The sequence below is a fragment of the Luteimonas sp. gir genome, assembly GCF_037198055.1.
In the GTDB taxonomy this organism is placed as follows: Bacteria; Pseudomonadota; Gammaproteobacteria; order Xanthomonadales; family Xanthomonadaceae; genus Luteimonas; species Luteimonas citri_A.
Genome location: NZ_JBBAXQ010000001.1, coordinates 1 through 54,112 on the forward strand (window position 1 = coordinate 1; position 54,112 = coordinate 54,112).

Below are 54,112 nucleotides of genomic sequence, written 5' to 3' on the forward strand. Positions count from 1 at the left end.
TCGTCAACACCTTTCGGTGAATCTTCTTGCCTTCCCTTCGTGGCCCGAACCCAAGTTCGTTTCCGCCGAAGGAGCCGCACATCTTAGCGCAGCTTCCCGATCTGTCAACTCCCTGTGAAATCCCAGAAGTCCGACCGTTCCCCGCTTCCCTGGCCGACCTCAGCGTCGTCGCAGCGTTGCGGGGCGCGCATTGTGCACAAGCTCGTCACATTTGCATAGCGTTATTTTCACCTTGCCCATCTTGACCGCCGTCGGCGCTTGTCCAAAGGTGTGGGCTTCCCCTTCGAGGCCCTGGCCATGCGTGCGATCCGTCTGATGATGCTGTGTCTGTTCGCGGCGCTGCTGCCCGCCTGTGCCAGCGGTACGCCCTGGGTGGAACTGGCCGGCCACCGCTATCAGGTGGAGGTCGCGACCACCGACGAGGCCCGCGCACGCGGCCTGATGTTCCGCGATGTGCTCGAGCAGGGCCACGGCATGTTGTTCGTGCACGAGACCGAGGCGCCGCAGGCCTACTGGATGAAGAACACCCATATCCCGCTCGACATCCTGTACTTCGATAACGAGCGCCGCCTGGTCTCCCAGCAACGCGACGTGCCCCCGTGCTCGGCCGGCAACCGCTGTCCTGCCTACCCCAGCGAGGGGCCGGCACGCTTCGTGCTCGAGCTCAATGCCGGCGAGGCGCAGCGCATCGGCCTGCGCGATGGTGCCGTGCTGACGTTGTCGCCGGCGATCCATGTGCCTTGATCGGTCCGCCGTGAGCGGCGAGGCGCCAGCGGCTGCGCCGCTGACCTGGGCGCAGGTCGGTGGGATGGCGCCCGCGGCGCTGCCGCTGTTCGAGGCCGCGCTGCTGGTCGCGCGCGACGAGTACCCCGATCTTGACGTGCGCGCGTTCGCCGCGCGCATGCAGGCGCACGCGGCGCATCTGCGCATCGAGGTCGATGCGATCGATGCCGGCCCGTTGAAGATGCAGGCGATCAACCGGCACCTGTTCGAAGAAGCCGGCTACACCGGCGACCAGGCGAACTACTACGATCCGCGCAACAGTTATCTGAGCGACGTGATCGAGCGCCGGCTCGGCAATCCGATCTCGCTGGCGATCGTGCAGTGCGAGGTCGCGCGCCGGCTCGGCGTTCCCCTGGCAGGCATCTCGTTTCCCGGCCACTTCCTGGTCCGGCTGCCGGTCGGCGACGGCATGCTGGTCATGGACCCGTTCAACGGTGGGCGCCCGCTCGATATCGACGAATTGCGCATGCGGGCAGCGGCGCACCTGGGCGGAACGCCACCCGACGACGATGCACTGGCCGCGCTGCTGCGCCCTGCCACGGCGCGCGCGACCGTGATGCGGATCCTGCGCAATCTGCATGCGGGCTATCGCGAGACGGGCGACTGGGCACGCGCGGCGCGTTGCGCTGACCGGCTACTGACCCTGCATCCGGGCGCGTGCGATGCGCTGCGCGATCGCGGGCTCGCCTATCTGGCACTGGGATATGTGACGGGCGCGCGCAACGACCTGGTGCGCTACCTGCAGGCGGCCCCCGAGGCCGACGACGCCGATGCGATCCGCGAGCGGCTGGTCGAAGCCGGCCTGCATCGCCATCGCGCGCACTGAGCGGCCGCACCCACGCACAGCCGGCTGGGCGTGGTGCGGCTTAAAGCACCATCATCTCGAAGTCGTCCTTGGTGACGCCGCAGTCGGGACAGGTCCAGGTCTCGGGCACATCCTCCCAGCGCGTCCCCGGCGCGATGCCTTCGTCGGGCAGGCCTGCTGCCTCGTCATAGAGAAAGCCGCAGACGACACACATCCATGTGCGGTAGGCGGTCTGCGTCGAAGTGTCGTTCATCGGATAATGGGGGCTGCAGCGGCGTCGGTCCGGAGCCGCATTGTCCCATCGCGTCCCGTGGACCGGAACCCATGCCGATGAACGCTTCCCCGACCGAGCCGCCGCGCGGGCTGTACCTGCTCACGCCCGACGAGATCGACACTGCGCGGCTGCTGGCGCGGGTGGCCAGCGTGCTGCCGCATGCGACATGGCTGCAATACCGCAACAAACGCGCCGACGCGGCGCTGCGCCGGGAACAGGCCAGCGCATTGCTGGCGCTGTGCCGGGCCACCGGCGTGCCGCTGCTGGTGAACGACGACTGGCGGCTGGCGGCCGAGCTCGGTGCCGACGGCGCGCATCTGGGCGAGGACGACGGCGCGCTGGTCGAGGCGCGCGCGGCGCTGGGGGCACAGGCGATCCTGGGTGCGTCCTGTTACGACGACGGCGCACTGGCGGTGCGCGCGGTCGAGGCCGGCGCCAGCTACGTCGCCTTCGGCAGCTTCTACCCCTCGCCCACCAAGCCGGCGGCGCGCCGCGCACGTCCTGCGCTGCTGCGCGAGGCCGCCACGCTGGGCGTGCCACGGGTGGCGATCGGCGGCATCACCCCGGACAATGCACGCACCCTCGTCGCGGCCGGCGCGGATCTGGTCGCCGTCCTCAGCGGCGTGTTCGATGCGCCGCACCCGGCCGGCGCCGCGCGCGCCTACCGCGCCTGCTTCGGGCTCTGAGCCCGCCCTTATTCTCTGGAGTCGTCATGGATACCGCTCGTTCGCAAGCTCTGTTCGCCCGCGCCCGCACGCTGCTGCCTGGAGGCGTCAACTCGCCGGTGCGCGCGTTCAAATCCGTGGGCGGCGAGCCGTTCTTCGTGCAGCGCGCCGACGGCCCGTATCTGTTCGACGTCGACGACAACCGCTACATCGACTACGTCGGCTCCTGGGGCCCGATGATCGTCGGCCACAACCATCCCGAGGTGCGGCAGGCGGTCAAGCGTGCGATCGGCGACGGCCTGTCGTTCGGCGCGCCGTGCCCTGCCGAGGTCACGATGGCCGAGCGCATCACCGCGCTGGTGCCTTCGTGCGAGATGGTGCGCATGGTCAACTCGGGCACCGAGGCGACGCTGTCGGCGATCCGCCTGGCACGCGGGGCGACCGGTCGCAGTTGCATCGTGAAGTTCGAAGGCTGCTACCACGGCCACGGCGATTCGTTCCTGGTCAAGGCCGGCAGCGGTGCGTTGACCTTCGGCGTGCCGACCTCGCCAGGCGTGCCCAAGGCACTGGCCGACCTCACGCTGACCTTGCCCTACAACGACTTCGACGCTGCCACCGAGCTGTTCGAGCGCGCAGGCGACCAGATCGCCGGGCTGATCATCGAGCCGGTGGTCGGCAACGCCAATTGCCTGCCCCCGCGCGAGGGCTACCTGCAGCACCTGCGCGCGTTGTGCACGCAGCACGGTGCACTGCTGATCTTCGACGAGGTGATGACCGGCTTCCGCGTCGCGCTCGGCGGCGCGCAGGCGCGCTATGGGGTGACGCCGGACCTGAGCACGTTCGGCAAGATCATCGGCGGCGGCATGCCGGTGGGCGCCTATGGCGGCCGACGCGCATTGATGGAACAGATCGCACCCGCCGGCCCGATCTACCAGGCCGGCACGCTGAGCGGCAATCCAGTGGCGATGGCGGCTGGGCTGGCCATGCTCGACCTGATCTCCGAGCCGGGCTTCCACGATAAGCTCGAGGCCGCGACGCACACCCTGTGCGACGGCCTGGAGGCGGCTGCGCGCGAGGCCGGCGTGCCGTTCACCACCACCCGCGTCGGTGCGATGTTCGGCCTGTTCTTCACCGACCAGCCCAGTGTCGATACGTATGCGCAGGCCGTCGCCGGCGACACCGCGGCCTTCAACCGCTTCTTCCACGGCATGCTCGAACGCGGTGTGTTCCTCGCGCCGTCGGCGTTCGAGGCCGGGTTCCTGTCCTCGGCGCACGACGCCGATGTGATCGGCGCGACGATCGCCGCGGCCCGGGAGGCATTCGCCGCCATCGCCGCGTGAGGCGGACGCCGCCGCAGCTGGTGCTGTTCGACTTCGACGGCGTGCTCGCGCATTACGCACGCGATGCGCGCCTGCGCGACTTGGCGCGCGTCGCGGGGTGCGCGCCGGCTCGGGTCGCCACCGCGCTGTTCGCGTCGGGCCTGGAGCGCGCCTACGACAGCGGCGCGATCGACACCGCAGCCTACCTGCAGCAGCTCGGCGACGCGCTTGGCTGCACGATCGACGAGGACGCGTGGATCGCCTCGCGCGTGACCGCCTGTCGCGTCGATCCCGCGGTGCTGGCGCTGGTGAGCTCGCTCGCGCAGCGCGTGCCGATCGGCGTGCTCAGCAACAACGGCGCGCTGATGGCCGAGGCGATGCGCCGCATCGTGACGCCGCTGTTCCCGGCGCTCGACGGACGCGTGCTGTGCAGCGGCGCGTTGCAAGCGCGCAAGCCCGAGCGCGCGATCTTCGAGCGGGCACTTATGCACTTCGGCGTCGAGGCGCGGCAAGTGCTGTTCCTCGACGATCTGTTCGTCAACGTGCGCGGCGCGCGCGCCGCCGGACTGCAGGCCGACACCGTGCACGACGCGCGCTCGCTGCGGCGGGTGCTGCGGCGGCACGGGCTGGGCTAACCCGCCGATACGATGCGGACGGCGCAGCGTGCGCGGCCGCCCGCATCTCACCTCGCCGCGAGGTGCTCGACCAGCGCGGCCCGCAGGCGCGCCAGGCCTTCGGCGATATCGGCATCGGTGATGTTCAGGGCCGGCACGAAGCGCAGCACGTCGGGCCCGGCCTGCAGCAGCAGCAGGCCGTGTTGGGCAGCGCGGTCGAGAATGGCGGTGGCCTGTCCGGCGTACTCGGGGCGCAGCACGGCGCCGAGCATCAGCCCGCGGCCACGGACTTCGGAGAACAGACCGAGCTCGGCATCGAGCGCGGCCAGACCGTCGCGCAGCGCACGCGACTGGCGCACGACGTTCTCGGCGATCTGCTTGGATGCAATCTTGCGCAACGCGACGCGTGCGACCGCGGCGGCCAGCGGGTTGCCGCCGAACGTGGTGCCGTGGTCACCGAACTGCATCGCATCGCTGACCTTGGGGCCGGCCAGCAGCGCGCCGATCGGAAAGCCACCGCCCAGCGCCTTGGCCAGGGTCACGATGTCGGGCGTCGCCCCATCCTGCTGGAAGGCGAACAAGGTGCCGGTGCGCCCCATGCCGCACTGGATCTCGTCGAGCACCAGCAAGGCCTCATGGCGGTCGCACAGCGCGCGCACCGACGCCAGGTAGCCGTCGGCGGCGGGCATGACGCCGCCCTCGCCCTGCACCGGCTCAAGCATCACCGCGGCGACGTCGCCACCGGCCATCGCGGCTTCGAGCTGCGCGATGTCGTTGAAGTCCACATAGCGGAAGCCGCCGGGCAATGGCTCGTAGCCGGCCTGGTACTTGGGCTGCGCGGTCGCGGTGACCGTGGCCAGGGTGCGGCCGTGGAAGCTGCCGCGGCAGGTGACGATCACCCGGCGGTCGGGACTGCGGCCCTGCGCCGCGGCCCACTTGCGCACCAGCTTGATCGCCGCCTCGTTGGCCTCGGCCCCGGAGTTGCACAGGAATGTGCGCGTGGCGAAGCCGCTGGCCTCGACCAGTTCGGCCGCCAGCTGCAGCGGCGGCGCGCTGTAGAACACGTTGCTGGTGTGCCACAGCTTGCCGGCCTGCTCGACCAGTGCGGCGACGAGATCGGGATCGTTGTGACCGAGGCCGCACACGGCGATCCCTGCCGACAGGTCCACGTACTCGCGACCGGCATCGTCCCACAGGCGTGCGCCCTGGCCGCGTTCGAGCACGAGCGCGCGCGGCCGGTACACCGGCAGCACATAACGGGCCAGGGACAGCGGGGCGTCGGTCGCGGTGCTCATGCCGGGGAAATCGCTCGAGAAGAAAAGGGAATCGCGCATTCTCGCGCATTCCGATGCGCACCGGCGGATCGGGCCGCATCCCTGCAGCCCGCAGCGGTCACAGCCTGTTCGCGCGCTCGACCAAGACGTTGTAGGCGTCGAGCACTGCCCGCGCCGAGCCGCGCGGCGCCAGGGTCGAGGCCGGATTGTCGAGCATCCGCTGTTCGTCTTCGGTATAGGGCGTCCCGGCACGCGTGCGTTCGATCCGCGCCCGCGCGACGCGCCGCAGGTCGTCGAGACCGCTGTTGAAGCTGGCCCAGCGGTCCGCCATGCCGTCCTGGCTGGCGACCTGCGCGCGCGCCTCTTCAGCCAGCGCGTCGAACGCCTCAAGCTCGCGTTCGGCCTCCGCCACGTCGAAGGTGCGCTCGGCCATGCGCTCGACCATCGACTTGGCATCGGCCATCAGCGAGAGGTGATAGAAGTCGGGCGTGCGTCCCTCGCTTTGTTCGAGCGCGGCGATCCGCGCGCGCTGCTCGCCGTCGATCTGCGCTTGCAGCTGCGACGACAGCGCGTCGCTGGCCTCGCCGTAGGCGGTGATCGCCGCCAGCAGCGGCGGGTGCATGCGCTTGCCCTGGGCGAACGCGTCCTGGCGGAATCCATCATCGGCGTAGTAGCGCGACGCTTCCTCGAACAGCGGCACGAGGGCCTTGGCCGCATCGCGGAATCGCACGACCGCCGTGTCGAGCTCCGGCAGTGCCGGCTCGGCGGTCAGCACTCGGTCGACCGGGCCTGCGCACTGGTCCAGGCCCAGGCGCGGGACATAGCCCGGCCCAAACGCCTTGGTCTCATCGCCACGCGGGCCAGCTTGCGGGTCCTGCATCCAACTGCCGTACACCGCGATGCCCTTGCGGACGTCCCCGTCCATGGCGTTGAAGCACGACACATAGGCATTGACCTTGCCGTTGCGTACCTGGCGCGCTTGCTCGGCCTGGGCGGCTTCGACTGCATCGGCGCCGGCCTGCAGCGGATTGCGCTCGCAGGCGGTCAGGCCGACAGCAACACTCAATGCCCACAGTGCCGGCAGCAACTTCCGGGATCTCACGGTCTCTCCTTTGAAATCGGTTACAGCCCGCCAGAATAGCAAAGCGTCAACGCCGATCGCAGCGGTTCAGTCCAGGAACAGATCGGGCAGCAACGGCTGCGAAGGGTCGACCGCATAGGCGTCGAGGTCGGTGATGCCCGCCTGGTGCAGCACCTCGTCGTCGATCAGGAATTGGCCGTGGAAGCCGGCCGCACGGCGCACCAGGATCGCGTGCGCCGCATCGCCCATGATCGCCGGGCTGCGGCCGTTGCCGCGTTCGACCCCGGGAATCATGTTCAAGGCATCGGTGCCGATCAGCGTCCGCGGCCACAGCGCATTGACCGCGACCCCCTGCGGGCCGAACTCGGCCGCCAGGCCCAGCGTGACAAAGCTCATGCCCATCTTGGCCAGCGTGTAGCCGGTGTGCGGCGCCCACCACTTGGGATCGAGCGACGGCGGCGGGCACAGGGTCAGGATGTGCGGGTTGGGGGCTGTGAGCAGATGCGGCAGGCAGGCCTGCGCGCACAGAAAGCTGCCGCGGGCGTTGACCTGCTGCATCAGGTCGAAGCGCTTCATCGGCGTGTCGAGAGTGCCGCGCAGCCAGATCGCACTGGCGTTGTTGACCAGGATGTCGACGCCGCCGAAGGCGTCGACAGTGGCGGCAACGGCGGCCCGCACCTGGTCCTCGTCGCGGATGTCGCACTTGAGCGCCAAGCCTTGGCCGCCTGCGGCGTTCACGGCCTCGGCCGCGCTGTGGATGGTGCCCGGCAACCTGGGGTTGGGTACCGACGACTTCGCGGCGATCGCGACGTTGGCGCCATCGCGCGCAGCGCGCAGCGCGATCGCCAGACCGATGCCGCGCGAGGCGCCGGTAATGAAAAGTGTCTTGCCGGCCAGTGTGGACATGTCCCGGGTCCCGTCGATGAGATCGCAGGCATTATGCGCATGGCGCTGGCCGTATTCAGGCCACGGCGCGATACTGACCGGCCCTTCCGCCACAGGTCCTGTCGATGCGCCCCATCGCCCTCGCATTGCTCGCACTGTCGCTGGCCGCCTGCAGCGATGCGGCGCCCGATGCCGCCGACCGGGACGTCCCGGTCGCCCAGCCTGTTGCGCAGCCGGCGTCGAACGCCGGGGCGATGCCGGCACCGATGGCACCCGAAGCGATCGCCGACGGCGACGACCTGGCGGTGGGCCCGGCTTCGGTCTGGCAAGGCGATCTGTCGCCTTGCCGCACCGGTGCGACGGCGGTCGACGCCTGCCTGCTGTCGACCATGCAGGCCGGTGGTGCCTCGCCCGAGGCACTGGCCGCGACCACACGCCTGATCGCACTCGGCGACCCTGGCCATGTCAGCGGCTGGCGCTCGATCGACGGTGTGGGCAATGCGCAGATCACCTATCCCTTCCGCGCCAACACCAACGAGGGTTTGTGGCTGGTCGATGCCGACGGCCACGCGGTGGACGTGGACGAAGCCGTGCCGCCAGCAGGCGAAGGCCGGATGCGCGATGCACTCAAGCCGTTCCTCGATGCGCACCCCGATGCAATGCCGTTCGCACCGGCGACCGCCGCAGGCAGCGAGGCCCTGGCCGACGGCGGCCTGCGGCTGCGTTTTCAGGTGCCGATGCGCAGCTGTCACGCCTGCGCCGATCTCGGCACGCTGGTGCTGGGCTACGACTTCGACGCCGATCGTCGGTACGTCGGTCGCAACGTCGTGGCGGTGCGTGCGGCCGACTGACGGTGCGTCCAGCCGACGACGCTCAGGCGTAGGCGCGTACCTGCCGTTGGAGCAGATGCGGCACGATCAGCCGATGGATCGATGCGACGGGCTGCATGTACAGATGCCCGAACGCATTGTGGACGTGCACGACCGTGGCCACCTCAAGCACGCTGTCGCCATGCCATTGCACCGCCAGTTGCACCCGCAGGTGGCGGTCGTCGTCTTCGAGCACGATCGCCGCGTCGCCCAGCGCCTGGAGCGTGAAGATGCCGAGGCGCTCGCCCGGCCGCGGCGTGCCGGTCGTCTGCACCGCACGCAGCGCGCCCAGATCTTTCATGCCCAGCAGCCGCAGGCTGCGATTGCGCAACGTCATCAGGCCATCGAACCAGCCCGGCACGGCGGCAGCGAGGTTGCGATAGGCCTGCAAGGCCGTACGGCCGCCACGCAGGGTCTGGACGCGACTGGCATGGCGGAAATCGGCGCCGGGCAGCTGCGCGTACAGCGCACTGCGCGCATCGGGCACGCCGGACACCACGCGCGGCGTCAAGGCTTGGGCCCCTGGCCCTCGTTGTCTTCCCACTTCAGCAATTTGCGGGTGACCACGCGATAGACCGGCTTGCCGGTGCGGAACCACAGATCGCGCACCCAGGAGCGCCGCCGCAGCAGGCGCTGCTCGACCGGCGTGAGCGCGGCGCGGCAATAGGTGCGCTTGTGCTTGAGCAGGTGACGCAGGTCCTCGCGCGCGAGCAGCCGCATCCAGCGCGAACGCGGATCGCCGACGACGGCGAGCTGGAAGTCGATGATCGCCGGCCGGCCATCGTCGAGCACCAGCCAGTTCGCCTCCTTGGCCAGGTCGTTGTGCGCCAGGCCGCGCCGGTGCAGCGCCTGCAACTGGCGCCGCGCATGGCGGAAGTAGGCCAGATCGCCGTGCGGCGGGCGCTGGTACATCGCAGCGCCCGCCATGTAGCTGCGGTCGAGCCGCCGTCCGTCCCAGCGCAGCAATTGCGGCACATCGGCCATGCCGCGCACGCAGGCCAGCCCGCGCGCTTCGCGGCGCGCCAGCCACCAGGCCGGCAACCGCAGCCACAGCGGCACGTGGCGCAGGTCCCGGCGCACGAACAGGCCGCCGTCGGCGCCACGCATCAGCGCGATGCGGCCGAAGCTGTCGGACTTGAGTGCACGCAGCTCAGTGGCGGTGTCGACGGGCGATGACATGGCCGCATTGTACGGATCGGGCCCGGGGTTAACGTCGGCCGACGCGGGGGTGGCGCACAAGGCGGGCCAAACGCGATGCCCTGCCATAATGGCGCGATGCTCAGCGACTTCTTCAACAGCCTCATCGGGTGGGTCGGCGACCACCCGGTCGCGGCCGGCATCGTGATCTTCCTGATCGCCTTCTGCGACTCGGTCATCGTGCTCGGCGCCATCGTGCCGGCGCTGCCGCTGCTGTTCGCGATCGGCGTGCTGATCGGCCTGGGCGAGATCTCCGGCCCGTACGCGATCGCCTGCGCCACGCTGGGCGCGATGGCCGGCGATGGGCTCAGCTACTGGGTCGGCCACCGCTGGGGGCACGGCCTGCGGAAGGTATGGCCGTTCCACAAGTTTCCGCAGTTGCTCGATCGCGGCGAGACCCTGTTCCGCCGCAATGCCGTCAAGAGCATCCTGATCGCCCGCTACGTCGGCGCCATCCGGCCGTTCGTGCCGGCGATCGCCGGCATCGCGAAGATGCCGTTGCGGCGCTATCTGCCGGTCAGCGGCGTGGCCTGCCTGTCGTGGGGCGCGCTGTTCCTGGCGCCGGGCTGGCTGTTCGGCGCGTCCTACGATGCGGTCGCCGCGGTCGCCGACCGGCTGGCGATCGTGCTCGGCGCGCTGGTCGCGGTGCTGGCGCTGGCCTGGGCCATCGTGCTCTACACCTATCGCTGGTTCGACGCGCACGCCAACAGCCTGCTCGCGCGCCTGCTCGGTTGGACGCGCCACCATCCGCGGCTGGGTCGTTACGCGGTGGCGCTGGTCGATCCGCGGCGCCCGGAATCGGCCTCGCTGGCGATCCTGGCGGTCTGTCTGCTGGCGATCGGCTGGGCCTGGTTCGCCTTGCTCGCGACGGTGATCATGCGCGGCGAGCCGCTGCTGATCGACCAGACCGTGTTCCAGTTCATGTACGAACTGCGCAATCCGCTGGCCGACCGGCTGATGGCCGGCCTGGCCTCGATCGGCGATGTGCATGTGCTCGGTCCGGCGGTCGCATTGACGCTCGGCTGGTTGATCTGGCGGCGCCGCTGGCTGGGCGCGGCGCATTGGCTGGCGGCCCTGGCCTTCGGCATGGCGCTGACCGCGCTGCTGGGCGCGGTGATCGACATGCCCAGGCCGCCGACCGCCCACGGCGGCTTCGGTTTCCCGGCGGTCGAGATCACGATGGCGACGATCGTCTTCGGCTTTTTCGCGGTGCTGATCGCGCGCGAACTGCCCGGGCGCTCGCGGGTCTGGCCGTATCTGGTGTCGGGCGCGGTGGTCGCGGTGCTGGGCTTCGCCCGGCTGTACCTGGGCGCGCATTGGCTCAGCGACATCGTCGGCGGCATGTTGCTGGGCATCGTCTGGCTGCTGGTGCTGGGCATCGCCTATCGCCGCCATGTGGACCGCTCGTTCTGGATGCGTCCGGTGGCGACGATCTTCTATGTCACCTTCACGCTGGCCGCGCTGTGGCATGCGCCGCGCGCGGTCGATCCGCTGCTGACACGCTTCGTCGCTGCCCCGCCGGCGCGGACCATGGCGGTCGGCGAGTGGTGGGGGCGCGACTGGGCGCAGTTGCCCGGCCAGTTGCGCGAGCGCGACCCGGCCCATCGCTGGCCGCTGGACCTGCAGGTCGCCGGCCCGCTGGCACCGCTGCAGGCCCGGCTCCAGGCGCAAGGCTGGCAGGTGCAGCCGCAGGCCGACTGGATGCAGGTGCTCAACCTGCTCGACGACGATGTGCCCGCCAACGACAAGCCGGTGCTGCCAGCCACGCTCGACGCCAATGCCGAATCGCTGTTGATGCGTCGGGTGACCGACGAATCCCGAATCGAGGTCCTGCGGCTGTGGCGCGCGCCGGCGCAGCTCGACGACGCGCAGCCGCTGTGGCTGGGCACCAGCCAGTCGATGCTGCTGACCCGGCCATTGGGCCTGTTCAGCCTGTGGCAGCCGCAGCCCGATGCGCACGGCGTGCATCGTGGCTTGCGCGACGTGCTGACGGGCTTCGAATGGCGCGAGGACGTGCATCCGCAGTCGGGCGTGCCCACCTTGCGGCTGCGCATCGCTGGCGACGGCTCAGTCGTCGACCAGCCGCAGTAGCGTCTCCAGGCGAACGTCCGGATCGTCCTGCTGCAACAGCTGCTGGCGCTGCGCGGCGGCCAGCGGCAGCAGCTCGGCCAAGCGCCAGCCGACCCACGCCGCATCGTCGAACCGCGGTTCGGGGAACGCGCGGTCGGCGCCCTCGATGCGTTCGAGAATCTTGCGCAGCACAACGCCCAGTAGAGCATGCTCGGGCTGCAGCTCGATCGCCGGGTCGGGAGCGCACCAGTCGACATCGGCGACCACCAGCCCGTTGTCGCGCACGCGGGTGCGCTCGACGCGGAAGCGCCGCGCGCCGCGCACACGCAGCCGCAGCAGGCCATCGGCACCGGTGTCGAAGTCCTCGACCGACGCCTCAGTACCGACGCTGGCAGGCGTTGCCGGCGTGCCGACCTCGCCGCCCTCGAGAATCAGGCAGATGCCGAAACTCGTGCCGCGACGACCACATTCGCGGAGCATGTCGAGATAGCGCGACTCGAACACACGCAGCGCCAGCGACGCGCCGGGCAGCAACACGGCATCGAGCGGAAACAACGGCAGCGAAGCGGATGTCGTCATGCCGGCCATCCTAGTGGCTGCACGATGAAAACGTCATCCTGCGTGCCGTGCCGGGCGTGCGAGGCGCCCACGCGCCGGCGCGTTGCCGTGCCGGCGCGCAGGTGCCGTCGTCGCGATCAGAAGCTGTACTTGATGTGCGTGTGCACGCGTTGCAGGTCGCCTTCCAGCCCGTTCTCCAGGCGACGATCGGCCCAACTCAGTTCGCCGCCGACATCGAGATTGCGCGCCGGCGAATAGATCATGTTGACGCGGAACGACTGCGCACGCTCGGTGACGCTGCCGCCGGTCAACAGCGGGTCGTTGTCGAGCGAGGCCAGCGAGTAGATGACATTGCCGCGCAGCTTGGGCGAGAACGCGTGCCGCCATGCGGCAAAGCCGCCGTAGCCGCGCTGGCTGTGCAGGCGGCCATCGGCATCGAGCACAGTGTCGCTGCCGAGTGCGAAGCCCAGATACCGCCCGATGCCATCGCCACCGCTGACCATGTAGCGGATGTCGTCGTTGGCGCCGAGGTTGAATCGGCCCGAGACGCTGAGCGCCGCGCCCGAGGTGCTGGCATCGCCGCTGCGCAAGCGCCGCGCCAGGCCGGCGACGGTGAAGTGGCCCCAGTCGCCGCGGGTGATCCAGCGCGCGGTGACATCGGGCAGCCGGTCGTCGCCGCTGTTGAAGCGCGCGGTCCGCGACAGGTACGGGGTCACCGTGGTCTGCGGGTTTTCCACCGAAACCGACCACGGGCCGCGCGTGTAGCGCAACTGCGCCTGGCGGTTGAAGACGGTGCCTTCGGACGGCCCGGTGAAGTCGACCGCGTCGGGCAGCGCCGCGACATCCTGGAAGTTCGACCAGGTCTGGCCGGCGAGCCAGCCGTTGTAGCTGACGTAGGCCTGGCGCAGGGTCAGTGCGTAGGTGTTGGTGATCACCTCGTTGCCGGCCAGCGCGTTGCTGCCGCCGCCGTACATGTCGGCCTCGATGTAGGCCTTGATCGTCTTGCCGCTGTCGGTGACGGTGTCGGCGCCCAGCCAGAAGCGCGAGAACTGCGCGTGCACATCGCTGTAGGTGCTGCTCTGGCCCTGGCCGTCGGCCGCAACCGGGGTCGCGCCAGGGAAGTAGAACAGCCGGCCGGGCGAGCCGTCGGCGATCTGCCCGTCGCTGGTGCGCGTGGTCATCGCATCGAACTTGATGAAGCCGCCAAACGAGAACGTGGTGCCGGGCGCCGCGCCGGGCATCATCGGGTTGCGGGCAGGCGTCGCGCTGCCCGCCGGCGCGGGCGCCGGGGCTGTGGTCGCGACTGCGGTCGAGGGCGCCGTCGTCGCCGCCGGTGTCGCGGTCCCGCGGTGGCTATCGAGCAGCGCGCGCAATTCGCGCATCTCGCGCTCCATCTGGCCCAGTCGCGCCTCGACCGCGGCGACGTCGACGTCCTGCGCCGACACCGGCGCAATGCAGGCGGCCGCGACGGCCAGGGCGATCGGCGACAGCCATCGCTTCGCGTTGGATCTGGACATGTGACTCCCTCTCCCAAGCAGCGGCCCGCCCCGGGTTGGGGCGGCGACCGAAAGCAGCGGCGCCGGCGCGGTGGCCGGCCCGGCGGCTCAGACGAAGCGCAGGCCCGTCGAGCCGAGTCCGTCTACGCGGACCTGGACGTTGTCGCCCGCCTCGACGGCGACGGCGGCGGTGATCGCGCCCGAGAGCACGACGCTGCCGGCCGGCAGCGACTGGCCGCGGGCGTGCAGCATGTCGACCAGCATCGCGACCGCGAGCGCGGGATTGCCCAGCACCGCGGCGCCTGCGCCGACTTCGACGACCTGGCCGTTCTTCTCCAGCACCACACCCGTGGTCTCCAGGTCGATGCCCTGCGGCGCGGTCGGACGCGAGCCGATCACGTAGCGCGCGGCCGAGGTGTTGTCGGCGATCACGCTGGGCAGGTCGAAGCGGAAGTTCTCGTAGCGCGAGTCGATGACCTCGATCGCCGGCAGCAGGCACAGCGTCGCCGCCATGACCTGTTCGGGCGTGCAGCCCGGCCCCTGGAGCGCGTCGCGCATCACGAAGGCGATCTCGGCCTCGACCTTGGGATGGATCAGCTTTGCGGCCTCGATCTCGGCGCCGTCGTCGACCGCGTTGTCGCTGCCCAGAAAGCCGTAGATCGGCGTCTCGACGCCCATCTGCTGCATCTTGGCGTACGAGGTCAGGCCCATCTTCATGCCGACGCAGCGCACACCGCGCGCCTGCTTGTGGGCGCGCAGCGCATCCTGGATGCGATAGGCGTCCTCGATCGACAGCTCGGGATGCGCATCGGTGATCTTGACCGTGTCGCGCACGTCGCGCTCGGCGTCGTGCAGCAGGGTCGCCAGTTGGGCGACCGTCTCCGGTGACAGGCTCATGCCGTGGCCTCCTGGCGGGCGCCGGCACGCTCGCGCGCGCGCACCATGTCGAGCGCGACGTCGACGATCATGTCTTCCTGGCCGCCGACCATGCGCCGCTTGCCCAGCTCGACCAGGATGTCGACCGCGCTGATGCCGAAGCGCTCGGCCGCGGCTTCCGCGTGGCGCAGGAAACTCGAGTACACGCCGGCATAGCCCAGCGCCAGGGTTTCGCGATCGACGCGCACCGGACGCTCCTGCAGCGGGCGCACGATGTCGTCGGCAGCGTCCATCAGCATGCGCAGGTCGCAACCGTGCTGCCAGCCCAGCCGCGAGGCGGCGGCGATGAACACTTCGAGCGGGGCATTGCCGGCGCCTGCGCCCATGCCCGCCAAGCTGGCGTCGATGCGGTCGCAACCTTCCTCGACCGCGACGATCGAGTTGGCGACGCCGAGCGACAGGTTGTGATGGGCGTGGATGCCGGTCTGGGTGCGCGCATCGAGCACGTCCTTGAACGCGCGGAAGCGTGCGCGCACGTCCTGCATGCCCAGTGCGCCGCCCGAATCGACGACGTACACGCACGAGGCGCCGTAGCTTTCCATCTTCTTCGCCTCGCCGGCGAGCGCGGCCGGTTCGGCCATGTGACTCATCATCAAAAAGCCCACCGCATCCATGCCCAGCGCATTGGCCGCCTCGATGTGCTGGCGCGAGACGTCGGCCTCGGTGCAATGGGTGGCCACGCGGACCACGCGGGCGCCGGCGGCGTGGGCGTTCTTCAGGTCATGGACCGTGCCGATGCCCGGCAGCAGCAGGGTCGCGACCTTCGCGTGTTGCACGGTCTCGGCGACCGCCGCGATCCATTCGACATCGCTGTGCGCGCCGAAGCCGTAGTTGAACGACGATCCCTGCAAGCCGTCGCCGTGCGCGACCTCGATCGAATCCACGCCCGCAGCGTCGAGTGCGCCAGCGATCCGGCGCACCTGGTCCAGCGTGTACTGGTGGCGCACCGCGTGCGAGCCGTCGCGCAGAGTGACGTCGGAAATGGTGAGCTTGCGGTCGTTCATCGGGTCGGCTCCGGCTGCGCGGCCGCCAGGCGCGCGGCGATGCGCTCGCCGGTGGCCAGGGCCGCGGAGGTCATGATGTCGAGATTGCCGGCGTAGGCCGGCAGGTAATGCGCGGCGCCCTCGACCTCGAGGAACACCGAGGTCTTCAGGCCCGTCGTCGGGCCGATCCCCGGCACATTGCAAGGCCGCTCGATGCGTTCGAACTGCACGGCCTGCTTGAGCCGATAGCCGGGCACGTGGCGCGCCACGTCGGCGACCATCGCCTCGATCGCCGCGGCGATGCGCGCGGTGTCGGCCTCGTCGGACAGCACATAGACGGTGTCGCGCATCAGCAGCGGCGGCTCGGCCGGATTGAGCACGATGATCGCCTTGCCCTTGCGCGCCCCGCCCACCGCTTCGATCGCACGCGAGGTGGTCTCGGTGAATTCGTCGATGTTGGCACGCGTGCCCGGCCCTGCGGAGCGGCTGGAGATCGATGCGACGATCTCGGCGTAATGCACCGGTGCGATGCTGGCGACGGCCGCGACGATCGGAATCGTCGCCTGTCCGCCGCAGGTGACCATGTTGACGTTCGGCGCGTCGATGTGCGCGTCGAGGTTGACCGTCGGCACGCAGTAGGGACCGATCGCGGCGGGCGTGAGGTCGACCACGCGGATGTCCGGGCGCGCCTGGCGCAGCGCCGCGTCGTTGCGCACGTGCGCGCCGGCGGAGGTGGCGTCGAACACCACCTGCACGTCGTCGAACAACGGCGAGGCGACCAGCCCCTCGACGCCCGAGTCGCAGGTCTGCACGCCCATCGCACGCGCGCGCGCCAGGCCGTCGGAGGCCGGATCGATGCCGACCAGCGGGCCCATGGCCAAGTGCTGGCCGTGGCGCAGGATCTTGATCATCAGATCGGTGCCGATGTTGCCGGGACCGATCACGGCTGCCTTGACGGGCATGGGAACTCCTCGAAACGTTGAAGCGGACGTGGGGAAGGGCGGACGCGGCGTGCGTCGATCAGTCGAAATGCAGGTCGAGGGCGCCGAGTCCGCCGACCCGCAGGCGCAGGTGATCGCCGCGCACGACCGGGGTCAGCGGGACCAGGGCGCCAGAGAGCACGATGTCGCCGGCACGCAGGCCATCGCCCAGGCGCCCAAGCTGGTTGGCCAGCCAGACCACGCAGTTGAGTGGTGAGCCCAGCGCTGCGGCGCCGGCGCCCGTGGACAGCAGCGCGCCGTTCTTCTCGAGCACCATGCCGCAGGTGCCCAGGTCCAGGGCCTGCGGCGAGACCCGCGTGCGCGAGGTGACGAACGCAGCCGCGGACGCGTTGTCGGCGACCGTGTCGAGGATGCCGATCTTCCAGTCGCGGATGCGCGAGTCGACGATCTCGAAGCATGCCGACACCGACTCGGTCGCCAGTAACACGTCGTGCAGGCCGATACCGGGGCCGGCCAGGTCGCGCTTGAGATGGAACGCGATCTCACCCTCGGCACGCGGCGCGATCATCCCGGCCACCGCGACCGCACCGCGGTCGGAATGATCCATGCGATCGGTCAGCACGCCGAAATCGGGCTGATCGACACCGAGCATGCGCTGCACAGCGACACTGGTCAGGCCGATCTTGCGACCGACCACGCGTTCGCCCTCGGCCACGCGGCGGGCGATGCCGGCTTGCGCGATCGCGTAGGCGCCGGCCAGGTCCAGGCCCTCGACGCGTCCGGTCAACGGCGCGATCGGCGCGGCGTCGCGCAACGCGGTGTGCAGGGCATCGGCGTGCAAGGTCGAATCGGCGCTCATGCCGCGCCCCCGGCGGGCGTCGGCGGATCGCTCTTGAGCGTGGTGCCGACGGCGAAACGGTTGGCCGGCACTTCGGTGACCATCACGCGGATCGAGGCGAGCGGCGCGTCCAGCGTCTCGCTGGCCACGCGCGCGACCTCGCGGATGCAGCGCTCCACGCGGGCGGTGTCCCGGCCTTCGACCAGGGTGATCTGGATGATGGGCATGAGGTGTCCTTTAGGGGGTGTCAGGCGAGCTCGCGGCCCTTGGTCTCGGGCAGGAACAGCCAGACGATCAAACCGGCCAGCGCGAAGAACGCCGCGGTCGTCACCAGGCCGCTGCCGACGCCGTAGCGGGTGGAGATGAAGCCGATCAGGAACGGCGCGATCGCCGCGATCGCGCGGCCGCCGTTGTAGACGAAGCCCTGGGCGGTGGCGCGGATCGAGGTCGGGAACAGTTCGGCGAACGTCGGCGCAAAGCCGCTGTAGAAGCCGGTGCCGAAGTACGCGACCACGATGCCGAACACCATCAGCATGTCGGGCGAGCGGATCGTCGCGAACACCGGCACCACGACCGCCGAGGCCAGGAAGAACAGCAGGAAGGCTTTCTTGCGACCGATGCGGTCGGCGAAGTAGCCGAAGGTGATGAAGCCGGCGGCCGCGCCGACCTGCATGATCACGATCCAGATTGTCGACTTCACCAGATCCAGCCCCGGGCCACCGTCGGCCACCGGCGTCGCAAGATAGGTCGGGATCCAGGTGAACAGGCCCCAGTAGCCGCACATCGCCGCGGTGGTGAATGCCAGGCCGATCCAGGTGTTGCGAGCGAACGGCCCGCCGAACAGTTCACGCACGGTCTCGCCGAAACCCAGCCGCCGGGTCTGGTTGCGCCAGATCTCCGGCTCCTCGACGTGGCGGCGCACATAGAACGCCAGCAGCGCCGGCAGCAGGCCGACCGCGAACACCCAGCGCCAGCCACCGACCGGAATCACCAGCGCGGCGACCACCGCAGCAGCGGCGTAGCCGGCCGCGAACGCGCTCTGCACCCAGGCCATGACCTTGCCGCGATGCTTCGCCGGCCAGGTCTCGCTGACCAGCGCCGAGCCGGCCGACCATTCGCCGCCGACGCCCAGGCCGACGATGATTCGGAACAGCATCAGCTGCCCGAGGGTGTCGGCCAGGCCGCACAGGGCGGTGCCGATCGAGTAGCAGATGATGCTGAGCATCATCGAGCGCGCCCGGCCCAGCCGGTCGGCGAGGAAGCCGAAGACCAGTCCGCCGGCGGCGGTGGCCATCAACGTCGCCGACATCACCAGGCCGGCCGACGACTTGTCCATGCCCAGGTCGACGATCACGTACTTGATGACCATCGCGAACAGCATGAGATCCATGATGTCGAGCATCCAGCCCAGATAGGCCGAGTTGAACGCGCGCCATTGCTGCTTGCTCGCGCCCTTCCACCAGCGCTCGCCGGTCCCCTGCCCCGCACCTGTCGTGTTCTGCGCCATTGCACGCCCTCCCGAGGCGATTCTTGAGGGGGTGTGCCCCCGGCTGTTTGTATCGTTGCTCGATACCTAGGTATCACTATACGATAAGTATCGACTGAAGAGTCAAGACCGCAATTTTGTATCGATCACCGAAACAAGGAACCGCCATGTCCAGCCTGATGCTGCGCCTGTTCGAAGACGAACTGCCTGCCCACTGCCCGCCGGTTTATCTGCCGGCAGCCCCGCGCGCGCTGTATCTGGCGCAGGGCGAGGCCACGGTGGAGGACGCCGTGTCGGGCACGCTGCTGTTGCAGGGCGCGGCCTGGGTCGGCGAGGACGCGCTGACGCTCAACATCGGCGCCGCGCCCGTCCGCATCTGGCGCTGGGAGCTGTCGACCCACGCTGCGGCCGCACCGGGCCTGCCCTCGGCGCCGGCCACCCGCACGGTGCTCAAGCTCGAAGCGCCCGTCGAACTCGACCCCGGATTCGACTGGTTGATGCGCTGCGACGAGGTGGGCTTCCCACCCGGCGGCGTCGCCTTGACCCACGTGCATCAGGGCCCGGGCATCCGGATCTGCGCCGAAGGCGAGATCGGGATCGAGACCCAGGGCCGGGCCCAGCGCCACGGGCCTGGCCAGGCGTGGTTCGAGCTGGGCCCCGCCCCGGTGCTGGCGCCGACCACCGAGCGCGAACCCACGCGCTTCGTGCGCTGCTTCCTGCTGCCGCGCCAGCTCAAGGGCCGCAGTTCGATCCGTTACGTGCGCCAGGAAGACGCGGACGCGCCCAAGGTGCAGACCTATCGGGTTTTCGCGGAGCGATACATCCGTCTACCTCAGTGACATCGCCTCGGGGTACCCTGATGCGTGCGGCCTCGCCGCATTCATCGGCTTCACCGCACAGGACGATCCCCATGGCCCAGGCCGGCCCCGCCTCCGACGACGCCGCGGACGCGTCGCTTCCCACCGCGATCGTGTCGTTGCAGGTCATCGACGCACTGTCCAACGCGCCCCAGGGGCTGGGGGTCACCCAGCTGTCGCAACACTTGGGCATGCCCAAGGCGCGTGCGCACCGGCACCTGCGTGCGCTGCGCGATCATGGCTATCTGCTGCAGGACCCGGTCACCAACCAGTACCGGGTCGGCTGGAAGCTCTATCTGCTGGGCAAGGCCTGCGTCGGGCGCTTCGACCTGACCACGCTGGCGCGGCCGGCGCTCGAGCGCCTGCGCGACGCGGTCGGCCAGACGATCGTCATCGCCTCCTATGCCGAGCAGGAAGTGGCGGTCATCGACGTGCTGCGCGGCACCTCGCCGCTGGAGATCAGCCTGCGGCCGGGCAGCCGCTTTCCCCACCACGCCAGCGCCCAGGGCAAGCTGGTGCTGGCCTACGGGCCGGCGGCGCTGCGCGAGCAGTATCTGGCGCAGCCGCTCGAACCCGAGACACCGCGCACGATCACCACGCATGCGCGCCTGCGCAGCGAACTGGACCGGGTCCGCGACTGCGGCTGGGCCGATGCGCCCGAGGAACTGTTCACCGGCATCAACGCGCTCGCCGCGCCGCTGCTGCAGGCCGGCGGTGCGCTGTTCGGCACCCTGGCGATCGTCGGCTCGATCCATTACCTGCCGGCCACGCCCGATCCGGCGCATGTCGACGCCTTGCGCCGCACGGCCGCCGAGCTGTCGACGATGCTGGGTTACGCCGGCGCCTGATCGGCCTGCAGGCCGGCGAGAAAGCGCCGCGGGGCGCCGTCGAAGCCGCCATTGGACATGAACACCACGTGGTCGCCCTCGCGCGCCAGCGCCGCGAGCGCGTCCAGCAGTGCGTCGGCATCGGGCACCGTGCGCGCCTGCCCGCGCACCGCGTCGACCACGCGCTGCGCATCCCAGGCCAGTTCCGGGCGGTGCAGGAACACCACCGCATCGGCGGCCTCGAGTGACGGCGCCAGGGCCTGGGCATGCGCGCCCAGCCGCATCGAATTGCTGCGCGGCTCCATCGCCACGACGATCCGCGCCTCCCCGACCTTCGCCCGCAGCCCGGCCAGCGTGGTGGAGATCGCGGTGGGATGGTGCGCAAAGTCGTCGTAGACGGTGATCCCGCGCGCGCGACCGAGCAGCTCGAGCCGGCGCTTGACGCTGCGAAAGCGCGCGAGCGCCGGCAGCACGCCCGCCGGATCGACGCCGACCGCCGCGCAGGCCGCCAGTGCGGCCAGCGCATTGAGCACGTTGTGGTCGCCGAGCAACGGCCACTCGACCGTGCCCACGTCCACGCCACGGCGGCGGACCCGGAACGCGCTGCCGTCGGCGGCGACGCGTTCGGCGCTCCAGTCGAACGCGGGATCGAAACCGAAACGCTCGACCGGGGTCCAGCAGCCCATCGCCAGCACCTCGCCCAGGCGCGCGTCATGGCCGTTGACGATCAGCCGTCCGCGGCCGGGCACGGTGCGCACCAGGTGATGGAACTGGCGCTGGATCGCGGCGACATCGGGGAAGATGTCGGCGTGGTCGAATTCGAGGTTGTTGAGGATCGCCACCGTCGGGCGGTAGTGCACGAACTTGCTGCGCTTGTCGAAGAATGCGGTGTCGTACTCGTCGGCCTCGACCACAAACACCGGTCGCCTCGGCGCTGCCGCGCCTTCTGCCTTCGACGACGCCGGATCGGCCGGTCCACCCAACCGCGCCGAGACGCCGAAGTCCTCGGCCACGCCGCCGATCAGAAAGCCCGGCGCGCGGCCGGCGGCTTCGAGCAGGAAGGCCAGGATCGTCGTCGTCGTGGTCTTGCCGTGGGTGCCGGCGACCGCCAGCACCTCGCGACCGGGCAGCACCTGCTCGCTGAGCCACTGCGCGCCCGAGGTGTAGGCGCGGCCGGCGTCGAGCACCGCCTCGACCGCAGGGTTGCCGCGCGAGAGCGCATTGCCGATCACCACCTGGTCGACGTCGGCGCCGATGTGCGCGGGGTCGTAGCCCTGGCGCAACGCGATGCCCAGCTGCTCGAGCTGGGTCGACATCGGCGGATAGACCGCCTGGTCGCTGCCCTCGACCGCATGACCGAGTTCGCGTGCGAGCGCCGCGACGCCGCCCATGAAGGTGCCGGCGATGCCGAGGATATGGAGTTTCACGGGTGGGAAGTCCTGGACGGGGCCGCACTGCGCCGGGGCGGCTGCGGCGCGCGCGGACGACCGACGGCCGCGCCGGGAGAAAGACAGGCACCGCAGTCGCGCCGCCGCTGGACCCGGCGGCGCGCTGGGCGCGGCTCAGGCGGCGGCGTCGGCCTTGCCGATCGCCGCGACGATGCGCGCGAACACCTCATCGAGCGGACCGACGCCGTCGACCACCGTCAGCTGGCCGTGGTCGCGGTAGAAGCCGATCACCGGCGCGGTCTGCTGGTCGTAGACATTGAGGCGGTGGCGCACCGATTCGGGACTGTCGTCGGCACGGCCTTCGGCCTTCGCCCGACCGGCCAGCCGCTCGACGATCTGCTCATTGTCGACTTCCAGCTGCACGGCGGCATCGAAGGTCTGGCCCAGCTTGGCCAGCAGCGCATCGAGCGCGGCGGCCTGGGCGAGGTTGCGCGGATAGCCGTCGAGGATGAAGCCGGCGCGGGTGTCATCGCGCGACAGGCGGTCCTCGAGCATGCCCAGCAGGATCTCGTCGGAGACCAGGTCGCCGCGGTCCATCACCGCCTTGGCCTGAAGCCCCAGCGGCGTGCCGGCGGCGACTTCGGCGCGCAGCAGATCGCCTGTGGAGATGTGCGGCACCTGCAGGTGTTCCTTCAGTCGTGCGGCCTGCGTGCCTTTGCCCGAACCGGGCGCTCCGAGAAGAACCAAACGCATCGAACGCTCCTGCAAGTGTGGGGAGCCCTCCGGTCCTGCGGCTACACTCGGGCAGGGCGGCGAACGGCCGCACCAGCTTAACGTATCCCGCCACGACCCGAATCGACGAGGCCCGCGATGCCCTCCGGAACCCTGCTCTACGCCCAGTCGGGCGGCGTGACCGCCGTCATCAACGCCACCGCCTCGGCGGTCCTGCAGGAGGCCCGTGCGCAAGGCGTGCGCGTGCTGGCGGCGCGCAACGGCATCCTCGGCGCGCTGCGCGAGGATCTGGTCGACGCCTCGCGGTTGCCGATCGCCGCGGTCCGCGCACTGGCGCACACGCCCGGCGGCGCGTTCGGCTCGTGCCGCCACAAGCTCGGCACGCTCGAGGCTGACCGGGCGCGCTACGAGCGCCTGCTCGACGTGCTGCGCGCGCACGATGTGCGCTGGTTTCTCTACAACGGCGGCAACGATTCGGCCGACACCGCGCTCAAGGTCTCCAAGCTGGCGCGGGCCTTCGACTACCCGCTGACCTGCATCGGCGTGCCCAAGACCGTCGACAACGACCTGGCGGTCACCGACTGCTGCCCGGGCTTCGGCTCGGCGGCCAAGTACACGGCGGTGTCGGTGCGCGAGGCGGCGCTCGACGTCGCCGCGATGGCCGACACCTCGACCAAGGTCTTCGTCTACGAGGCCATGGGCCGCCATGCCGGCTGGCTCGCCGCGGCCGCGGGTCTGGCCGGCCAAGGTCCGGACGAGGCCCCGCAGCTGATCCTGTTCCCCGAGCGCGCGTTCGACGAGGCCGACTTCCTGGCCAACGTGCGCCGCGTGGTCGAGCGCGTGGGCTGGTGCGTCGTGGTCGCCAGCGAAGGCATCCGCACCGCCGACGGCCGCTTCGTCAGCGACGCCGGCGGCGGCCGCGACGCCTTCGGCCATGCCCAGCTCGGCGGTGTCGCCGCGCACCTGGCCGGCCGGGTCAAGGACGCGCTGGGTCTGAAGGTGCACTGGGCACTGCCCGACTACCTGCAGCGCTCGGCCCGGCATCTGGCCGCCAAGACCGATGTCGAGCACGCGATGGCGGTGGGTCGCGAAGCGGTGCGCTTCGCGCTCGCCGGCCGCAACGCGATCATGCCGGTGATCCGGCGCACCTCCGACGCGCCGTATCGCTGGAAGATCGAGGCCGCGCCGTTGGAGAAGGTCGCCAACCACGAGAAGACCATGCCCGCCGGCTTCATCCGCCGCGACGGCTACGGCATCACCGCGGCCGCGCGCCGTTATCTCGAACCCCTGGTGCGCGGTGAGGCGCCACCGCCCTACGGACGCGACGGCCTGCCGAAATACGTGACCCCGGCGTTGACCCCGGTGCCGCGCACCCTGGCCGATTGGGACGGCTGAACCGCGCACCGAGCCATCGCCCGCTTCACGATGCGGCGGCTAGGCGCGGCGCTATATTGAGCGCCGCCCGATCGACCGTGCAGGCCCTTCGATGACGTCCGATGCCGGTGTCCGACGCGATCTCCAGCATCTGCGCGAACTGCTCGACCACAACTCCGACTGGGCCTGGGAGGTCGACGCGCAGGGCCGCTACACCTACTGCTCGCGCATGGTCACCGCCCTGCTCGGCCATCCGCCCGAGGCGATGCTCGGCCGCACCCCGTTCGAGTTCATGCCGCCGGCCGAGGCCGCCCGCGTGGGCGAAGCGTTCGCGGCCATCATCGCAGAGCGTCGTGCGTTCTCGGGCCTGGTCAATCGCAACCTGCATGCCGATGGTCGCATCGTGGTGCTGGAGACCAGCGGCGTGCCGTTGTTCGACAGCGCAGGAGACCTCCGCGGCTACCGCGGCATCGACCGCGACATCTCCGAACTCGGCGAGCGGGTGCTGCAGCTCGAGGCGGTCTACGACCATGCCGCCGTGCCGATGAGCACGGTCGATACCGCCGGCATCCTGGTCATGGGCAACCGGGCGATGGCCGCACTGTGCGAGCACGACGGCCCGGTTGCCGGCCTGCGACTGACCGATCTGCTGCCCGAGGCGGCGCAGTGGCTCGACGCCGACCTGGCGCTGGCACGCGATGGCCAGCCGCTGCCGACCCACGAATTCGCCTGGCGCACGCGCTGGCTGTACGCCGCGCCGCACGCGCTGCACGATGCGCTCGGCCGTGTGGCCGGGCTGTCGATCGCCTGGATGGACATCACCGCCCGCCGCCAGGCCGAGCAACTGCTCACCGAGGCCAATCGCCGGCTCGAAGGCTACGCGCGCCAGGACTACGTCACCGGCCTGTACAACCGCCGCGACCTCGACGAGCGGCTGGCGCTGGAGATCGGCCGTGCGCGGCGCGACGGCAGCCCGCTGTCGCTGTGCATGGCCGACGTGGACTACTTCAAGGCCTACAACGACGGGGCCGGCCACCTGGCCGGCGACGACTGCCTGCGCACGATCGCCGGCGCGCTGCGCCGGGCCGTCTCCCGTCCCGGCGATGCGGTGAGTCGCTACGGCGGCGAGGAGTTCGTCGTGGTGTTGGCCGGCACCGACGAGGCCGGGGCGGCGCACGTGGCCGAACGCATCCGCGCACGCGTGGAGGCACTGGATCTGGCGCATCCCAGCAGCCCGCTGGGCCGGGTGACGGTCAGCGTCGGCGTGGTCACGTGCCGGCCGCAGCGCGACCCGGTCGCCGCCGACGATGCCGCCGCGGTGGCCGGGCTGCTGCGCCTGGCCGACCACGCGCTGTATGCGGCCAAGCACGCCGGCCGCAATCGGGTGGCCACCGAACCGCTTCCGACCACATTGCCGGTCTGAGCGGCGCGGCGTCCCCATCGACGCGCGCCGGCCGCCGCCCGCATTCACGCCCCTGCCATTGAATCGCGGCGTCGACCCCCGATCTTCATCGGCTCCGCCTTGATCGGCACCGCCCGGCCCGCGCTCGATGCCCGAACTGCCCGAAGTCGAAACCACCCGCGCCGGCCTGGCGCCGCATGTCGAAGGCCGTCGGATCGTGGCGGTCCAGATGCGCCGGCCGGACCTGCGCTGGCCGATCCCGCCGGAGGTCGCCACGCAGTTGCCGGGCCAGCGCATCGACGGCATCCGCCGCCGCGCCAAGTACCTGCTGCTCGACACCGCGGCCGGCAGTGCATTGCTGCACCTGGGCATGTCGGGCAGCCTGCGCGTGCTCACGCCCGATGTGCCGCTGCTCGCGCACGACCATGTCGACATCGCGCTGGATTCGGGGCGCGTGCTGCGTTTGCACGATCCTCGTCGCTTCGGCTGCCTGCTGTGGCAGCCGCCGGGCCAGACCCACGCGCTACTGCAGGGCCTGGGCCCCGAACCACTCGGCGAGGCCTTCGACGGCGACCATCTGTTCCATGCCAGCCGCGGCCGGCGCGCGCCGGTCAAGGCGCTGCTGATGGACCAGCGCATCGTCGTCGGGGTCGGCAACATCTACGCCGCCGAGGCGCTGTTCGCAGCCGGCATTTCGCCGCTGCGTGAGGCCGGCAAGATCTCGCGCGCCCGCTATGTACGCCTGGCCGACGAGATCCGACGCATCCTCGCTTACGCGATCCAGCGCGGCGGCACCACACTGCGCGATTTCGTCACGCCGGGCGGCGCACCGGGGTACTTCGAACAGGAGCTGTTGGCGTATGGGCGAGGCGGCGAGCCTTGTCCACGCTGCGGCAGCGTGCTGCGCCAGGCGTCGATCGCCCAGCGCACGACCGTGTGGTGCCCGCGCTGCCAGCGCTGAGCCGCTACAACGGCAATTCGGGCTGCGCCGGTTCGATCCGGCCTTCGCCGCGCGCGATCCGCTTGAACTCGGCGCGACTCACCGACACGTAGCGCTCGTTGCCGCCGATCTCGACCTGCGGGCCGTCGTGCACCGCATAACCGCGCTCGTCCACGCGCACGGTCATCGTCGCCTTCTTGCCCGTGTGGCAGATGGTCTTGATCTCGCTCAGTTCGTCGGCCCAGGCCAGCAGCGCCTGGCTGCCTTCGAACAGCTCGCCGCGGAAATCGGTGCGCAGGCCGTAGCACAGCACCGGGATGCGCAGCGCATCGACGACCTCCGACAGCTGCCAGACCTGGGCGCGGGTCAGAAACTGGGCCTCGTCGACCAGCACGCAGTCGATCCTGGGCACGTCCTCGCCAGCGCCCAGCGCGCGCACGCAGTCGAGCAGATCGTCATCGCGGTCGAACGCGATCGCTTCGGCCGACAGCCCGATCCGCGAGGCCACCCGCCCGACCCCGGCGCGGTCGTCGAGCCGCGGGGTCAGGATCGCCACGCGCATGCCGCGCTCGCGGTAGTTGTGGGCGCTCTGCAGCAGCGTGGTGGTCTTCCCGGCGTTCATCGCCGAGTAGTAGAAGTAGAGCTTGGCCATCGGCGGATTCTACCGGCCAAGGGGCCAGCGCCGCCGGCCGGTACACTATGCGTCGCTAGACAGATGCCCCATCCGATGCACGGTCTGAATCCCCAACAAGCCCAGGCCCTCGGCCACGTCGAGGGCCCGCTGCTCGTGCTGGCCGGCGCGGGCAGCGGCAAGACGCGCGTGATCGTGGAGAAGATCGCCCACCTGATCCAGTCCGGGCGCTACCCGGCCAAGCGCATCGCCGCGATCACGTTCACCAACAAGTCGGCCAAGGAGATGCGCGAGCGCATCGCCAAGCGTCTGCGCGGCGACGCCGCCGACGGGCTGACGATCTGCACCTTCCATGCTCTGGGCTTGAAGATGCTGCAGATCGAGCACGCCAAGCTGGGGCTGCGCCGCGGATTTTCGATCTTCGACGCCGACGATGCCGCCGCGCAGATCAAGGATCTGCTGCCCGGCGCCAAGCCCGACGTGGTGCAGGCGATGCAGGGCCTGGTCTCGCGCGCCAAGAATGCCGGCCTGTCGCCCGAACAGGCGCACGCGGCGGCGACCAGCGCGCGCGAGTTCGAGGCCGCCGCGCTCTACGCCCGGTATCAGGAACGCCTGGCGGCGTTCAACGCGGTCGACTTCGACGACCTGATCCGCTTGCCGGTGCAACTGCTCGAATCCGATGAGGACGCGGTGCTGGGCTGGCGCGAGCGCATCGGCTACCTGCTGGTCGACGAGTGCCAGGACACCAACGACGCGCAGTACCGGTTGCTCAAGGCGATCGCTGGGCCCAAGGGCAACTTCACCTGCGTGGGCGACGACGACCAGAGTATCTATGCCTGGCGCGGCGCCAATCCCGAGAACCTGGCCGCGCTGGCGCACGATTACCCGACGCTGCGCATCGTCAAGCTCGAGCAGAACTATCGCTGCAGCAATCGCGTGCTGCGCGCGGCCAACGCGCTGATCGCCAACAACCCGCACGAACATCCCAAGACGCTGTGGAGCGCGCAGCCCGACGGCGAGCGCATCCGCGTGTGGGAGTGCCGCGACAGTGCGCACGAGGCCGAGAAGGTCGCCGGCGAGATCCACTTCCTGCAGTCCGCGCGCAAGGCCGAGTGGAGCGAGTTCTGCATCCTGTTTCGCAGCAATCACCTCTCGCGGCCACTGGAAAAAGCGCTGCAGCTGCTGCGTGTGCCCTACCACCTGAGCGGCGGCACCGCGTTCCTGGACCGCGGCGAGGTCAAGGACGCGATGTCGTGGCTGCGCGTGCTGGCCAACCCCGACGACGACTCGGCATTCCTGCGCGCGGTGCAGTCCCCCAGCCGCGGTGTCGGTCAGACGACGCTGGCCAAGCTGGCCGAGCTTGCGCGCAGCGCCCAGATGCCGATGTCGCGAGCGATCGAATCGATGGGGCTGCTCAAGCAGCTGACCCCGCGCGCGGCCAATGCGCTGAGCGAGTTCGCCGACATCCTGCGCGAACTGCGCGCCGACGCGCGCCACATGCCGCCGGGCGATCTGGTACGCAAGCTCAACGAGCGCTCCGGCCTGATCGCGATGCTGCAGGCGCAGTGCAAGAGCGAGGAGCTGTTCCGGATCCGCCGCGGCAACCTCGACGAACTCGCCGACTGGTTCGAAGGCGCCCGCGGCGCGGGGCCAGGCGAACTGGCCTCGCAGCTGGCGCTGCTCACCCACGCCGACAAAGGCGATGCCGGCAACCAGGTGCGGCTGATGAGCATGCACGCCGCCAAGGGCCTGGAGTTCCGCTACGTGTTCATCATCGGCATGGACGACAACACGCTGCCGCACGAATCGAGCATCGACGAGGGCCGCATCGACGAAGAGCGCCGGCTGCTGTACGTGGGCATCACCCGCGCCAAGGAACAGCTGTGGCTGTCGTATCCGCGCGAGACCCAGCGCTGGGGCCAGAAGCTGCGGCTGACCCCCAGCCGGTTCTTCGAGGAACTGCCAGCCGCCGAGATCCAGCGCGATGGCGCCGACCCGGTCGCCGACGCGCAGCGCAAGCGCGAGCGCGCCAACCACGGCTTCGCCTCGATCAAGGCCCTGCTCGACAGCTGAGCGATGGCGGCCGCTACGGCCACCGTCGCACCGGCGTCAGGGCGAGGTGTGCGCACCCGGTGCGAGCGCGGCCAGGGCGTCGCGCAGCGCCGAGACCTCGGCCTCGAGCGCCTCTACGCGCGCCACCAGCGCCTCGTCGCTGCGCGCGGCCTCGCCCCTTGGCTCGGACATCGGCAGGCTCTCGACATCGACCGGCCCACACAACAGATGCGCGAACCGCTCCTCGCGGCGCCCCGCGCCCGGCGGGATGCGCACCAGCAGCGCCTTGGCCGCCATTCGCTCCAGATGATGGCGCACGTCCTCGATGTCGCCAAAGGCGTGCAGTCGCTCGCTGCGCGCCTGCAGTTCGTGCGCGGTCTGCACGCCGCGCAGCAGCAGCACGGCGAGCAGCGCGATCTGGGGCGGCGGCAGGTCCAGCAGACTGCCGACGCTGTGCTCGTAGCGCTCGGCACGCGACGAGAACGACTGCCGCGCCAGCCGATGCTGCTCGAGCTGGCGCAGCGCGTGATGCGTGTCGCCGAAGCTCAGCGCCATCACCGGCTCGCGCGCGGTCTTCTGATTGGCTGCCGACTGCGCGGCGTTGACGGTGAGCGGATAGACGTCGGGCGTGGTCGCCTGTTTCTCGATCAGGCAGCCGAGCACGCGGGCTTCGGCGGGGCTCAGTTCCGGCCAGCGGGCGGTCTGGTGCATGTCGGCTCCTGTCGGACGGGGCCGGCATGATGGCCCGAGTGCGCCTGGATGTCATGCTGGCGTGAAGAGCTGCGGTTACACTCCCTGGCCGATCGATCCCAGGCTTTCTGCGATGCGCACAACGCTCCCCGCCCTGACCCTGCTCGCCAGCGCGCTGCTGATCGCGGCCTGCAAACCCGTGGCGGCGCCCGCCGACGCCCCAGTCGCCGCCCCACAGCCCGCCGCTGCGCCCGTCACCGATGTCAGCGCGCCCGCCGACAACCTCAACGCGGTGCTGTGGGTGCAGCGTTCGGAGGAGTACCGCGCCAACAGCCTGTCGCTGTTCCGCGCGGCTGCCGACCACCTCGATGCGGCCCTGGCCGAACCGAACTGGGATGCACTGGTGCCGGCCGAGCGCGAACTGGCGGGCGACGCGCGCGCGCTGCCGCCTGCGGTGATCATGGACATCGACGAGACCGTACTCGACAACTCGCCCTACCAGGCACGTCTGGTGCACAACGGGCTGGAGTACGACGAGGTCACCTGGGCGCAGTGGGTTGCCGAGAAGAAGGCCCGCCCGGTTCCCGGCGTGCTCGAGTTCGCCAAGGCCGCCGAGGCCAAGGGCGTGACCATCCTCTACCTGTCCAACCGCGCCCAGCATCTGCAGGAGGCGACGCTCGCCAACCTGCGCGCCGAAGGTCTGCCCGTCAAGGACGACAGCGTGTTCCTGGGATTGGGCACGCATGTGGAAGGCTGCGAGCAGCACGGCAGCGAGAAGACCTGCCGTCGTCGCCTGGCCGGCCGCCAATATCGGGTGCTGATGCAGTTTGGCGACCAGCTCGGCGACTTCGTCGAAGTCCTGGCCAACACGGGCGAGGCCCGCACGCAATTGCTCGACGAGTACGGCGACTGGTTCGGCGAGCGCTGGTGGATGCTGGCCAATCCCACCTATGGCGGCTGGGAGCCGGCGCAGTTCAACAACGCCTGGGACCAGCCCGCACCGGCCCGCCGCGCCGCAAAGCGCGCGGCGCTCGACTTGGCGCAGTGATCTACGACGCCTACACCGCCGGGACCTCAGTCACTTAGCCGACGAACCTGAAGTATTGCGTCAGCTTGATGAACGCGCTAGGCTGAACGCGTCAACACCGAGTCCTCCGGCATCGTCCGGTTCAGGGAGACCCCGAGGGTCTCCCTTTTTTTATCCTGCCCGCGCAGCGATCGGCATCGCGCGCCGCAAGGCGGCCGAGGTGGAGCGCACATCGTCCGACAGGCGTTCTCCCCACCCTGGGGTCGCCCCCAGGTGTGAATGGCGGGACGTTCGACTACCTTCGGGCGGTCCGGCTCCGCACCACCGACCCGGTCATGCCGCCCCCGAGGCCTCGTCGTGTCGCTGATCAGTGAAATCCACAAGCACGCCTCCGCCGACCTGGGCAGGCTGTCCGGGCTGCTCGGCAATGGCCCGGGCGGCAACGGGCACGGCATTGGCCCGCAGCTCGGCAACGCGTTCTCGAACACGATGAAGGGGCTGACGTCCGCCCTCTTCCATCAGCAGTTTCCCGGTGTGAACTTCGGAAACGGCCCGCGGCCCGGGCAGAGTGGCGCGCCGGCGGCGGACGCACGTCCGACCCTGCCCACACCGCCAGGCGGCCCGCCGATTCCGGCACCACCGCCACTGCCTGCACCACCCGGGGGGCAGCCCGCCCACAACGGATGGAATGGCGGCCACCCGCATGGTGGTCATCCAGCCGGCCCCAACATTCCGACCCCGGGCGGCATTCCGGCCGGGCCCGGACTCGGTGGCGGTCTACCGGGCCCGGCGCGGCCCGATGGCGGTCATGCCCCACACCTGCCGTCCCCTGGTGGCCCGACATCCACGCCGGGCCAGACCGGGCTGCTACCGGCGCTGGGCAACCTGCTGGGCAACGCCGCGAATGCAGTCCGCCAACTCCTGTCCCCCGGCACGGCGGCGCCGCCTGCCTTCCAATCGGGTCCACCGGGTAGCACCCCGGTCGCCCCCCCACAGACGTTGCCGACGCAGCTCGCCTCTGCCGCCAATCAGGTCGTACGCGCGCTCACCAATGCGGTGCCGCAGGCCCCTGTCGCCGCGCCGCCCGGGACCACCACGAACACGGCGGCACTGCCGGCCGCAGTGCCGGGCCAAGCGGCCGCCACGCAGGCCGCGCTGGCGCAGCAGGCGGCCGCGCCCACCTCCCAGCAGGCACTCGCCCAGCAGGCATCGATGCCACAGACAGCATCCACGCCGCCATCCACGGCTCCGGCTGCGCCGCAGACCGCATCCACGCCGCTGCCTATGCCGGCGCAGACACTGCCCGCGCAGCCACAGCGCGCGGAGACCGCCTTCGCGCCCCCGGGCAATCCAGCCGCCGACCGCAGCGCCGTGCCACAGCAGGCCGCGCCCCCGACGCAGCCCGCGATCGCCAACGCTCCCGCCGGTACCACCCTGGCCGCAGTGCCGGCCGCGGTCATGGCGACCCAGGCGCCGGCGACACAGCAAGTCGCCGGCAACACCCAGATCGCAGGCAATCCCCAAGCCACGGCACCGGCGGCCGGCGAGCGCGGCGGCCCGTCGCGCGTCGACTTGGTGGCCACCGGCGTCTACACCGCCGATGGCCCGGGCCTGCGCCGACGCAACCGGCTCAAGGTCGGACCCGCCGACATCGGCCAGTGGATGGTCGCCCTGGCACAGGGCCGGCGATTGCTGATGCGGCCCCACGACGACCTGCCGGCCGAGATCGCGCGCGCGATGCAGTGGCTGTTCTGGACGCTGGCTCTGGTCGCCTACGGCTGCCTGGGCCTGGTGCTGGTCAGCGTGCTGCTGAGCATGGGCGAGATGCCGGCCGCCCCCGCGATGCGGCGCTGGAGCAGCGAACTCGCGTTCGCGGGTCTGGCGGCCGCCTGCGGCGCATGGTGGCTGGCCCGGCGGCTCAATGCCCCGGCACGCGGCGCGGCCGGCGCGCCTCGCCATTAGAGCCGCAGTCGCCTGACCGGTGGGCCGGGCCCGCACGTGCACCACGCAGCGGCGAGCGTACGTCCTCGTGCGACATCGGCCTGCCACTCAAGGCGTACACACCGGAACCTGCACTGTGCTCATCGCGCCATCGCCGATGTTGGCGATCATGCGCGGCTGATAGACGACGTGCGGACAGCTGCCGCGTCCGCGTCCCGCCGCGGTAGGTGCCCTGTCGCCGCGCATCTGGCGGCGCTCGAGCGCGTAAGTGAAACGAAAGCTCGAAATCTCTGCGCTCGGCCCCGCCGCTGCCGCGGCACCCGGCTCAATCGCGACCACAAGCGTACCCTGGGACCCCATCAAGCGACCGGACAACATATAGCGATCCTGCTGCACCGTGCCGCCCCCCGTGATCCGCCCCTGCGCGTCGATGTCGATGTGGATGCCACCGGTCTGAGCACGCCATCCATCCGGCCCAGCGCGTCCCTCGGCAATGAAGCCCGCATTGCCGGCGCCCGAAGCCTGCCCAGGCACACCCGCAACTTCGCCATGGACGATCAACTGGACCCGATCGCCCCCCATCCTTTTGAAGGCAATGCTGCCCTCGCCCGAGGCGCGCATCGCGGGCCTTCCGTTGGACGGGGTTGCGCGCACATCGAGCGTGCCGACATACGGATCATCGGTCGCGAGAAACGCAGGTTCCGCTTCCCCGCAAGCGGGAAAAAACAGCACGACAAGTGCCAGGCCAGACAAGCGCTGCAGCAGTGCCATGACGACCTCGATTCAAGAGCTGATACAGAGAAAAATCGCCGCCACAACGTAACGAATCCGCATCGATGCGCGAAACGTAGGACGGCTGACGATCGCAGCACTCCACACTCACGTTGAGGACCTAGTTCTGATCAGTGGACTGCGGGGCAACCGCCTTGCGGGAAAACCCTTGCGGGCCGATCTGCAACGACGCGAAGTCAACGCCGGTCGTGCGCTTGAAATCCTCACGCACCGTCCTTGATAGCGCTTGCCGAGCACCTTGAGATGCCTGCGCCCGATAAGAGGCTTCAAGCAGTACGGCCGCAGTCAACGCATGGATGGTTTCCGCCTGCGTACCGGATCGTTCTCCCGCTCCCTCCAATTGCCGAAGAACGGCTTCCGCCTCACGCCCTCCGACAGTTTTTCCACTCACGACTTGCCAAGCAGTCACCAACAAAAGGGCGTGATTTCGATTCGTCGCGCCAAACTCGAGGTCAAGTTCCAAGGAGCGGTTCCTGGCCACAGATTCCGCTGCTCCGGACAAGACGAATGCTTCCACCCAAGGCGCATCCAGACCAGAGATCTCCGAAAACTTGTCTACGAACAAAAGCTCGGTTGAATAGGCGGGACCTCCCTCACCTGCAAACCCACGCGCGAAGGAAGCCTCCAACACCGATCTTTCTTCTTCAGAGAGAACAGCTGCCTCGAACAAGACCGGCGGTGCTCCGCCACGATCTTCGAGTTCAACGTCCACGCCACGTTCAGAGCATGCCGCGATGTACATCACAATGGCAGCAACCAGAGCGCACGACAGCACCCCTGGCTGCACGCTGATCATTCTTGGACTCATCGACGTTGGCGTTTGGACGCCGCATTTCGCCCCGCTTCGAATGCCGCCTGACGAAGCCAAACAAGTGCCGAGCGCTCACCATCGCGTTGCACGCGACGACGGTACTCCGGCGCCAGCCTTTCCATGACGGCATCAATCTCGGCTTGAGTTGGCTCAGCGCTCGTGTCTTGGCGGCCGGGTGACCGCTGTCGCCCCTGCCGCTCGGCTTGCTCGCGATTGTATCGATCCGTGTCAAGCTGAAGCGGCTGCGCATACGCGCCCGGGCTCGCCGTCGTCACTTGAGGAACGACAACATCCTGCGCCCAACAGTTCATTGCAAACAGCGCGACATACAGAGAAACAAGCATTTTCATGCCAGCCCTCCTTGCTGAGAATACAAAGCGAACACTGCTTATTCTATACCAACTACCGCTTGGACTTACTGAGGCCTGGTGTTTCCGAGCAGAAACAAGCCTGCACTCGTGCCTGTAATGCAGCGCTGCAACAACACGCTCGCGCGCTGGCACGGCGGCGGCGTGCGGTACGCAGTTTACCTCTGATGAAGCGAAAATCAGGAGAAATATACTGACCCACCTGGGCGATACCCGTACTCAGCGCGCCACCAGGCCGCCGTCGGTCAGCTCGATGCGCTGCAGATCAATGCCATTCCCCTGCAGGCCCCTGCGCACGCCCGAAGCCAGAGTCGCCAGCGCCTCGCGATTGCCCTGGCGCTTCATCGTTTGGTACGACAGCGCCGACACCATCGTGAGATATGCCGTGCGCTCGGCCTGTGCCTGTTTGGCTGCATCATTCATGCCGGCGATCTGCGGCACGGCGGCCAAGGGACCTATCAACTGACGACGCACCGCGCGTTGCCCATCCGGCACCCTGGCCGAATCGCGGTCGTTGGCAACCTCCCAAGAGATCAGCAGATGCGCGGCCAGCACATCGCCGAGATTGGTCGGGTCATACCCGTAGCGCCGCAGAATGCCGTCGAACTGCCGCAGCAACTCACCTGAGCCGATCACTTTTTCAAGATCGGCGACCTGCTGCGTGTTGCGGCCAAACGCCTGGATCGTCTCCTGCTGCACCCGTGCGCTAATGGCTGGGTCACGCCGAAACGACAGGGTCTGGACGGCGTTTGCATCGACCTGCGCAGGTGCTGGCCGGGAAACTGCCTGCTGCAATGCACGCTGCACGGCTGCATCGCCATCAGCGGCATGTACCGCCGCACCGGCCAGCAGCATCGCCGCGCCCATCAAAAGTCCAGTCACAGCACGGACACGGGATTTCGCATGAGCAAACATCAGGAACCTCCTTGCGATGCGGCGTCTTGGCTGGCCTGGAAGCCGGCGCCGGTCAATTCGATGGCGGCGAGATCGTTCCCGGTCTGCCGTTGAAAATCCTGCCGGACCGACTGCGAGAACACCGCCTGCACGCGTGCTTGGCCCCGCACACGATCAGCCTCCCGCCCAAGGGTGGCGGCGACCAGTTCATAGATCCGTTGGCGATTGGCGAGCGCCTGCGCATCGCCGCTCTGCGCGCCCTGGCGTGCCCAGTGCGCACTCATCTGCTGGCGCAGGCCTGCTGCTTGCGACGGCGTGGCACGTACGCCATGGAAGGCCTCCCAATGCACGAGAAAGAGCAGGGCATTGGCGTCGACGATATCGGTACCGGGATAGCCCAACGCCCGATATCGTGCCTGCAGCCAGGCATCCGCATCGCCGGAGTCCACGAACTGCGAGAGATTGTCGATCCGCACGCTGCTCAGTGCAGGCCCTTGCGCGCTGAAGGCAGCGCCCTCTCCTTTGTCCGCAGACACGGCGGACGTCGATGCGGCCACGCTCTGCACCCCGGCATTGTAGGCCTCAAGAAATGCCTGTTGATCGTGTTCGCCGGTGTCCACAGCGCCGGCGCCTTGGGTCGCTCGCGCGCCGTCCGAACACGCGGTAGCCAGCCCGGCGATAGCAAAAAGGAGCGGCCAACATGCCGATGCGCGACACCGCCACTGCCGATCACCGCTCATGCGCGTCCCGGCGTCCCAGTTCGAATGCCCACGCCCTGGCGCTCTCGACCCCGTCCCGCTCCACACGCTGCCGATACTCGCGCGTCAGCGATTGAAGCCGCTGCGCGTCCATCTGCGCGTGGGCCGTCGTCGCGCCCTGCTCCCGGGAATCGTCCTCACTTCCCTCGGTTGTCGCGTCCATGGTGTGTTCGAGCGTCGTTTGCGACAACGCGGCTTGACCATACCCCATGCCCAGGTCGGCAGTGGCGGAGGGATCCCATTGCGCGAAGCAGGCGAGCGGGAGCGCGACTGCACCCAGAACCAGACACCACACTCGCTGCTTGCGAGGCACTTGCTTGCGAACCGAAGACTTCATCGCGCATCTCCTGTCGTGGACAGCACGTTTGATGGCGGGGACTGATGGACTGTAACGCCTGGCTGGAGTGTAAAGATGGATGCCAGCCAACGCGCAAATGTGGCTTGGCAATCGCAGTCCCCACGAAGGCGAAGGCGTGTGTCAACTGGCTCTTCGTTGGGCTACGCTTGGCAGCTACTACCTGCGGGCGGCGCTGCTCAGACCATGATCCATCGACTTGCTGATCGTATGCAACGGCATGATGAGCATCTGCAACTTAACGATACCAACTCAAAGCGCACGAAACCCGGTGCTTGTCAGGCCCATCCGGGTGTAATCCATACCAAGTCGCCGCCCCATCTTGACAACTCCGTCCTGTAAAACGCGCTTGTCTCGTGCGCTCCCACCGAACCATGCCGAATTAATCATTACATTCATCAACGCCATTGTTTCCGCGGCCTCTTGGAGAACCGCATCCCGCCCGTCGGCGTCGTCTGCGCGCTGCGCGATCAATTGCTCCTGAATGCCAGAAAACGCCTGATTCGGGTTCCGAACCGAATCCCGCCCATTCGCAACGACCCAAGATGTCATTAAGAACGAGGCGTGCAGATCGATAAGACTTCGGTCAGATTTTCCGGCCTGCCGGAATCCTCGGCGTAATTCTTGCTGTGCGTCTCCTCTTTCAAGTGTCGCGATGATTTGCGACCGATCGGCGCCGAAACGGCGGGCCAGTATCTGTGCAAATTCCGATCCGGCAGGATTATCCTGAGCGACGGCTCTCAAAAGGGGCGGAAGCGATGCTTCCGGCTGACGTACGCCGGCAAGGTAATCAGCGAAAGCTTCGTTAACGCGCCTGGTTACCTGCGGAACACTTCGATAAGCAAGTGCACGCTCCACCGACTCTCTCTGCTGCTCAGCAATTTCGGAGCGAGAGGGGCCAGTGGGCTGCTCGCTTCGATCTCGGTATCGCATGATGTGCGCATGATTCCACGCACCGATGTAATCGGGCGTGTTGTTGATCATGTCCTGTCCCATCGCACCGCCCGAAGCGACAATGAGCGCAGTCATCAGCATCGCGGCCATCGACAATTTCCACGTGCAATTCATATCGACCTCCTGCTAAAGACGCTTTCTGCCCCTTAGAAATGACGAAAGCCGGGGTTAACCCCGGCCTCCGTCCAACACACAAAAAACCGTTACTGCTTACGGGCCATACCGGCGGCCGCTTCGCCCATCGACTTCAGCGCAGTGCTCACCGCATTCATGAACATCTGGAAGTTCTGCGTCATTGCCGTCAGCTCTGTCGAATCGGCCGGAGAAGGCTTCGTGCCGATCGACTCAGAGAACTTCTGAATCTCGTCAACCTGCTTCTGCATCACCTTGCCCATCGCCTCGGCAAACACGGTCAGCCAGCCCTTCTCGCCACCTCTACGGTTGGCGCTGACCTCACCGACGCCACTGTTGCCGGCAACGTCCAGCAGGATCTTGAAATCGAAACCACCGTTGACTTCGGACATCACACTTTCTCCTGGTTACATTAGACGAATAGTGGGGTCGCTGCGTCACATATGCTTTTTTGACGCCGTTCCTATAGTTCGACATTACCTCTCAGTGGCGACATCTGGAAGCTGGGGCAGACCCTAGCTCAGCTGTTATCGCACCAGTCGTTCGGCCTCTATCGATGCTTCAACGCCGCAGCGACATGGTGGGGTACCGTGTTATCCACTGGGGGAACTTGGTTGGACTGGGTCGAGAGCCAGGCTCGCGCCGCTACCTCTCCCTGCTCGCGGGAAATCCGGGCGAACTCGAGCGCACGCTGAACGGCTTCGTTCTGAAGACCTTCGAAAGATTTGGCGAACACACCTCTCGCCTCCTCAACATCCGATCTATCTAATACCCCATCTCGTTGCAACTGTCCGAGCGTGCCTTCTACATCAACCTGAAAATGCTCAGGGTCGACACTTGCCGCATCAACAAGGGACGGATCATTGAAGGCGTCCTGGAGCCGGGAAATCATGCTCTCTCGATCGGCGGCTCCCACGGATGGCTGACGCTTGAGAATCGAGTCGAACTCTTCTAGCAGCGTATCGCGCATCTGGGCCAATCTATCTGAGGGGGGCTGAGGCGAGGACATGCTGCGGCTCCTTCATGAGTAGGCTAGGTAGCGAGAAATGATAGTGATCGACGAGGCCAGGGGTCATGTTGAGCAATGCGACATTACAAACATGTATGCATGCAGCGTCGGACTCAATGCCATTGGTGCGGACGAAAACGCTCGCGGACGCCAAATGGCGTCCGCGAATGTCCCAACCCAAGACTTCGCTCAAGCAACGCTAGAAGACTCCCGAACGGCCGATAGCGATTCCACCATCCGCCTGGCATCGGCGCCTTCCCGCTCGCCCATTTCGCGAGCCTGTGCCCCCAGCCAGGCGTCGGCGGCCTCCCGGCCGTCGCTCGCAGCGCGCCGCTCGTACTCGGGCACGAGCGCCTTGAGCTCCTGCTGGACGACGTCGAGACGCTCGTCCATGTGCCGGATCAGCACGGTCTCGTCGTCGGCAGAGATCGCGCCCTGTTCACGCAACTGCGCGAGGCCATCGATCCATGCCTGGCGCTGGGCCTGCTGGTCGTAGTGCATGGGTCAGTTGCCCACGCCGAAGTTGAAGCTGAAGCCGCCCTTGAAGCCTTCGCTGACGGCGTCCTGGGCGGACTGCGGCAGGCCCATCGACGAGAACAGGCTGTCGAACGCGCTGCTGAACACCTGGCCGATCAGATCGCCCAGCATGTTGCCGAGAATGCCGCCCAGCGGGCCGCCCAGGGCAGTACCGATGACGGAACCGATGGCGTCGGAAATGGCACCTGACATGATGTGTCTCCTTATCGATGATGATGATGACTGAGAGGTACAACGAAAAATCGTGCGCGTCGGGGCCGGTGGAGCGGTGGGCCGATCGCGGCTGCAGGGCAAGTCTGCGCCGGCATCAAACACCGCGCATCTGGGACGTACCCCATCTAGGGTCCGCCCTAGTTCACGCCCCAGGCGTGACAGTTGCCCCATTTAAGTCCGGCGCATTCGCGCTATAACGGCGAGCACGATGTCCGCTCACGACTCACACACCGCGCCCCCGCCCGAAGAGGCGCTGCCGCAGTTCTCCAAGGCGGATCTGCCGGCCAATGGCCGCGACTATCCCGCCGAGGTGCAGCTGCGCAGCCGCCGCATGCAGCTGCGCGGCTTCGCGTTCCGGCACGTGCTCGAACTGCTGCAGCTCGGCCGCGAGGAGCGGGTGACGCGTCTGCTGCTCGACAATCGCCTCGACACCCTCGACGACGCGATGGGGCTGGTGGTGTGGGCCAATCGCATCTACCGCGAGCGTCCGGGCCTGGGCCTGTGGCGCGCCGGCGATCGCTGCGACCGGTTCATCGGCATGTTCTCGCTGGTGCCGCTGGGCACCACGCGCGATGTCTCGATCGGGGTGCGTCTGTTGCCGTCGGCGTGGGGACGAGGCTATGCGATCGAAGGCGGCGCGGCACTGTGTGCGCATGCGTTCGACGGACTGGGGCTCGAGGACTTGGTGGCGCACTGCGCACCGGACAATCGGTCGGTGCCGCCGCTGTTGCTGCGGCTGGGATTCGAGGAGATCGATCCCGGCATGCACTTCGGCAAGCCGGCGCGCCGGTTTCGCTTGCGGCGCGAGGACTGGCGCGGCCTGCGTCCGCGTCGGGAGGGCGTGGCCCCAAACGCGCAGCGCGACACGTCGGCGCAGCCTCCGGCGCTGTGATCGGCGCAGAAGCGGCCCGCCTGAGGGCAGGCCAACGGCGCGCGGTCAGCCGTGGAAGTGCGGGTCGATCGTCAGCGTGCCGAGGTTGCGCTCGGCGAAGCGGCGGGCCAGCTGGGGTCCGGCTTCGCGGATGGCATCGAAGCTCTCGCGCGAGCGGCTGTCGGCGCGCAGCACCCAACCCTCGCCCTCCCGCGTGAGCAGCAGATCAGTGCCCGGGAGCGTGGCATCGGACATGCGCAGCAGCACTTGGCCATCGCCGGACTGGCGCGCATCGTGGACCGCGAGCTGACGGACATGGCGCTCCATCATGTCGAGCAGTTGGCCCGGATCGGCCGGCACCGGGGCCGCGGAGGGCAGCGGCGCAGCGGCACCGTCGCGCAGCGCCATCTGCGCCTGCAGCATCGCCGCCGATTCGGCAGGCATGGGCTGCGACATCCCGGATTCGTGCTGTTGCCGGAACGTACGCGCATCCAGGACCTCGGCCACCGACTGGCCGGTCTTCGCTGCTTCCTGGCGACTGGCCTGTTCGGCCAGCAGCATCTCCTCGGACTGGCCCTCGCCGGCCTGCATCGGGACCTGCTCGAACCCCACATTGCCGCCCTTGGCCTGCTGCATCAGCGAGCGGAACTGGTCGACCTGCTCGCGCGGTGCGACCTCGCGCGGGTCGGCCTTGGCCTGGCGATCGACCTGACGGTTGCGCGCCGACTGGTCCGGAGGCCGGGGGGTCGAATCGTTGCGTTGAATCGTCATCGTCGTCTCCTACGCTTGGCTAGCGGCGCGCCAGGTGGCGCGCCTGCATCAGATCTTCGGCGGTGGCCTCTTCCTGGCGCGCCTGCAATCCGCGTTGTTCCCCGCGCCAGACATCGCGCCGCTTCTCCAGCGCATCCTCGCGGGCCTTGGCGCGGAAGAACGCATCGCGCGCAGCCTGCAGGGCCTGCTCGGCCTCGCGCACCGCATCCTGGGCCTTGGCCAGGCGCGCTTGGGCGCCGAAGATCTGCTCGCCGATCAGTTCGATGTAGAGCTCGCGCTGGCTCAGCGCCGCCGGCCACGGCACGCCGGCCGGCGGTGGGTCGAGCAACCGCGCGCGATGCTGCGCGCGCGAGGTGCGCAGGTCGTCGATCTCGCCTTCGATCCGCTGACAGGCGTCCTGGCATTGCTGCAGTGCGCGCTGTCGGTCCAGCACCACACGCCGCGCCGCCTCGGTGCGATGCGCGCGCAGTTGCAGCAGCGTCTGCAGCGGATAGCGTTTCATGCGAACAACTTCCGCAAGGCCGCCGACGACGTGTCGAAGGGCACCAGTTCGTGTTCGGATTGTTGCAGCAGCGCGCGAATCGCGCCGATCTTCTCGATCGCAAGATCGGCGTCGGGATCGGTGCCGCGCTTGTACTCGCCCAGCTGCACCAGCAGTTCGATGTCCTGGTGCTTGGCCAGCAGTTTGCGCAACTGCCCGGCTGCGCGCAGATGCGGCTGCTCGACGACCCTGGGCATCGTACGGCTGAGACTGGTGAGCACGTCGATCGCCGGGTAATGGTAGGCAGCGGCGAGCTTGCGCGAGAGCACGATGTGGCCGTCGAGGATTGAGCGCACTTCCTCGACGATCGGGTCGCCGCCATCCTCATCCTCGGCCAGCACGGTGTAGAACGCGGTGATCGAGCCCTTGTCGTTGTTGCCCGCACGCTCGAACAGCTTCGGCAGCTCGCTGAACACCGAGGGCGGAAAGCCGCGCCGGGCCGGCGGTTCGCCGACCGCCAGGCCGACATCGCGCAGCGCGCGCGCAAAGCGGGTGACCGAATCGACCAGCAGCAGCACGCGCTTGCCTTGGTCGCGGAAATACTCAGCAACCGCAGTGCCGACCCACGCGGCGCGACTGCGCTCCAGCGCAGGCCGATCGGACGTGGCGACGACGATGACCGACTTGGCCAGGCCGGCCGCGCCGAGATTGTCGTTGATGAATTCGTTGACCTCGCGGCCGCGCTCGCCGACCAGCACGACCACGTTGACGTCGGCATCCCCGCCTCGGGCGAGCATGCCCAGCAGCGTGCTCTTGCCGCCGCCGGCGACGGCGAAGATGCCGATGCGCTGGCCTTCGCCGGCGGTCATGACGGTGTCAATCGCACGCACGCCGGTCGAGAACGGCCGCTCGATCAGCGCGCGGCGCAGCGGATTGGGCGAGGCGGCGTAGATCGGCGCATCGACCGTCGCACCGATCGGCCCAAGATCGTCGATCGGCGTGCCGTGGGCATCGAGAATGCGCCCGAGCAGGCCATCGCCGACTGGCACCGACGCCTGGCGGCCAGAGGCATAGACCTCGGTCGTCGCGGCGATGCCGTCGAGCGGCCCCAGCGGAGTCAGCACCGTGTGCTGACGCGAGACACCGACGACCTCGGCCGCCAGCTCGAAGCGGTTGTCGCCGGGATTGCGCAGATGGCACAGCTCGCCGATCGCCGCGCGCAGACCGGTCGCCTTGATCAGCGTGCCATAGGCCTCGCTGACCCGGCCGACGCGCTCGATCGCCTGGACCTTGCCCAGCGCATGCAGCAGCGGGTCGTGCGCGGGCGCCGGTGCGCCGACGGCATCGAGTGCCGACAGGGCGAGATCGGCGGTCATGGCGCGGCCACGTGCGCGCTCGCCTGCGCCAATGCGGCGCGGATCGCCTCGATCTGCTGGCTGACGCCGGCGCGGACTTCGCCGGCCTCCGAGACCACGATGCAGCTCAAGGGGTCGAGACTTTCGTCGTCGACCAGTTCGATCAGACCGACGCCCGGATGCGCCTGGCGCACCGCGCCCAGACCTTCGGCAACACGCTCGCGCGCGGAGGGGTGGACGCGGATCATCAGGAACTGCTCGGCCTGCGCCGACTCGACCGCCTGCATCACCAGGGTGGGCACGACGGCAGCAGCATCGAAGCCGGGCGCCAGCCGCTGCACGATCGCACACGCGAGATCGCCGATCCGGCCTGAAGCCTCGGCCAACACGCGTGCGCGACGCTCGTTGAGCGAGGCGAGTTGCTCGGTCATCTGTTGCTTGGCCCGTTCCAGCCCTTCGGCAAACCCCTCTGCATAGCCCTGCTCACGCGCCTTCTGGACCTCCGCGCCCGCTTCGTCGTAGAGGGCGTTGACACGTTCGAGCAGCGCATCGAGTTCACCCAGCGACCGCCACTCCGCGGCGCGGACGATCGGCCCCGCGACGCCGCGCTGGAACTGGCGGCGCTCGAAGACAGCGGCGCTGCCTTCGGATCGGTGGCGTTGGGGAGAAGCGGCGGTCGACATACGCGTTCGAAACTCCGGTGATCCGCGCCGCTCAGGCGGCGACGGCGCGGTTCTGATGATGGGTCTGTACCACGAGCACGGGTTTCTCGGGCAAGTGTGCAGGCGGCAGCGCCTCGGGCGCTTCGAGCAAGCGCGCCCACTGTGCGAGCGCCGGATCGCGATGGCTGGCCCAGGCCTGGAGTTCGGCCCGGCCCTGAATTGCGAAGGTCCGCAGCAGTGTCGTCGTGCCATCGTGCGCGGACAGCGCGTGGCGCAGGGCATCGGCAAGTCGCGTGTGGACATCCGGCTCGACCTTCGCATCCCAGACACTGCGATCGAGCGCGAGCAGATAGCTGCTGCCAAGCGTCGACTTGAGCCGGCGCACCGGTTCGCGTCCGATCTCTGCACGGATCGCGGGTGCGTAGGCGAGTACGCCCAAATCGCGATGCAGCGCGTCCAGACGAACACGGCTCCAGCGCGCGATCAGCGCGCCGGGGCCGTCGGGCGAAGGCGCCAGCAGATGCGAGGCCGGCCCGGCCGCGAGCGCGCTGGCCAACAGGCGACGCCCCAATGCACTGTCACAGGCGCGACGCAGCAGGGCGGGATCGAGCCCGCCATCGCCGGCCCCGTGCCAGGCCGGATGCACCTCGGCCAGCAGCGCCCGCAGCGACACGGTCAGCCCTGCCAGCGCTTCGGTGCGGGCTCCGCAGGTGCGGCACTACGCCCACGCAGACGGCTGCCGAACGCCAGCAGCAGTGCGATGATCACGACCACCGCGGCCGCGATGCCGATCGCCAGCGGACTCACCGCCGACAGCGCCATCGCAGTGCCACCGCTCTGTCCGGCCTCCGGCGGCGCCGGCATCGCCACGAACTTGACCGAGACCTGATTGATGTCGGTCAGCCCTTCGACGCCGTCCTTGACCACGATCTTGATGTCGGCCTCGCGGTCGCGGACGCTGGCACCGGGCTGCTCGAAGATCCACACCGCCGCCGACGTCTTGCCGGTCGAGCCACCGAGCGGATCGCGCTCGGGCAGCGCGATGTGCACGCGGGCGTTGGCCACACCCGGCAACATGCTCAGCGTGTGCGAGATCTCCTGCTGCAGGCCGTGGATGTAGCGGCCGCGTTCGTCGGTGGCCGACGACGCAAAGCCTTCCTTTTTGAAGATGTCGCCGAGGTTCTGATAGTGCTGCCGCGGCAGGCCGCGGGCCTCCAGCACCGCCATCGCCTGCGGGATATCACTCTCGGCTACGACGACGTCCCAACCGACCTTGGTCGCCGAGGGCTTCTTCTTGGCCTGGATGCCCGAGCCGATCAACGCGCCCATCATCTCGTTGGCCTGCCGCTCCTCGAGCGCGCTGTACAACGGGCTGCCACCGCAGCCGGCGAGCACCAAGCACGCCAGCAGCACGACCAGCCAGCCCGACCATCGATTACGGTTGGAAAGACGCATCCACGTCACCTCGTCAGGACTGCTGGCGGAACAGCTGCTGGATGCCGTCGGACGTGCGGTTGGCGACGTTCGATGTCATTTCGCACTGGAACAGGAAGTGGTGCGACTTCATCGTCATCTCGATGACCTGGCCAGGCGTCAGTTCCCCGGTGTTCTGGGTCATGGTCTTGGCCAGCGAGTTGATGCTCTCGGCACCACCGTTGAGGTTGTCGACCGCCGACATCAGCATCCGCATGCCCTCCGAGGGCTCGGACGCGCCGACGCTGGCGACGTCGGGCGTCGCGTTGGCGGCCGATGGACTGCCACCGGCACGATTCATCGCCTCGGCGAATTGGTTGACTTCATAGGCATCGGCGACGGGTTGTCCACCGCCCGGTGCCCCTGCCCCCTGTGCCGCGGGCTCGATGCCGACGGCCTGGATTGCGTCCACCATGATGATCTCCTTAGAACGATTGGCGCGTGCCGCTTACTGCTTGCGACCCAGCGTCTCGAGGGCCTGGCCGACGCTGTTCTGCGAGGTCGAGGCATTGTTGGAGAGGAACTGCATGCGCAGGCTCTCGGCGGTGAGTGCGACCACGTTCGACGGCTGATCGCCGCCCTGGCCGATGACGTCCGAGAGGTTGGTGATGCGTGTGGCCTGCGCGTCGAGGGTCTGGCCCCAGGCACGCGACATCGCCTCGTACCAGCTCGAGCTGCCGCCGCCCGCACCGCCGGTGCGCGTGCCGCGGAGCGTGTTCTGATCGTTGTGCATCGATGCGCGACCGATGAAGTTGCCGATCGCGTCGTTGGAGATGGTGGTCATGTCGTGGCTCCTGTCGTCTGCAAAGGGGTGTTAGGCAACGAACGCGGCGCAATGCGCCTTGGGGTTACTGGGTGGTGGCGGCCGGACCGCCGTGGGCCGCACTGTTGCGGGCCGTCGCGACAACGCCGCGGCTGCCGGCCGTGACGCCGGCGACGACCTGTGTGAAGCGTGGATCGACCTGCTCACCGGTCGGCGCCGACGCGGTCGCGGTGTCGTCGAGCGTGGCCACCGGGCCGGGGGTGATCTTGACCAGGTCGCCGCGCGCATTGAGCACATGGGCGGACGCGCCGATGGAGATCAGCCGCCCCTTGCCGGGCAGCTCGTCGCCGGGCACGAAGCGCCGGCCGTCGGAGGCGATCAGATGCGGGTCTTCGCCGCGCACGATCGAGACGATGTGCGGCGGGGGCTCTTCGGGCGCCAGGCCTTGCGACGCGGTGCGCGGCACCTGGCCGTCGGGCGTGCGCGGCAGGATGCGCGCGACACCGGAGATCTCGCTGACCGCCCGCGAGCGGGCCAGGCGCTCGATCTCGGCGCCGTCTTCGAACTCGCCGACCACTTCGACATCGCCGTTGCCGGTGTAGCGGGCCTTCACCGGAATGCCGTGCCCGCGGAACATCTCGGCCACGTCGGCGGCGATGTTCTCGCCGGTACGCAGTTGCAGCGACGCGGCGATGCCTTCGGCCTGGAGCTGCGCGCGCAGCCGTTCGAGCGTCGCGGCGCTGTCGACCGCGCCGGTCACCGACGGCCGTCCATCGACGCCATCGGAAATGCCCGGATTCGTCACCCGGTGCTCCTGGAGCAACGCATCGAGCCGATCGCGCGGATCGACCGTGGTCTGCGACCCCGGCAGCACCGCAGCGAAGATCGCCAGCGAGGCGAGCGACAGCGCGGCGATGCCGGCAATCAGGGGCAGCCGACGCACGAAACCCGAGCGCCGCGGCGCCGCCTCATCGGGCGGCGCGAAGACGGTCACAAAGCCGTCCCAGTCCGGATCGTCCTCGCGGCCGAACGCGATTGCGGCCTCGCCCAGTCGCACTGGCTGCACAGTGGCCAGTTCGACCGGATCGCCGGGCTCGACCTGGGTGGCGCCGACCTGGACCGGCGCATCGAGCGCGCGCACCAGGAACCGGCCACCGACCAGCGTCACCAGCGCATGGTGGCTGGCCACGCCGTCGTCGGCGAGGACGATATCGCAGTCCTCACCGCTGCCCACCAGGATCATTTCCTCGTCGCCAAGCACACGGCTTGCGCCAGCGTGCAGGCCGTCGACGATGCGCAGCACTTGGTGCACGGGCCGCGTCGGATTGTCGTTGCGTTGCGTCATGAGTGTCCTCGCTTGGCGTACGCTGCGCGCGGCACCGCGAACATCCGTGCGGCCCGGCGGCATGCGCCCCGGTTTGATACGACATGGTCACGCATTGATCTGCCCCGCCTGCACGATGCGCAGATCCGGTGCCAGTTCCTGGTACGAGAGCACCGGCAGGTCGAAGAAATCGACCTCCATGAGCTTGCGCAGATGTCTGCGCACGTCCAGCGAACACAACAGCACCGGTCGCACGCCGGGGGCTTGCCGGCCCAGGTGCGCACGCACCTCGTTGCCGAGCCGTCCGGCCAGTTCCGGAGAGATCGCAAGCTGGCTGGCACCGCCCGCCACGCGGACCGATTGCCGCAGCTTGTCTTCCAGTTCGGGATGGATCAACAGTACATGCAGCCTGCGCTCGTCGTCTGAATAGCGATCGGCGATCTCGCGCTTGAGCGCGACGCGCACATATTCGGTCAACAGCACCACGTCCTTTTCGCGGCCACCGACATCGGTGATCGCCTCGAAGGCATCGCGCAGGTTGCGGATCGGCACGCCTTCTTCCGACAGCCGCCGCAGCACGTCGGCCACGCGCTGGGGCGCGACCACGCGCAGCATTTCCTTGACCAGGTCGGGGTAATCGCGCTGCATGCGCGCGAACAGGTTCGAGGTTTCCTGGATGCCGAGGAAGCCGCCCATGCGCCGGCGGATCGCCGCATCGGCATGGTGGGCGAGCACGTCGATGGGCGCCTGCGCGCCATCGGCCTGCGCCTGGGTCCATTCGCCGGCGATCACCGCAGGATAGAAACCCGGCTGCTTGGCCGCACCGGCCGCACTGGCCGGCTGCGGCTGCAGCCAGGCGTCGGTGCGCAGACGCCCGGTCGCAATGCGCGCGCCGAACGCGGTCAGGCGGTACTCGTCGTCGGCCAGGGTCGGCACGATGCGCATCGACGGCGCCGGTACCGGCACGCCGTATTCCTCGCGCAGGCGCTGCGCGGTCTCGGCAATGCGCACCTCAAGGTTGTGCGCGCCCAGCGCCTGGGCGAGCGCCGGTGAGACCTGCAACTGCAGCGGCGCCGGCGGCGCCAGATCGTCGCGCTCGGTCGCCTGTTGCGCTTCGGCCACGACCTCTTCCTCGCTGACCCGGAACGCGCGGCGCAGCAGTTCGAACTGGTGGCGGTAACGCCAGGCGCTCAGGGTCAGCAGGCCGACGCCCAGGAACAGGAAGACCAGCCACGGGAAGCCGGGCACCAGGGTCATCAGCAAGGCCAGGATGCCGGTGATCAGCAGCACGCGCGGTTGGCCCGCGACCTGGCGGGTGATCGCATCGCCCAGGTGGCGGTCGTCGATCTCGCCGGTGGTGCGGGTGACGACAAGGCCGGCGGCGATCGTCGCCAGAATCGCCGGGATCTGCGAAACCAGGCCATCGCCGATGGTCAGAATGCTGTAGACGTGCGTCGCCTCGGCCAACGGCATGCCCTTCTGCAGCACGCCGATGGCCAGGCCGCCAAGCAGGTTGATCAGGATGATGACGATGCCGGCAATCGCGTCGCCCTTGACGAACTTCATCGCACCATCGAGCGAGCCATGCAGCTGACTCTCGGTCTCGAGCAGGCGACGCTTGCGGCGCGCCTCGTCCTTGTCGATCAGGCCGGCGCGCAGGTCGGAATCGATCGACAACTGCTTGCCGGGCATCGCATCGAGCGTAAAGCGCGCGGCGACCTCGGCCACGCGCTCGGCGCCCTTGGCGATAACGATGAACTGCACCACGGTGATGATCAAAAAGACCACCAGACCGACGACCAGATTGCCGCCGGCGACCAGCGTGCCGAAGGTCTCGACGATGTGACCGCCTTCGGCGTGCAGCAGGATCGAACGGGTGATCGCGATCGAGATCGCCAGCCGGAACAGTGTGGTCAGCAGCAGCACGCTCGGGAAGCTGGAGAACGCGACCGGCGTGGGGATATAGATGCCTAGCAGCAGCAGGCCGAACCCGATCGAGATGTTCACCGCCACCAGCGTGTCGATGATCACCAGCGGCAGCGGCAGGATCATCACGCTGATGATGGTGACCGCCGCGAACGCCAGGATGACGTCGCTGTAGCCGAACTTGCCGCGGGGCGCGGCGCCGGCGGGCGCGCCGGTCAGGGTGGCGAGCAGGGCCTTCATGCGGCCGCCCCTTGGCACAGACACGCAGGCACGCGCCGTGACGCGGGCACCGCGCAATTCCGCACTCCGCGCAATCTGGACTTCATTCGGCGCATCTGCCCCTGACCTCGTGCGTCACTTTTTGCCCTTGTACGATACCCTATGGATGTTAGGAAGTGGTCAACCGGATGTTGCAAGCGTGTCGCAAAGCCGGGCGCAAGCAATGTGAAGGCCGCGGCGTTGGGCTGGACCGAGGTGACGCCGGACGTCACGCAGGCTTAACGATCTCCAGCGATATTGAAGCGCGCGTCCGTGCGCGTTGCCGTCTCGTTGGCAGGTGCCAGGTCATCGGCCTCCAGATCGGTGACGAACGTCACGGATTGGGCGCCAACACCGATGGCGAACGATCGGCCCGCGCGCGACCGCACCACCACCAGCCGTTCCCGGGGACCGACCGGCAGGATCTGCACCACCGTCAGCGGCGTGTCCCCACTCGACAACCCATAACGACGGCGCAGCAGCCGCAACAGCAACAGCAGGCCAGCGATGATGAAGACCAAAGGCAGCACGATGGCCAGCATTTCGCCGACGAAGGAGTCGCTGGCCGGCGCAGCCGGGGCGGCTGGCGCAGCGCTGGCCCATCCCGGCCAGCAGGCGATGGCCAGCAGGCCGGATGCCCGGCGCAGTGCGGAAGAACGGGACGGGCAGGCGGCACGGGTCATGGCATCTTGGCGGGTGCGCACCGGAGCGGTGCCGGCCTACGTTATCAGCGCTGTGCGGGCCGCCGCTGCCGCATGACAGGGGCAACGGGCCCGTCGCGCACCAGCCGCTCGCGGTCAGCCGGGCGCGGCGCGCAATCCGAAGCGCTGGCCGCCGTCCTGGCGGCTGTGCCGTTCGCGTGCGCCGCCTTCGACCGGCGCAGCGGCGCGCTGGTGGCCGCCAATCCACGCTTCTCTGCCGATCTGGGCGCGCTGCCCGGCCACGGCCAACGCGATGCATTGCTGGCCAGCCTGTATGGTGATCTGACCGGCGAGGCGCGCGGTGAGGAGGTGCGCGCGCCGCACAGCGGCCGCTGGTATGCCCTGCACTGGCGCGACCTCGACTGCGGCGGCCAAGCGTTGTCGCTGCTGACCGCGGTCGACATCAGTGAACGCATCGAGACCCTGGATTCGCACAAGTCACAGCAGGAGAAGCTGCTGTTCACCTCGCGAATGATGTCGGTCGGCGAGATGGCCGCCACCCTCGCGCACGAGCTCAACCAGCCGCTGGCGGCGATCGTGAACTACCTCAACGGCAGCCTGCGGCTGGTCGGCCAGGCCGGTGGCCCGGTCCAGGTCGAGCGCGCGCTGCAGGCCGCGCGCACCCAGGCCGAGCATGCGAGCGCGGTGATCGCACGCGTGCGCGAGTTCGTCCGCGCCCGGGAGCCGCGTCGCGACGCCCAGGAGTTGCCGCTGATCGTCGACACCGTGCTCGAGTTGCTGCGGCTGGAAGCCGAGCGTCAGCAGTTGCGCGTGGAACTGGCGCTGCCGGCCGCCCTGCCGCCGGTCTATGCCGACCGGGTGATGATCGAGCAGGTGCTGCTGAATCTGGTCAAGAACGCGATCGAGGCGATGCGCGAGGTCCCCGCCGCGCAGCGCGGCCTGCGGATCGAGGCCCGGGTCAACCTGGACGACGAGATCGAGGTCCGGGTCTGCGACCGCGGCCCGGGCCTGAGCCCGGCACAGAGCGAGCAGCTGTTCTCGCCGTTCTACACCACCAAATCCGATGGCTTGGGCATTGGCCTTGCGATCTGTCGGTCGATCATCGAGTACCACGAAGGCCGGCTATTCTTCGAGGCCAGGGATGGCGGCGGCAGCGTGTTCGGTTTCACGCTGCCCACGCCCGACAGGAGGATCTAGCGATGCCCGGCACGCCTTGCGTCTATCTGGTCGACGACAACGATGGCTTCCGCGACTCCACGGCCTGGCTGCTGGAGACGGCGAACTTCGAGGTGCGGGCGTTCGCATCCGCCGCCGCGTTCTTGACCGTATTCGACAGCACCCGCCACGGCGACGACGAGTGCCTGGTCTCGGACATCCGCATGCCCGAGATGAGCGGGCTGCAGTTGCAGGACGAACTGCTGCGCCGCGGCTCCTCGCTGCCGTTGATCTTCGTGACCGCGCACGGTGACGTGCCGCTGGCGGTCGAGGCGATGCGCAAGGGCGCGTCGAATTTCCTGGAAAAGCCCTTCAGCGACGAGGCACTGGTCGAGGCGATCGGCCATGCACTGCGCCGCGAGCGCCGACAGGCGGGCGCGCCCCAGGGCGAGGCGCTGGCGAAACTGAGCCCGCGCGAGCGCCAGGTGCTCGACCTGGTCGTGGCCAGCAAGCCCAACAAGATCATCGCCGACATCCTGGGGATCAGCATCAAGACCGTCGAACTGCATCGCGCGAACATGATGAGCAAACTGGGCGTACGCTCGTTGCCCGAACTGATGAAGGTGGCGCTTGGACATGGCTGACTCGGGCGTATCGACGCCGCCTCGCACTGCGACTCCGCTGCGCGAGCGCATTCCCCACCTGACCGCCGCCCAGGCGCAGGCGCTGCGCGCGCTGCATCGTCGGCGCCGGCAGTGGCCGTCGGCCGCCGGCACGCTGGTCCTGCGCGAAGGCCGCCCCGGCGATCCGGCGGGCGTGTTCGAGCTCGATGCCGATGGCAGCCGGGTGGGCCTGCGCTTGAGCGCAGCACCGGCGGTGGCCGATGAGGATGCGCTGCGCTGGCAGGACCACCAGGGACGGGCGCGCGTGCTCGCCTGGAGCCTGGCGCACGAGGCCGCGCTGGTGCGGCTGAGCGAGGCGCTGGGCACCTCGCTGCTGCCGCTGCCCGACCCGCCGCCGGCACCGGCGCTCGATGTGGTCTGGGTCGACTTCGAACTGCGTGCCGACGATGGCGCGTCGCTGACCGGCAGCCTGCGCGCGAGCGTCGACTGGCTGACCGCCGCGCTCGGCCGCGACGCGGCGACCGATGCCGCAGCCGCCGATACCGGCCACTGGCGCCAGTTGCCGGCGGCCGTGTCGCTGGCGTTGGCCGGCCCGCCGCTGACCGCCGCCGATCTGCGCGACCTGCGCCCCGGTGATGTGGTGATCGTCGGTTCGACCCGCCAGCCGACGCTGCACGCCGAGGCCGTCGGCCTGCGCTGGCCGATCCGGCCCGGCGCCGAGGGCTGGCGGATCGACGGCCCCCCGAGCCCCCAACCCCGATTCCAGGAGAGTGCCCCGATGAGTGACACCGACGCCCCCGACACCCCCGCCGCCGAGGCGCCCGCGCCCGTCGAGGACCCGGCCAGCCGCCTGCCGGTGGAGGTGGCGTTCGAGCTGGGCAAGGTCGAGCTGCGGCTGGGCGATGTCGCCGGCCTGCAGCCGGGCTATGTGTTCGCCCTACCTGCACATCTGGAAGGGGCGAACGTGACGATCCGCGCCAACGGCCGTGTCGCCGGCCAGGGTGAACTGGTCGCGGTCGGCGACACGCTCGGCGTACGCCTGCTGTCCTGGAGCTGAGGCATGGACTTCAGCACGTTCTCGCCTGCTCTCGTCCTGGTGACGGTGGTCAGCCTGGCGCTGGCGCCGTTCGTGGCGGTGATGGTGACCTCTTTCACCAAGATCGTGGTGGTGCTGAGCCTGTTGCGTAACGCGCTCGGGTTGCAGCAGGTGCCGCCCAACGTGGTCATCAACGGCCTGGCGATCGTGCTGTCGATCTACGTGATGTACCCGGTGATCCTCGACGTCAACGCCGCCGTCGAGGCACGGCTCGAAGGGCGTCCGCCGCCGGCGTCGGTGCAGCGGCAGATCGATGCGCGCGCCCAGCAGCAGGCCGTGCGCGAGGGCCGCGCGATCGAAGTCCGGCCCGCCGCCCCGACCGCCGCGCCGCAGGCCGAAGCGACTGCGACCAGCCCGGCGGCCGCCGATGGCCTGGCCGCCGAAGCGCAGGCCCGCGGCCCGGCGCCCGATCCGATGTTCAGCGCGGTGCGTGGCGGCTCGAGTAACGACCCGCCCGAAGCGCGCGAGCCGGCATTGCCGGCGCTGGCCGAAGAGATCACCCAGCCGGCCGCGCCGAGCGCGGCCCCGGCGGCGAGCGGCGCATTCGACACCAACCGGCTGCTGACGATGATCGACGCCGGCAAGGAGCCGCTGCGCACGTTCCTGATCCAGCACTCCAGCGATGCCGAACGTGCGTTCTTCCTGCGCAGCGTGCAGCGCATGCTGCCGGCCGAGCGTCGCGGCGACCTGACGCCCGACGACTTCATCGTCGTGGTCCCGGCCTTCACGGTCAGTGAACTCACCGCCGCGTTCCAGATCGGCTTTCTGATCTTCCTGCCGTTCTTGATCATCGACCTGGTCGTGGCCAACATCCTGCTCGCACTGGGCATGATGATGCTCTCGCCCACGACCGTGTCGCTGCCGTTCAAGCTGCTGCTGTTCGTGCTGATCGACGGCTGGGCCAAGCTGGTCCACGGCCTCGTGCTCACTTACG

60 protein-coding genes (1 of these 60 cut by a window edge) are annotated in these 54,112 nt (G+C 69.0%); 20 read left to right on the plus strand and 40 right to left on the minus strand.

What is annotated here, in order from left to right:
* Positions 1–297 precede the first annotated feature (297 nt).
* Both WAF18_RS00005 and WAF18_RS00010 read left to right on the plus strand, forming a co-directional pair.
* Positions 298–744: a DUF192 domain-containing protein gene (locus WAF18_RS00005; protein ID WP_337243283.1), complete on the plus strand. Its 447-nt coding sequence runs from the start codon at positions 298–300 to the stop codon at positions 742–744.
* A 64-nt stretch (positions 745–808) separates the two neighbouring features.
* Positions 809–1,609, plus strand: coding sequence for a tetratricopeptide repeat protein (locus WAF18_RS00010; protein WP_337243926.1), 801 nt, complete (start codon positions 809–811; stop codon positions 1,607–1,609).
* A gap of 40 nt (positions 1,610–1,649) precedes the next feature.
* On the opposite strand, the gene WAF18_RS00015 is transcribed toward WAF18_RS00010, so the two are convergent.
* Positions 1,650–1,841, minus strand: coding sequence for a rubredoxin (locus WAF18_RS00015; RefSeq protein ID WP_183425332.1), 192 nt, complete (start codon positions 1,839–1,841; stop codon positions 1,650–1,652).
* 77 nt (positions 1,842–1,918) lie between these two features.
* Here WAF18_RS00015 and thiE point away from each other — a divergent pair, with 77 nt between their 5' ends.
* The 3 genes from thiE to WAF18_RS00030 are packed head-to-tail and all read left to right on the plus strand — an operon-like array spanning position 1,919 to position 4,481.
* Positions 1,919–2,548 (plus strand): thiamine phosphate synthase, encoded by a 630-nt coding sequence (thiE, locus tag WAF18_RS00020; RefSeq protein ID WP_337243284.1) that lies wholly within the window; start codon positions 1,919–1,921, stop codon positions 2,546–2,548.
* Positions 2,549–2,574: 26 nt separating this feature from the next.
* Complete coding sequence (gene hemL / locus WAF18_RS00025; protein ID WP_337243285.1) at positions 2,575–3,867, plus strand: glutamate-1-semialdehyde 2,1-aminomutase; 1,293 nt, start codon at positions 2,575–2,577, stop codon at positions 3,865–3,867.
* Positions 3,864–4,481, plus strand: a complete 618-nt coding sequence (locus WAF18_RS00030) for an HAD family phosphatase (protein ID WP_337243286.1) — start codon at positions 3,864–3,866, stop codon at positions 4,479–4,481. Before hemL ends, WAF18_RS00030 begins: the two co-directional genes overlap by 4 nt.
* A 47-nt stretch (positions 4,482–4,528) precedes the next feature.
* Here WAF18_RS00030 and WAF18_RS00035 read toward each other — a convergent pair whose 3' ends face one another.
* From WAF18_RS00035 to WAF18_RS00045, 3 genes are all read right to left on the minus strand, one after another.
* Positions 4,529–5,755: an acetylornithine transaminase gene (locus WAF18_RS00035; RefSeq protein WP_337243927.1), complete on the minus strand. Its 1,227-nt coding sequence runs from the start codon at positions 5,753–5,755 to the stop codon at positions 4,529–4,531.
* A 97-nt stretch (positions 5,756–5,852) separates the two neighbouring features.
* The gene (locus WAF18_RS00040; protein ID WP_337243287.1) at positions 5,853–6,836 is read right to left on the minus strand and encodes a YiiG family protein; all 984 of its coding nucleotides are present in this window, start codon (positions 6,834–6,836) and stop codon (positions 5,853–5,855) included.
* A gap of 66 nt (positions 6,837–6,902) precedes the next feature.
* Positions 6,903–7,721 (minus strand): NAD(P)-dependent oxidoreductase, encoded by an 819-nt coding sequence (locus tag WAF18_RS00045; RefSeq protein ID WP_337243288.1) that lies wholly within the window; start codon positions 7,719–7,721, stop codon positions 6,903–6,905.
* A gap of 104 nt (positions 7,722–7,825) precedes the next feature.
* Here WAF18_RS00045 and WAF18_RS00050 point away from each other — a divergent pair, with 104 nt between their 5' ends.
* On the plus strand, positions 7,826–8,551 hold the full coding sequence (locus tag WAF18_RS00050) for a hypothetical protein (RefSeq protein ID WP_337243289.1): 726 nt from the start codon (positions 7,826–7,828) through the stop codon (positions 8,549–8,551).
* 22 nt (positions 8,552–8,573) lie between these two features.
* On the opposite strand, the gene WAF18_RS00055 is transcribed toward WAF18_RS00050, so the two are convergent.
* Together WAF18_RS00055 and WAF18_RS00060 are read right to left on the minus strand one after the other, a co-directional pair.
* Positions 8,574–9,080: a DUF2867 domain-containing protein gene (locus WAF18_RS00055; protein ID WP_337243290.1), complete on the minus strand. Its 507-nt coding sequence runs from the start codon at positions 9,078–9,080 to the stop codon at positions 8,574–8,576.
* Positions 9,077–9,748 (minus strand): serine/threonine protein kinase, encoded by a 672-nt coding sequence (locus tag WAF18_RS00060; RefSeq protein ID WP_337243291.1) that lies wholly within the window; start codon positions 9,746–9,748, stop codon positions 9,077–9,079. Before WAF18_RS00060 ends, WAF18_RS00055 begins: the two co-directional genes overlap by 4 nt.
* Positions 9,749–9,844: 96 nt before the next feature.
* Between WAF18_RS00060 and WAF18_RS00065 the strand changes: the two genes are divergently transcribed.
* Positions 9,845–11,857 (plus strand): bifunctional DedA family/phosphatase PAP2 family protein, encoded by a 2,013-nt coding sequence (locus tag WAF18_RS00065; protein WP_337243292.1) that lies wholly within the window; start codon positions 9,845–9,847, stop codon positions 11,855–11,857.
* Here the strand turns inward: WAF18_RS00065 and WAF18_RS00070 are convergent.
* From WAF18_RS00070 to WAF18_RS00105, 8 genes are all read right to left on the minus strand, one after another.
* A complete protein-coding gene (locus WAF18_RS00070) occupies positions 11,834–12,415 on the minus strand; it encodes an LON peptidase substrate-binding domain-containing protein (protein WP_337243293.1) in 582 nt (193 codons plus the stop codon). The genes WAF18_RS00065 and WAF18_RS00070 overlap by 24 nt on opposite strands.
* A gap of 116 nt (positions 12,416–12,531) precedes the next feature.
* The gene (locus tag WAF18_RS00075) at positions 12,532–13,911 is read right to left on the minus strand and encodes a DcaP family trimeric outer membrane transporter (RefSeq protein WP_337243294.1); all 1,380 of its coding nucleotides are present in this window, start codon (positions 13,909–13,911) and stop codon (positions 12,532–12,534) included.
* An 87-nt stretch (positions 13,912–13,998) separates the two neighbouring features.
* Entirely contained in the window at positions 13,999–14,787 is a 789-nt protein-coding gene (dmpH, locus tag WAF18_RS00080) for a 2-oxo-3-hexenedioate decarboxylase (RefSeq protein ID WP_337243295.1), read from the minus strand.
* Positions 14,784–15,830 (minus strand): 4-hydroxy-2-oxovalerate aldolase, encoded by a 1,047-nt coding sequence (dmpG, locus tag WAF18_RS00085; protein ID WP_337243296.1) that lies wholly within the window; start codon positions 15,828–15,830, stop codon positions 14,784–14,786. The genes dmpH and dmpG overlap by 4 nt, the downstream gene beginning before the upstream one ends.
* Positions 15,827–16,771: an acetaldehyde dehydrogenase (acetylating) gene (locus WAF18_RS00090; protein ID WP_337243297.1), complete on the minus strand. Its 945-nt coding sequence runs from the start codon at positions 16,769–16,771 to the stop codon at positions 15,827–15,829. The genes dmpG and WAF18_RS00090 overlap by 4 nt, the downstream gene beginning before the upstream one ends.
* A 58-nt stretch (positions 16,772–16,829) precedes the next feature.
* A complete protein-coding gene (locus WAF18_RS00095; protein ID WP_337243298.1) occupies positions 16,830–17,609 on the minus strand; it encodes a fumarylacetoacetate hydrolase family protein in 780 nt (259 codons plus the stop codon).
* Positions 17,606–17,815 carry a tautomerase family protein gene (locus WAF18_RS00100; RefSeq protein ID WP_337243299.1) on the minus strand — a complete coding sequence of 70 codons (210 nt, stop codon included), beginning with the start codon at positions 17,813–17,815 and terminating at the stop codon, positions 17,606–17,608. Before WAF18_RS00100 ends, WAF18_RS00095 begins: the two co-directional genes overlap by 4 nt.
* Before the next feature lie 20 nt (positions 17,816–17,835).
* Positions 17,836–19,095: an MFS transporter gene (locus WAF18_RS00105; RefSeq protein ID WP_337243300.1), complete on the minus strand. Its 1,260-nt coding sequence runs from the start codon at positions 19,093–19,095 to the stop codon at positions 17,836–17,838.
* Positions 19,096–19,241: 146 nt separating this feature from the next.
* Here WAF18_RS00105 and WAF18_RS00110 point away from each other — a divergent pair, with 146 nt between their 5' ends.
* Positions 19,242–19,913: a hypothetical protein gene (locus WAF18_RS00110; RefSeq protein WP_183425315.1), complete on the plus strand. Its 672-nt coding sequence runs from the start codon at positions 19,242–19,244 to the stop codon at positions 19,911–19,913.
* Positions 19,914–19,984: 71 nt separating this feature from the next.
* Positions 19,985–20,779, plus strand: a complete 795-nt coding sequence (locus tag WAF18_RS00115; RefSeq protein WP_337243301.1) for an IclR family transcriptional regulator — start codon at positions 19,985–19,987, stop codon at positions 20,777–20,779.
* Here the strand turns inward: WAF18_RS00115 and mpl are convergent.
* Both mpl and WAF18_RS00125 read right to left on the minus strand, forming a co-directional pair.
* On the minus strand, positions 20,764–22,185 hold the full coding sequence (gene mpl / locus WAF18_RS00120; protein ID WP_337243302.1) for a UDP-N-acetylmuramate:L-alanyl-gamma-D-glutamyl-meso-diaminopimelate ligase: 1,422 nt from the start codon (positions 22,183–22,185) through the stop codon (positions 20,764–20,766). The two genes, WAF18_RS00115 and mpl, sit on opposite strands and share 16 nt — an antisense overlap.
* A 135-nt stretch (positions 22,186–22,320) precedes the next feature.
* Positions 22,321–22,899: an adenylate kinase gene (locus WAF18_RS00125; RefSeq protein WP_337243303.1), complete on the minus strand. Its 579-nt coding sequence runs from the start codon at positions 22,897–22,899 to the stop codon at positions 22,321–22,323.
* A gap of 117 nt (positions 22,900–23,016) precedes the next feature.
* Here WAF18_RS00125 and WAF18_RS00130 point away from each other — a divergent pair, with 117 nt between their 5' ends.
* The 3 genes from WAF18_RS00130 to mutM all read left to right on the plus strand — a co-directional run bounded on the left by WAF18_RS00130 (position 23,017) and on the right by mutM (position 26,615).
* Positions 23,017–24,273 carry a 6-phosphofructokinase gene (locus WAF18_RS00130; protein WP_337243304.1) on the plus strand — a complete coding sequence of 419 codons (1,257 nt, stop codon included), beginning with the start codon at positions 23,017–23,019 and terminating at the stop codon, positions 24,271–24,273.
* Positions 24,274–24,364: 91 nt separating this feature from the next.
* The gene (locus WAF18_RS00135; protein ID WP_337243305.1) at positions 24,365–25,675 is read left to right on the plus strand and encodes a diguanylate cyclase; all 1,311 of its coding nucleotides are present in this window, start codon (positions 24,365–24,367) and stop codon (positions 25,673–25,675) included.
* A 127-nt stretch (positions 25,676–25,802) separates the two neighbouring features.
* Positions 25,803–26,615, plus strand: a complete 813-nt coding sequence (gene mutM, locus WAF18_RS00140; RefSeq protein WP_337243306.1) for a bifunctional DNA-formamidopyrimidine glycosylase/DNA-(apurinic or apyrimidinic site) lyase — start codon at positions 25,803–25,805, stop codon at positions 26,613–26,615.
* A 4-nt stretch (positions 26,616–26,619) separates the two neighbouring features.
* Here mutM and WAF18_RS00145 read toward each other — a convergent pair whose 3' ends face one another.
* Positions 26,620–27,246, minus strand: a complete 627-nt coding sequence (locus WAF18_RS00145) for a thymidine kinase (RefSeq protein WP_183425309.1) — start codon at positions 27,244–27,246, stop codon at positions 26,620–26,622.
* A gap of 75 nt (positions 27,247–27,321) precedes the next feature.
* Between WAF18_RS00145 and WAF18_RS00150 the strand changes: the two genes are divergently transcribed.
* Positions 27,322–29,298 carry a UvrD-helicase domain-containing protein gene (locus tag WAF18_RS00150; protein WP_337243928.1) on the plus strand — a complete coding sequence of 659 codons (1,977 nt, stop codon included), beginning with the start codon at positions 27,322–27,324 and terminating at the stop codon, positions 29,296–29,298.
* A 36-nt stretch (positions 29,299–29,334) separates the two neighbouring features.
* Here the strand turns inward: WAF18_RS00150 and WAF18_RS00155 are convergent, their stop codons facing one another.
* Positions 29,335–29,988: a DUF480 domain-containing protein gene (locus tag WAF18_RS00155; RefSeq protein WP_337243307.1), complete on the minus strand. Its 654-nt coding sequence runs from the start codon at positions 29,986–29,988 to the stop codon at positions 29,335–29,337.
* 112 nt (positions 29,989–30,100) lie between these two features.
* Here WAF18_RS00155 and WAF18_RS00160 point away from each other — a divergent pair, with 112 nt between their 5' ends.
* Positions 30,101–31,015: an HAD family acid phosphatase gene (locus tag WAF18_RS00160; protein ID WP_337243308.1), complete on the plus strand. Its 915-nt coding sequence runs from the start codon at positions 30,101–30,103 to the stop codon at positions 31,013–31,015.
* 336 nt (positions 31,016–31,351) lie between these two features.
* A complete protein-coding gene (locus tag WAF18_RS00165; protein WP_337243309.1) occupies positions 31,352–32,956 on the plus strand; it encodes a hypothetical protein in 1,605 nt (534 codons plus the stop codon).
* A gap of 87 nt (positions 32,957–33,043) precedes the next feature.
* Here the strand turns inward: WAF18_RS00165 and WAF18_RS00170 are convergent, their stop codons facing one another.
* The 11 genes from WAF18_RS00170 to WAF18_RS00220 form a co-directional block, all read right to left on the minus strand.
* Positions 33,044–33,706, minus strand: a complete 663-nt coding sequence (locus WAF18_RS00170; protein ID WP_337243310.1) for a hypothetical protein — start codon at positions 33,704–33,706, stop codon at positions 33,044–33,046.
* A gap of 121 nt (positions 33,707–33,827) precedes the next feature.
* Positions 33,828–34,523: a hypothetical protein gene (locus tag WAF18_RS00175; protein ID WP_337243311.1), complete on the minus strand. Its 696-nt coding sequence runs from the start codon at positions 34,521–34,523 to the stop codon at positions 33,828–33,830.
* 8 nt (positions 34,524–34,531) lie between these two features.
* Positions 34,532–34,888, minus strand: a complete 357-nt coding sequence (locus WAF18_RS00180; protein WP_337243312.1) for a hypothetical protein — start codon at positions 34,886–34,888, stop codon at positions 34,532–34,534.
* A 237-nt stretch (positions 34,889–35,125) separates the two neighbouring features.
* Positions 35,126–35,821: a DUF6683 family protein gene (locus tag WAF18_RS00185; protein WP_337243313.1), complete on the minus strand. Its 696-nt coding sequence runs from the start codon at positions 35,819–35,821 to the stop codon at positions 35,126–35,128.
* Positions 35,821–36,420, minus strand: a complete 600-nt coding sequence (locus WAF18_RS00190; protein ID WP_337243314.1) for a hypothetical protein — start codon at positions 36,418–36,420, stop codon at positions 35,821–35,823. Before WAF18_RS00190 ends, WAF18_RS00185 begins: the two co-directional genes overlap by 1 nt.
* 109 nt (positions 36,421–36,529) lie before the next feature.
* A complete protein-coding gene (locus WAF18_RS00195; protein ID WP_337243315.1) occupies positions 36,530–36,895 on the minus strand; it encodes a hypothetical protein in 366 nt (121 codons plus the stop codon).
* A gap of 270 nt (positions 36,896–37,165) precedes the next feature.
* Positions 37,166–37,957, minus strand: a complete 792-nt coding sequence (locus tag WAF18_RS00200) for a hypothetical protein (RefSeq protein WP_337243316.1) — start codon at positions 37,955–37,957, stop codon at positions 37,166–37,168.
* 113 nt (positions 37,958–38,070) lie between these two features.
* Positions 38,071–38,391, minus strand: a complete 321-nt coding sequence (locus tag WAF18_RS00205) for a hypothetical protein (RefSeq protein WP_337243317.1) — start codon at positions 38,389–38,391, stop codon at positions 38,071–38,073.
* 158 nt (positions 38,392–38,549) lie between these two features.
* A complete protein-coding gene (locus tag WAF18_RS00210) occupies positions 38,550–38,969 on the minus strand; it encodes a hypothetical protein (RefSeq protein WP_337243318.1) in 420 nt (139 codons plus the stop codon).
* Between the two features lie 228 nt (positions 38,970–39,197).
* Positions 39,198–39,509 carry a hypothetical protein gene (locus WAF18_RS00215; protein WP_337243319.1) on the minus strand — a complete coding sequence of 104 codons (312 nt, stop codon included), beginning with the start codon at positions 39,507–39,509 and terminating at the stop codon, positions 39,198–39,200.
* Positions 39,510–39,512: 3 nt separating this feature from the next.
* Complete coding sequence (locus tag WAF18_RS00220; protein ID WP_183425297.1) at positions 39,513–39,737, minus strand: hypothetical protein; 225 nt, start codon at positions 39,735–39,737, stop codon at positions 39,513–39,515.
* 229 nt (positions 39,738–39,966) lie between these two features.
* On the opposite strand from WAF18_RS00220, the gene WAF18_RS00225 reads away from it, so the two are divergent.
* Positions 39,967–40,650, plus strand: a complete 684-nt coding sequence (locus WAF18_RS00225; RefSeq protein ID WP_337243320.1) for a GNAT family N-acetyltransferase — start codon at positions 39,967–39,969, stop codon at positions 40,648–40,650.
* A 45-nt stretch (positions 40,651–40,695) separates the two neighbouring features.
* On the opposite strand, the gene WAF18_RS00230 is transcribed toward WAF18_RS00225, so the two are convergent.
* From WAF18_RS00230 to WAF18_RS00280, 11 genes are all read right to left on the minus strand, one after another.
* A complete protein-coding gene (locus WAF18_RS00230) occupies positions 40,696–41,400 on the minus strand; it encodes a hypothetical protein (RefSeq protein ID WP_337243321.1) in 705 nt (234 codons plus the stop codon).
* A gap of 19 nt (positions 41,401–41,419) precedes the next feature.
* Positions 41,420–41,902: a hypothetical protein gene (locus tag WAF18_RS00235; protein WP_337243322.1), complete on the minus strand. Its 483-nt coding sequence runs from the start codon at positions 41,900–41,902 to the stop codon at positions 41,420–41,422.
* Positions 41,899–43,257 (minus strand): FliI/YscN family ATPase, encoded by a 1,359-nt coding sequence (locus WAF18_RS00240; RefSeq protein WP_337243323.1) that lies wholly within the window; start codon positions 43,255–43,257, stop codon positions 41,899–41,901. The genes WAF18_RS00235 and WAF18_RS00240 overlap by 4 nt, the downstream gene beginning before the upstream one ends.
* Positions 43,254–43,919 (minus strand): FliH/SctL family protein, encoded by a 666-nt coding sequence (locus tag WAF18_RS00245; RefSeq protein WP_337243324.1) that lies wholly within the window; start codon positions 43,917–43,919, stop codon positions 43,254–43,256. Before WAF18_RS00245 ends, WAF18_RS00240 begins: the two co-directional genes overlap by 4 nt.
* A 31-nt stretch (positions 43,920–43,950) precedes the next feature.
* Positions 43,951–44,571, minus strand: a complete 621-nt coding sequence (locus WAF18_RS00250; RefSeq protein ID WP_337243325.1) for a hypothetical protein — start codon at positions 44,569–44,571, stop codon at positions 43,951–43,953.
* A 2-nt stretch (positions 44,572–44,573) separates the two neighbouring features.
* Positions 44,574–45,353: a type III secretion inner membrane ring lipoprotein SctJ gene (sctJ, locus tag WAF18_RS00255; protein ID WP_337243326.1), complete on the minus strand. Its 780-nt coding sequence runs from the start codon at positions 45,351–45,353 to the stop codon at positions 44,574–44,576.
* A 13-nt stretch (positions 45,354–45,366) separates the two neighbouring features.
* Positions 45,367–45,786: a hypothetical protein gene (locus tag WAF18_RS00260; protein ID WP_337243327.1), complete on the minus strand. Its 420-nt coding sequence runs from the start codon at positions 45,784–45,786 to the stop codon at positions 45,367–45,369.
* A gap of 33 nt (positions 45,787–45,819) precedes the next feature.
* Positions 45,820–46,155, minus strand: coding sequence for a hypothetical protein (locus tag WAF18_RS00265; protein WP_183425288.1), 336 nt, complete (start codon positions 46,153–46,155; stop codon positions 45,820–45,822).
* A 64-nt stretch (positions 46,156–46,219) separates the two neighbouring features.
* The gene (locus WAF18_RS00270) at positions 46,220–47,479 is read right to left on the minus strand and encodes an FHA domain-containing protein (RefSeq protein ID WP_337243328.1); all 1,260 of its coding nucleotides are present in this window, start codon (positions 47,477–47,479) and stop codon (positions 46,220–46,222) included.
* A gap of 87 nt (positions 47,480–47,566) precedes the next feature.
* Entirely contained in the window at positions 47,567–49,624 is a 2,058-nt protein-coding gene (gene sctV, locus WAF18_RS00275) for a type III secretion system export apparatus subunit SctV (RefSeq protein ID WP_337243329.1), read from the minus strand.
* A gap of 257 nt (positions 49,625–49,881) precedes the next feature.
* Positions 49,882–50,325 (minus strand): flagellar biosynthetic protein FliO, encoded by a 444-nt coding sequence (locus WAF18_RS00280; RefSeq protein WP_337243330.1) that lies wholly within the window; start codon positions 50,323–50,325, stop codon positions 49,882–49,884.
* A gap of 72 nt (positions 50,326–50,397) precedes the next feature.
* Between WAF18_RS00280 and WAF18_RS00285 the strand changes: the two genes are divergently transcribed.
* The 4 genes in view from WAF18_RS00285 to WAF18_RS00300 are tightly spaced (at most 3 nt apart) and all read left to right on the plus strand, a layout consistent with a single transcriptional unit that may run on beyond the window.
* The gene (locus WAF18_RS00285) at positions 50,398–51,501 is read left to right on the plus strand and encodes an ATP-binding protein (protein ID WP_337243331.1); all 1,104 of its coding nucleotides are present in this window, start codon (positions 50,398–50,400) and stop codon (positions 51,499–51,501) included.
* 2 nt (positions 51,502–51,503) lie between these two features.
* Entirely contained in the window at positions 51,504–52,103 is a 600-nt protein-coding gene (locus WAF18_RS00290) for a response regulator (RefSeq protein WP_183425283.1), read from the plus strand.
* The gene (gene sctQ, locus WAF18_RS00295) at positions 52,096–53,139 is read left to right on the plus strand and encodes a type III secretion system cytoplasmic ring protein SctQ (protein ID WP_337243332.1); all 1,044 of its coding nucleotides are present in this window, start codon (positions 52,096–52,098) and stop codon (positions 53,137–53,139) included. The genes WAF18_RS00290 and sctQ overlap by 8 nt, the downstream gene beginning before the upstream one ends.
* Positions 53,140–53,142: 3 nt before the next feature.
* On the plus strand, positions 53,143–54,112 hold the 5' portion of the coding sequence (locus WAF18_RS00300) for an EscR/YscR/HrcR family type III secretion system export apparatus protein (RefSeq protein ID WP_337243333.1). It continues 11 nt past the right edge of the window; 970 of the gene's 981 nt are visible here — the first part of the coding sequence; the start codon lies at positions 53,143–53,145; its stop codon lies beyond the right edge, outside the window.

Coding starts and splice junctions, on each gene's coding strand:
- WAF18_RS00005 (WP_337243283.1), top strand. CDS start 298: ATGCGTGCGATCCGTCTGATGATGCTGTGTCTGTTCGCGGCGCTGCTG.
- WAF18_RS00010 (WP_337243926.1), top strand. CDS start 809: ATGGCGCCCGCGGCGCTGCCGCTGTTCGAGGCCGCGCTGCTGGTCGCG.
- WAF18_RS00015 (WP_183425332.1), bottom strand. CDS start 1,841: ATGAACGACACTTCGACGCAGACCGCCTACCGCACATGGATGTGTGTC.
- thiE (WP_337243284.1), top strand. CDS start 1,919: ATGAACGCTTCCCCGACCGAGCCGCCGCGCGGGCTGTACCTGCTCACG.
- hemL (WP_337243285.1), top strand. CDS start 2,575: ATGGATACCGCTCGTTCGCAAGCTCTGTTCGCCCGCGCCCGCACGCTG.
- WAF18_RS00035 (WP_337243927.1), bottom strand. CDS start 5,755: ATGAGCACCGCGACCGACGCCCCGCTGTCCCTGGCCCGTTATGTGCTG.
- WAF18_RS00045 (WP_337243288.1), bottom strand. CDS start 7,721: ATGTCCACACTGGCCGGCAAGACACTTTTCATTACCGGCGCCTCGCGC.
- WAF18_RS00050 (WP_337243289.1), top strand. CDS start 7,826: ATGCGCCCCATCGCCCTCGCATTGCTCGCACTGTCGCTGGCCGCCTGC.
- WAF18_RS00060 (WP_337243291.1), bottom strand. CDS start 9,748: ATGTCATCGCCCGTCGACACCGCCACTGAGCTGCGTGCACTCAAGTCC.
- WAF18_RS00065 (WP_337243292.1), top strand. CDS start 9,845: ATGCTCAGCGACTTCTTCAACAGCCTCATCGGGTGGGTCGGCGACCAC.
- WAF18_RS00070 (WP_337243293.1), bottom strand. CDS start 12,415: ATGACGACATCCGCTTCGCTGCCGTTGTTTCCGCTCGATGCCGTGTTG.
- WAF18_RS00075 (WP_337243294.1), bottom strand. CDS start 13,911: ATGTCCAGATCCAACGCGAAGCGATGGCTGTCGCCGATCGCCCTGGCC.
- dmpH (WP_337243295.1), bottom strand. CDS start 14,787: ATGAGCCTGTCACCGGAGACGGTCGCCCAACTGGCGACCCTGCTGCAC.
- dmpG (WP_337243296.1), bottom strand. CDS start 15,830: ATGAACGACCGCAAGCTCACCATTTCCGACGTCACTCTGCGCGACGGC.
- WAF18_RS00090 (WP_337243297.1), bottom strand. CDS start 16,771: ATGCCCGTCAAGGCAGCCGTGATCGGTCCCGGCAACATCGGCACCGAT.
- WAF18_RS00095 (WP_337243298.1), bottom strand. CDS start 17,609: ATGAGCGCCGATTCGACCTTGCACGCCGATGCCCTGCACACCGCGTTG.
- WAF18_RS00100 (WP_337243299.1), bottom strand. CDS start 17,815: ATGCCCATCATCCAGATCACCCTGGTCGAAGGCCGGGACACCGCCCGC.
- WAF18_RS00105 (WP_337243300.1), bottom strand. CDS start 19,095: ATGGCGCAGAACACGACAGGTGCGGGGCAGGGGACCGGCGAGCGCTGG.
- WAF18_RS00110 (WP_183425315.1), top strand. CDS start 19,242: ATGTCCAGCCTGATGCTGCGCCTGTTCGAAGACGAACTGCCTGCCCAC.
- WAF18_RS00115 (WP_337243301.1), top strand. CDS start 19,985: ATGGCCCAGGCCGGCCCCGCCTCCGACGACGCCGCGGACGCGTCGCTT.
- WAF18_RS00125 (WP_337243303.1), bottom strand. CDS start 22,899: ATGCGTTTGGTTCTTCTCGGAGCGCCCGGTTCGGGCAAAGGCACGCAG.
- WAF18_RS00130 (WP_337243304.1), top strand. CDS start 23,017: ATGCCCTCCGGAACCCTGCTCTACGCCCAGTCGGGCGGCGTGACCGCC.
- WAF18_RS00135 (WP_337243305.1), top strand. CDS start 24,365: ATGACGTCCGATGCCGGTGTCCGACGCGATCTCCAGCATCTGCGCGAA.
- mutM (WP_337243306.1), top strand. CDS start 25,803: ATGCCCGAACTGCCCGAAGTCGAAACCACCCGCGCCGGCCTGGCGCCG.
- WAF18_RS00145 (WP_183425309.1), bottom strand. CDS start 27,246: ATGGCCAAGCTCTACTTCTACTACTCGGCGATGAACGCCGGGAAGACC.
- WAF18_RS00150 (WP_337243928.1), top strand. CDS start 27,322: ATGCACGGTCTGAATCCCCAACAAGCCCAGGCCCTCGGCCACGTCGAG.
- WAF18_RS00155 (WP_337243307.1), bottom strand. CDS start 29,988: ATGCACCAGACCGCCCGCTGGCCGGAACTGAGCCCCGCCGAAGCCCGC.
- WAF18_RS00160 (WP_337243308.1), top strand. CDS start 30,101: ATGCGCACAACGCTCCCCGCCCTGACCCTGCTCGCCAGCGCGCTGCTG.
- WAF18_RS00170 (WP_337243310.1), bottom strand. CDS start 33,706: ATGGCACTGCTGCAGCGCTTGTCTGGCCTGGCACTTGTCGTGCTGTTT.
- WAF18_RS00175 (WP_337243311.1), bottom strand. CDS start 34,523: ATGATCAGCGTGCAGCCAGGGGTGCTGTCGTGCGCTCTGGTTGCTGCC.
- WAF18_RS00180 (WP_337243312.1), bottom strand. CDS start 34,888: ATGAAAATGCTTGTTTCTCTGTATGTCGCGCTGTTTGCAATGAACTGT.
- WAF18_RS00185 (WP_337243313.1), bottom strand. CDS start 35,821: ATGTTTGCTCATGCGAAATCCCGTGTCCGTGCTGTGACTGGACTTTTG.
- WAF18_RS00195 (WP_337243315.1), bottom strand. CDS start 36,895: ATGAAGTCTTCGGTTCGCAAGCAAGTGCCTCGCAAGCAGCGAGTGTGG.
- WAF18_RS00200 (WP_337243316.1), bottom strand. CDS start 37,957: ATGGCCGCGATGCTGATGACTGCGCTCATTGTCGCTTCGGGCGGTGCG.
- WAF18_RS00205 (WP_337243317.1), bottom strand. CDS start 38,391: ATGTCCGAAGTCAACGGTGGTTTCGATTTCAAGATCCTGCTGGACGTT.
- WAF18_RS00210 (WP_337243318.1), bottom strand. CDS start 38,969: ATGCGCGATACGCTGCTAGAAGAGTTCGACTCGATTCTCAAGCGTCAG.
- WAF18_RS00215 (WP_337243319.1), bottom strand. CDS start 39,509: ATGCACTACGACCAGCAGGCCCAGCGCCAGGCATGGATCGATGGCCTC.
- WAF18_RS00220 (WP_183425297.1), bottom strand. CDS start 39,737: ATGTCAGGTGCCATTTCCGACGCCATCGGTTCCGTCATCGGTACTGCC.
- WAF18_RS00225 (WP_337243320.1), top strand. CDS start 39,967: ATGTCCGCTCACGACTCACACACCGCGCCCCCGCCCGAAGAGGCGCTG.
- WAF18_RS00230 (WP_337243321.1), bottom strand. CDS start 41,400: ATGACGATTCAACGCAACGATTCGACCCCCCGGCCTCCGGACCAGTCG.
- WAF18_RS00235 (WP_337243322.1), bottom strand. CDS start 41,902: ATGAAACGCTATCCGCTGCAGACGCTGCTGCAACTGCGCGCGCATCGC.
- WAF18_RS00240 (WP_337243323.1), bottom strand. CDS start 43,257: ATGACCGCCGATCTCGCCCTGTCGGCACTCGATGCCGTCGGCGCACCG.
- WAF18_RS00245 (WP_337243324.1), bottom strand. CDS start 43,919: ATGTCGACCGCCGCTTCTCCCCAACGCCACCGATCCGAAGGCAGCGCC.
- sctJ (WP_337243326.1), bottom strand. CDS start 45,353: ATGCGTCTTTCCAACCGTAATCGATGGTCGGGCTGGCTGGTCGTGCTG.
- WAF18_RS00260 (WP_337243327.1), bottom strand. CDS start 45,786: ATGGTGGACGCAATCCAGGCCGTCGGCATCGAGCCCGCGGCACAGGGG.
- WAF18_RS00265 (WP_183425288.1), bottom strand. CDS start 46,155: ATGACCACCATCTCCAACGACGCGATCGGCAACTTCATCGGTCGCGCA.
- WAF18_RS00270 (WP_337243328.1), bottom strand. CDS start 47,479: ATGACGCAACGCAACGACAATCCGACGCGGCCCGTGCACCAAGTGCTG.
- sctV (WP_337243329.1), bottom strand. CDS start 49,624: ATGAAGGCCCTGCTCGCCACCCTGACCGGCGCGCCCGCCGGCGCCGCG.
- WAF18_RS00280 (WP_337243330.1), bottom strand. CDS start 50,325: ATGACCCGTGCCGCCTGCCCGTCCCGTTCTTCCGCACTGCGCCGGGCA.
- WAF18_RS00285 (WP_337243331.1), top strand. CDS start 50,398: ATGACAGGGGCAACGGGCCCGTCGCGCACCAGCCGCTCGCGGTCAGCC.
- WAF18_RS00290 (WP_183425283.1), top strand. CDS start 51,504: ATGCCCGGCACGCCTTGCGTCTATCTGGTCGACGACAACGATGGCTTC.
- sctQ (WP_337243332.1), top strand. CDS start 52,096: ATGGCTGACTCGGGCGTATCGACGCCGCCTCGCACTGCGACTCCGCTG.